This window comes from Nocardia sp. NPDC102475 (assembly GCF_055584605.1).
This window is the reverse complement of the sequence record NZ_JBVJLS010000038.1, coordinates 1-56583: the sequence shown is the minus strand read 5'-3', so window position 1 is coordinate 56583 and position 56583 is coordinate 1. Positions and strand designations below refer to the sequence as shown.

Sequence of the window (56583 nt, the reverse complement as noted above, 5' to 3'; positions counted from 1 at the left end):
GTCGTGCGCACGTTCTCGTCTATCAGCAGCGCATTCGGATCCATGTACGCCGCCTCAGCCTGCGGTGGCGGTGACACGATCGGATCGGAATCGGTGGGGGCGTCGGGCTCCACATCGGTGCCCTCGATATCCACGATGTCGGGCGTGGGGCTCGTGTCGGGCTGTTCGGTGCTGGTGTCGGGGACGACGGACAGCGAGGCAGTGCTCACGGTGATCTCCTCACATAAGAGACGGCGCGGCACCGCACCCCGGACGTCCGGGGTGCGGTGCCGCGCCGAAAATGCGGATACGGGATAGGCCCAAGCGCGCCTGGGAATCTGGGGCCGCGGGTAGGGGCCGGGTGTCAGGCGGCGCGGGTATTGCGCTGGCGGGTGAGGTTGACCGGTGCCAGCCGCAGCACGCAGCGCTCGTCTTCGGTGAAGGTCCAGTTCCGGGCGCGCCAGTCCGGGAACTGCGCCCGCCAACCCTCCAGCCCCGGTGTGTCAGGGATCGCGGTGACCGGACCGGCACAGCCGCGCTCGACGAGGGTCTGATACTCCGCGCGGGTCATGCTCTGCACGGCAACAGGATTCGAGGACATCAACAACCTCCAACACAATCGAATCGGATGAGGGCGCTGCCGCCATGGACAGCGGTGACAGCGACAGGAAACGCCATAGCTGCGGCTGAGGGATCATCGAGACAGTGAGTCGATCGCTGCCAGAAGGGCAGTGGCGGTGGTGACCGGCTCGGCGCGGCGGTCCTGGATCAAGCGGTGACAGCCCGCTGAGGCTGCGGCGTCGGCGGGTCCGGGTACCGCGAACACCGGCCGGTGCAGCCGGTGGGCCCATCCGGCGGTGTTCAGGGTGCCCGACCAGCGACCCGCCTCGGGAACCACCACCGCATGCGACAGCGCCGCCACGCCGGTTGCGCCGCAAGAACCGGTCACGGCTGGGTCCGCTGCCCGGCGGGTACTCCGACACAATCGCCCCCGACTCGGCGATCCGGTCGAACAACTCCCGATGCGGATACGGGTATGCGCGATCCACGCCGTTGGCCAGGACCACGGTCGTGCCCGCCGCGTGGGCGAGCACGGCCCGATGCGCGACGGCGTCCACGCCATAGGCGCCGCCGCTGACGATATGCCAACCACGCTCAGCCAACACGGCGGCAACCTCCCCGGTGATCCGTTGGCCGCGTTCGGTGATCGCCCGCGCCCCGACCACCCCGGCCCGCAGGCCGGTCGCTGGCACACCGTGGCCGCGGACCCACACCGCGACCGGAGCGGCGTCGGCGACGGTGAGGTCGTCGAATCCCAGTGCCGCCCAGTGCGGGTCGTCGCGGGTCGGCAGCCGCGCCCCTACTTTCGCTGCGCGTTCGAGATCCTCGGCGGCCAGCTCCCCGACGGTCGTGCGGGACATGGGGTCCGGTCGTCGACCGGTGAGCTGGTCGGCAAGGTGTTCGACCGAGTCGAGATCACCCGGCGCCGCGCCCACACCGTTGACGCTGTGCAGGACGGCGCGGGCGAGGATCGCCCACGCGAGCTGGCGTTCCTGCGAAGGTGTGGCTGCGGCCACGGTGGTCCTCCCTGGGAATTGGTGAATGAAGTGCGGCTCAGGCCGAGGGCGACACCGGATCAGGTGCGCCGGCATCGGGTGTGCGAGGCCGGGCACGAATCAGCGAGTTGGCGAAAGTCGGCGAGCGACCAGACGCGGGGGTGTGTGGATGCGAGGGCGGCGGCCGCACAGAACGCAACAGGTGTCCGGCGCGAAGGAGGGGGAGATAGTGGATACACTCCGGAGGGGTTGGCGTGCATCCACTCTCGCGCCTCGTGTCAACAGCACGTCAATCCTGACCCTTTATCAGCACGCAGTGATCAGTTTTCCCGTGCCGCCGACACCTCGGCGCCAATACCGAAAAGGCATGGACGCGGGCAGCATCGGAACCGATCAGTGGGCTGTGTGAAGCGTTACCCCCCGGGCGACCCGACCCCTGCTGTCCAGACTAACGCTGGCGTCAGCGGGATACGGCGGTACTCGCCAGTTCAGGAACCTATCCCCAAACGCGTCGACAGTGCCGGGTGCACTCCTCGGCGGCGGTGGTGTTCGCGCGGTGAGGATCGCCGGTCGCTGCGGCGGGCCGCAAAGATGGACAGACAGGGTGAATCGACCGGTTTGCAACCGCATCTACAGACCGTGCAGCGGCACAGCGAAAATGTTCAGTGCTGGCGGGCGGTGAACCGGTGGGTACTGCTACCTCTCTGGTGTGGGGCGGTCAGGCGACCGGCTGGTGTGGGTGGCGGCGTAGGTGAGGCCGTCGCCGATGGTGCGTGCGGCTTCGGTGTCGGTGAATCCGTCGATACCGACGTGCTGTGCCGCAGCATCGGAAAGGACGCGGTAGGCGTGGTCGCGTTCGAGTAGTCCCTGCCCGACGAGGCGTCCGAGGCTGTTGGCGGCCAGCAACACCGCGCGATGGCGTGTACCGGTGCGCGCGAGGCGGATCCGGTCGGCCTGGTTACGCAGCGCCGCCGCGATGTAGACGTCCGGGTGTGTGATATGGGCAGCCGACCCCACCGGCAGCAGCGGTGGCAGCGGTGGTGCGAGGAGTTCGGCCAGCCAGCGGGGTAGCGGGATCGGGTCGCGGTCGTCGAGGACCCGGTACCGCCCCGACGGCAGCGCGGAGCCGGGGCCGACGACATAGCCGCCGATACCGCGGCTGTCGATGCGCCACCCGAGGCGGGCGATGGTGTTGCGCAACAACGGGGTTGGGGGTGGCCGGTAGTACAAGTGCATCCCGCCCGAGGGTGTAGCGACTGCGAAGGTTGGCACCGGGACCGGATGCCCGGCTTCGGAAGCGAGGCGTGTGAGGACGTCGCGGCCGTCGCGGGCTCCGGCCCACCGCGGGGGTGGGGGCTGGTCGTGGCTGGTGTCGAGGTCGAGCACGTGTAGTCGACTGGGCCCGCAGGCGATACCGATGTTTCTCTCGGGCCAGCGCAGCCACCACGAGCGAATGCGGGCGGGATCGACGGTGGCGGCGTTCTCCCAGTTCTCGATCGCGGGTGCCTTGCTGCCCGCGTGCAAGGGAAACACATGGAACCCGCGGGCAGCGCTGTGGATCGCGACCCCGACCCGCGAGGCGTTGGGGCAGTGGTGCACGCGAGCGTCGGCCGCGGCACGCGGGGCGGGGTTCACACCGTTCCCATCGTGCGTTGCGCGGCGAGGTGGCGGGCGAGGTGGAGAACGCGGCCGCCGCCCAGGCGCAGCTTCACTTCGGCCTCACCACAAGCACCCGGATCGAGGCAGATACCGGGTCGGTGAGATCGCCGAAATCGATCCGGTCCTGGCGGGAACGACGAACAGGTGCCAGCACGGCGGCCAACTCGTCGAGCACCGCGTCGCGGCGGGCGAGGACGGCCGCGTCTTCGCGGGCCCTGGCCCGGTATCGGTCGAGGGTGCGTTGATAGCCGGGGAGCAGACGTCGCGCGATGTCCGCGGCGATCCGGGCGGGTGGCCGATGGGCGGCGACGGTGATGACATGGTCGGGGTCGCCGCGATAGCGGTGGGCGCTGAACCGGGTGTAGGTGCCTTCGATGCGCAGACGGCCGTGATCGGCGTGGCGTGAGGAATCATCGCCGTGGGTGATCGTCAACGACTGATCCGCCGGGCCCGCGAGCACAGCGTGGCGGCGGGTCATGTATCCCCCCTCTGCGCGCCACCCGTCTGCGAGCTCGGCCGCGATTTGATGGGTGAGGTCGAGGAAATCCATACCAGCGCAACTCCTTTCACATGGTGGATGGATCAGTGGTGTGGTCAGATCCCGAACACCTCGCGCAGCGCGGCCAGCATCGCCAAGGGTTCCGGCGGCTGATCCCCGGAGGGCGTGGTGGCAGCGTCGCGGATTTTGCGCAGCTTCAGGAACCGGACACCGGTGAGGTTCACTCCGACTGCGGTGGCGACGTGCTCGCTGCCGGGGTCGTCGATGATGCGGTAGTCATCGATGTGCAGCCATGCCTCGTACCAGGCTTCCGCCGGTTGCCCTTGCCGGGACGGTTCGCGGGGGTCGGGGTCGCGGGGCTGCCAGTACCGGCATTGGCAGTCCGTGTCGTCACAGTGGGCGAAGCGCACCGTGGGGTTGGGGTGGTAGTGGTGTTGTTGTCCTGCCAGCATCGGGCACGCGAGGCGGCTGTAGTGCGCGCACTCGGGATGCAAACCCGGTTCGACCGCTAGGCCGCGCAGGTAGTCGATCGAGCGGATGAACACGATAACCCGGTCCTCGAGCCGTTGACCGCAGATCTGACACCGCTTGCCCCACAAGATCTCCCAGGCACGGCGCGGATCCAGCATTCCCCAGACCGGTCGTGCGGGGTCACGATGGGTGAGAGTGATGTGCGGGACGACCAGTCCCCGCGCACGCGTAGCGCCGGTGAGGCGGGCGGGGACCGGGACCCGGTCCGGGCCGGTCGCAGACGATGGTGTGGAAGTCAATGCTCACCTCGAATCTTTCAGTGGACAGGTTCGGCGGTCAGGGCGACGCTGACCCGCCGGTTGGGGTGTCCGGGGCTGTGGATGCCGACCTCGATGCGGGCTGTCGGTGCGCCGGGTGCGGCGGGGCCGGTGGTCCAGGGGTGGAAGTGGTCCTCGTCGAGGTCGGGCAGGTTCGCCTCGATCCAGGCGATGAGGTCGCCGATGTGGCCGATCAGGTGCTCGGCCATCGGTTTCCGGTGTGCGGGTCGTGGTCGTGGACGGTGACGACGGTCGGGGCACCGGGTACCTGGGTGGTGAGTGAGCGCGGAAGCACACCTTGTCGGCCACCGGCGGCCCAGCACCCGTGTGCGATCACCCACCGGCCACCAGTGCGTTGCGCGGGAACCAGCCGCCACCCGAATTCGGGCAGTCCGATACCGAACGGGTCAGGGGCCCAGCTGATCTCGCTGCCACCGTCGGGGGCGACGGTGGTGATTTCGGTGGCGTACTCGACGCGCACCAACGCCAGCGCAGCGGTGCCCTGTACGAGAGTGCGGTTGGGCAGGCGGTCGAAGACCGCGATGGGGGTACCCGGTCGCGGGCCGGTGGCAAACGCCGCGTGATATCCCACGACCAGCATCGACAGCAGCCGCCCACGGTCGGGCAGGTACGGCGCGTGGTACGGATCGACCTGGATACGAGCGCTGAAGCAAGACAGGTCAGTGCCCATCGGGATCACCCCTCGACGCCTGGAATGGGGGAGTTGCCGCTGTCGGTGAACAGCAGCGTGAGGGACTGGCGGCGGTCGGTGGGGAACGGGTCGGTCATTGGGGTGTGGGCTCGGTCATTGGGGTGTGGGCTCCTTGTCGGTCGAGGCGGGGGTGTGGGGGTGGACTGCTTCGATGAACCGCAGCGGCAGCAGAACCCGGTCGCGGCCACCGAGGCGGTGCAGGACCGTGTGGTGGCGGTGGACCGCGGCGACGTGGACGCGGTCGTGGCGGTGTCCGCCGCGGGTGGTGATCGTCGCGGCGGAGCCGCAGCGACGTAGCCGATGAAGTTCGATGGTGATGAGTGCGATCACCGGATCGGCGGACTCACCGCCACCGTGACCGTCGTCGTCGGTGGCGTCGGTGTCGGCGAGCACGGTGACCCGCTGGGCGATGACTGCGCGCAGGCGGCGCAGCCCGTCCCACGGGGCGGCGTCCCGCATGAGGGTGTCGAGGCGGTCTAGGACGTGACGCAGCAACCGGATCTGTGTCTGGGCTCCGTTGTCGGCGATGGTGTGGTCTCCGCTCATCGGTTCGCTGCCTGCCGCCGACGCCGCGGCGTGAGCCACCGCACCGGGCGGTGTCTTGTCGCGATCGCCGTGGTCAGGGCGTCGGCGGTCTCGGGGGCGCGATCGGCGTAAAACCGTTCGGTTGCAAGCTTGTCGGTGTCGCGGATTCGCACCCGGATGCGGTGTCCGTCAGTGCTAGCGATGACCTGGCGGTCATTAGTGTCGGGGACACGGATCAGGGCGCTGGCCTGGTTCAGGCGCTGGGGCATGACAGACGTGCTCCTTGTAGGCGGGTTGGGGTAGGGAAGTACCTGGGGTTCAGGCGTTTTCGATGTCGAGCAGGTCCGCGTAGCGTTGGCGGCCCGCCAGGTCGGGGCAGGCGCAGTGGGGGAAAAGTTGGTAGCAATCGGCGCAGAATCCGCAATAGCCGCAGTGCGGGCCGAGGCGTTCGCTGTCGTCTTCGCCGCAGCAAAAGCAGTAGTCGAGTTCGCCGTCGTAGACGTAGCCCCAGCGGTAACCGAGGTAATCGTGGTTGGAGTACCAGATACCGGTGCCGGCGCCCCAATGCCCCCGCGCCTCGTTGAACAGATAGGCACGGTGGCGGTAGGCGGGATCGACGGTGAGCAGCACGATCTTGTCGCTGCCCAGCCACCGTTCCAGGCCCTCCCGCCCGGTCCAGGAGTCCAGCGACCCGAACGGCGTGGTGGGCAAGAAATCCTCGGCCGCGATCCGGGTGTCGGAGCGCTCGTCCCCGGCAGCGGGGTGGACAGCCGAAGGCAGGATGCCGTTGTGGGCGAGCACGGTTCGCTCGTCGCCGCCGACCAGGAAGGGGTGACAGTTGTCGACGGTGTGCTGGCCGTGGGTGGCGAAGCGGGAATGGAACAACGCCGGACCGTCGGGGTATTCGCAACGCAAGGCGGCGAATTCACCGATCGCGGTCTCGGCGTCGAGGCTGTGGCCGGTGGTGATCGTGTCCGCGGTGATCAGGGCGTAGCCGTGGCCGTGCGGGTTGGACAGGGCCCCGTTGCGCAGCGCGGCGATGTCGGGGGCGGCGCCCGGTTTGAGGAATGTCAGCATGCACATCGCAGGACCTCCAACTCGGTGAGCAGATCGGCGTAATCAGGGCGGGTGGACAGCCAGGCGGTGAACGCCGACCACTCCCAGCCGCGGCGGCGCGCGACTTGGGCGGCGGTGAGGGTGCGGGTGTATTCGACCGACGCCGCCGCGAACGCGAGCGCGGCTTTGACCTGGTGCGGGTACAGGGAGCTGGCGAACACGCGCAGTTCGAAGGTGTGGGCGGGGTACACATTGATGGCCTGGTAGCGGCCCCACCCGTTCGTGCTGCCTTTGGCGAATTCGGCGGCGCTCGAGCGGGCTTCGGGGGAGAACTCCGCCCAGTCCCGCGAGCGGCGTCGCGCCAGCGTGGTGACCTGAGATTCGTTGCGGTAGACGAACTTCAGCCACCGGTAGATGTGGGCGGGGGAAGAGAACCCGGCCCGGGAGACGTGCACGTGGATCCCGACGCTGCTGTCGGTACGGCAACCCAATAGCCGCAGCTTGTTCAACAGCTGCCACGGGAACCGGGTGCGCGCGTAGTCCCACGACATCGGGTGGGTGACCAGCTCGAACCCGCACGGACTGATGGAGCTGTCCTCTTTGAGGTAACCCAGGTCCCCGAGCTGGGCGACCGCGAGTTCGACCGCGTCGTCGAATTGCGAATGGGGGGTGATGAGTTCGAGTTCCATGCCCAAAAACAGCGGGCCCTCGCCGTGGAACAACGGTTGCGGGCGGTAGTCGTAGTCGTGGACCAGGTGGTGGCCGCCCTCGTGGTAGCAGTCGTCGCAGCGGTCGTCGCTGAGCGGGATGAGGGTGTCGCAGTCCTCGCAGTAGTGGTAGTCATCGAAGCGGCACGTCGAGCACACCTCGTTGCCGCCCTGCACGGTCTCGGTGTGTTCGGCGTACGCGCCGCACTCATCACAGCGGTCGTAATTTTCGACGCAGGTCGGGCACACGTCCGGCCCGTCGATCACCGCGGTGATATCGCGGGTGAACAGATCACAGCGGTCACAACGCGACCAACCGTCAAGGCAGCGAGGACACAGCGCGGTGTCGGTGACCGTGTAGCCGACCTCACGGGTGTGGATGGCGCAGCCATCGCACAACGAGAGACCGGTGGCGCAGTCACCGCAGACCCGGTCGCCTTCGACGAGGGTGACGACAGTGTCCGAGGCGACGATGAGCGCGCAGTCCTCACAGCGCGTATCGGGCACGGTGGTGGTGGGCATGGGGGATCACGACCTTTCGACGGGAACGGCAAAGCCCCCGCACAACCGCCGGAAAACCGGTGGGGTGCGGGGGCTTTGACAGGTGAGGTGGAGATCGACAGTGGCGCGGGTCAGGCAGTGTCAGGTGCGCTCGTGCGGGCGCGGTGGTGACCGGTGCGCCGGGTGCGGGTCAGCGCACTCGCCTCGCCACTGCGGCCTCGGGTGGCGTGAGGGGAGTAGCAATCACAGTGCGGGAAGGGCTGCTCGCAGTCGAAGCACCAACCGCACCACGTGCAGTGACGGCCTCGCCGGTCGAGGTCGAACTCCCGGCACCCACCGCAGCGCAGCCGGTAGCGGTCGGGCCAGCGCCGCGACATCGGCTGATAACTGGTGTTGGAGTACCAGATCCGGTCCTCCCAGATCCCGGCCTGTTCACCGAAGAGGTAGGCGCGGTGCTGGTAGGTGGGGTCGACGGTGAGGATCAGCAGCTTGCTTGACCCAAGCCACGACGCCAGACCGCGGGCCCCGCGGTGGGTGTCGATCGACCCGAATGGCTGTGCGGCCAAATATTCCTCGGCCGCGATCCGGGTATCCGACCGCGGATCGTAGGCGCGCGGATGTACCCGTTTGGGCAGGGTCCCGTTGTGCGCCAGCACCGTTCGTGGATCACCACCGAGCCGGAACGGATGACAGTTCTCGATCGAGCGGACACCGCGTGTGGCGTAGCGGGAATGGAACAACGCGTACCCGTCGGGATACCGCGCACGCAAACCGGTGAACTCTTGGATCAACGGCTCGGAATCCATGCTGTGACCGATGCGGATGCCGTCGCCGATGATCAGGGCGTACCCGTGGCCGTGATGGTTGGTGTGCGCGCCGATCCGCAATGGATGCGGATCAGGGGCGATACCGGGCGGGAAGCAGGTCAGCAGGCACATGCGAGCTCCAATTCACGCAGCTGTTCGGTCAACGGCAGATACGCCGGGCGCTCATCGACCCACGTGGCGAATCGCGTCCACTCCCACGCGCCTGCGCGTACGTCGGGGATGCGCAGGGCGCGGGTGTAGTCGATCGAGGCCGCGGTGAATGCCAACGCCGCCTGCACCCGCCCGACATCCAGCGACGCCGCGAAGATCCGCAGTTCGAGGGTGTGACGCGGGTAGGGGTTGATGGCCTGATACCGGTCCAGGCCCAAGGCGTGGACGTGGTTCTTGGCGGTGTCCTTGACCCTTGAGCGCGCGGCCCGGTCGAACGGGGCGTAGCGGGAGCGTCGCCGCGCGAGCCTGGTGACCTCGGATTCGTTGCGGTACAACAACTTCATCCACCGGAACACATGCGCCGGGGACGCGAACCCGGCGCGGCTGGCGTGCACATGCAGCCCGACTCCGGCGTTCGTGCCGCAGCCGAGATCCTCGAGTTCTTCCAGTAGCGGCCACGGGAACCGATCCAGGGCGTACCGGTAGCTCATCGGGTGGGTGACCAGTTCGAAGCCGCCGGGCTGGATCGACGAATCCCGCTTCAGATACCCCAGCCCCGACAGTCGATCGGTTGCCACTTCCACCGCGGTGTCGAGGGTGTCGTCGGGGACGACGATCTCGAGTTCGAGCCCGAAAAACAGCGGCCCTTCGCCGTGGAAGCGGGGATCGGGTTTGAAGCTGTAGTTACGTACCCGCGCCGGATGCGCGCACAGCTCACACGAGCGTTGCCCGCGCAGCAACGTCCCGCACTCCCGACATGAGCTAAACCCGGCCGCGCAGCGGACACAGGCTCGCAGCCCACCGGAGACATAGCGGCTCGCGGCGCTGTGGCGGCCACAGTTGAAACACCGGTCGAAGAACGCGTCTGCGCATCGGTAGCACACTGTTTCGTCGGTGTCGGTGCGCTCGTACGGGTGGGTCAACCGAGCACACGACACACAGCCGCTCCACCCCGCCGTGCAGGTGCTGCACAGTCGACGGTCATCAGCGGTTTCGGTGACATGCAGCACTCGGTTTGCGCAGCCATCACACGACGGCAGCTCACCGAGACACGGTGGGCACACCGACTGGTCCTCGACCGGATATCGCGGACCACTCCGGCGGGTCCGGCACACCGCACACGCGGTGGTATCGAGTTCAGGCATGACAGAACACCTTCCGCGGAAACGAAAGAACGCCAGATCCGAGCGAGGGGATCGCTCGAACCTGGCGTTCGAAAGGACAGAACAACGGCAGACAGACGCGGCGACTGCGGACCAGCGGGGGTGTGGTGCGTGGCTACTAGGAATGGAGCTGTGCACACCGGCGGCTCCGCAGCAGCCGATAGAGGAGATGGGCGGAGTGGATGCTCATACCCCACGAATCAGGGGACCTGCCAACAACACTGACCACGCAGCTGCTCAAAGCGGGTCAGACGCAAGGATTTGAGAAACCTTCGACAGCAGATCACCTGCGCCGTAGTTTGATTACAAGACCGGTGCAATGGGAGGGACCGCGATGCGTGTCGATGTCGAATTCACCAGTGGCGCAGTGACCTTGCGGGGTTGGCTGTATCGGCCCGAGCAGGCCTCAGGCGTCGTCCCGCTGGTGGTGATGACGCACGGGTTCGCTGGAGTCAAGGAATGGGTTGCCCCGTTCGCCGAAGTGTTCAGCAAGGCTGGTTTGGCTTGTCTTGTCTACGACCACCCTGGATTCGGGACCTCCGATGGTGAACCGCGTTTCGAGGTCGACCCCGCCGCGCAGATCGAGGGCTACCGCGATGCAATCACCTTCGCGCAGACCCTCGACGGCATCGACCCGGAACGCATCGGCATCTGGGGAACCAGCTTCGCCGGCGGCCACGTCCTGGTCGTCGCGGCGACCGACCGGCGCGTGCGTGCGGTCGTATCACAGGTGCCACTGACCAACGGGTGGGCCAACTTCCGCAGCTTGGTGCCCACCATCATGCTGCCGACCGTGCATGCGGCCATCGCCGCCGACCGCCAAGCCCGCGCCTCCGGTAAACCACACCAGACGATCAAGGCGGCCTCCGATGATCCGACCGAACTCGTCGCCATGCCCGGTATCGAGGTCTACAACTGGTTGATGGCCAACGGCCCGCAAGTCCCCACCTGGCGCAACGAGGTCACCCTCTCCAGCATCGATAAATTCCAGTCCTACGCCCCGGAAGCGTTCCTGCGCCGCGTATCTCCGACACCGTTGCTGATGGTGATCGCCGATCAGGACACCCTGACACCCGCCGATATCGCGCTGCAGAGCTACGCCGAGGCACTGGAACCCAAACAACTGGCGCTGATCCCCGGCCCGCACTTCGCCGTGTACGAGGAGCAGTTTCAACGAGCCGCCGGCGTCGCCCGCGACTTCCTGCTCGCCAACCTGAACGGATAACGCCTGGATCTGGCTCGGAATTTGCTCGCGATCTGGATCAGGCGTAAGCAGGGTTAGCTGAGCGGCAAGACTGCGGCGACCAGATCACACGTGCTGGAACACTCGTCGCGAGCTTGGGCGAGGCGCAGGAATCGAATTCGACAGATCATCGTTCAAATACGAACGAGACTTGCCGCGCGAGTGCGGGAGTATGATCGATCGCGGGAGAATCAGCAGGCAGGCCCGACTAGGAGGTCGGCCATGTCGTCGCGTCATCCGCCGCGGTCACCGCGGACAGTTCGATCCCCGGAAACCCTTGAGCGACTGGAACGTTCGCGTGCGCGTATTCGTGAACGCCGAGAACAGGCACGTCAGCGGGAGCGAGCGATCACCGACGCGGTGAAGCGGTACCTCATCGATTGGCAGGCGATCACGACGTGTGAAGCCAAGCGTGACCAAGAAATCCAGGCGCTGCGCCAGCAGATCAGCGCAGTCGAATCACGAGCCAGTGAGGAGATCGCCCGCCACCGCGCCGACCAAGCTGTTGCCGCCGCAGTGATCCGTGACCAAGATCAAACTGACGAAGATGTCGCTGATCTGCTCGAAATCAGCGTCAAACAAGCCCGGCAACTGATCACCGCCGCACGCGCAACGGGCGGCACAATGTCGGCGAGCCCATCACCGAAGCCGACCGCCACACCAACCACCTCTCCCGACTCGATGTTGGATTCAGGCGCTGGCATAACCACCGGCGTTCCACACGAACCACCGGAAGTGCTGCGGCGCGAAGGCTTGCCGTGAAGGAATGCCCGGTGCTGGAGACAAGGGCCAAAACGCGACACCGCACCGATGGCAGTAGAAACCGGCCTGCCATACAGCGTGAGCGCGCCGACGTCCTCGTACGACTCTCCCGTTGCGGCGAATACGACGTAGGGCAACGCTGAGCAGGAGGCCGCCAGGCGTCGTCAGGACCACGAAGAAGATCACGGTGGAAAGAGCCGCGACCCATCGCGATACGCCGGGATACGGATCGGCGACCGAGAGGATTGCCGGAACGATCCAGCACATCGCTGGCAACAGCAGCACTAGCGCGAAGAAGGTCAGGCGCCCGGCTGGAGTACGTGCGGGCTCGCGGGCCAGACTCCGTGCAAGTGTTGTGGTGTGAGCGTGCTCAATCGTGGCAGTACCGAACACCGGGACCAGGCCAGTTGAAGCCACACCAACGCCGGAATAGACGTTCGTCCCGGAGCTGGTCGACACACCATCCGCATTCAACGCGGGCACACTCTGAACCGAGTCGAGTTGGCGGCAGTGTGGACACGTGAGGTCGATGTCCATGCGGGGGACCCCCTCCCAAGCCGTTGCGCTGTAGCGGCGCGTTTGTGGTGCTGGTACCTGCAACGAAAGCTCTGTGAGGTATCCAACACCTTCAGCGACCCGCTGTCGAGAGGTATTGGCGTGCTGATGCATTGATGAGTCCTTCCTGATGGTCGACGGTTGAGGCAGATTCGTCCGATCCAGCTGCACATGGGCCCAGACCGACAAAGGGCCGATCACCGCCTCCTACTTCTACGAGAAGGCGTGGCAACCCGCCCGGCTGTGCCTCGACGGGCTCGCGCGTGCTGCCCCCGCGTTCTAGCGCGGCGACGACATTGGTGCGCGTGGACATCTGATTCCTTCACCCGCCGGGCGTTGTGGCGGGGCGCGGACCCCGGGGAGTTAATTGCCCGTTACGGCACGGCCCTGAAGTCCCTGCGGATCAAGCATCTGACGCCGTACACGCTGCGGCACACCGGGATCTCGTGGAAATTGCAGGACAGCGTGCCGATGTTCGTGGTGTCCCGCGACGCCGGGCACGGATCGGTCACCGTCACCGACCACGTCTACGGCCACAACGACCGCCGCACCAGCGAATCCGCCGCCCAGGTCACCGCGCACCAGCTGCCCCGGTTGCGTACGAACATGCTCGTCCGGGTCGACTGACCGCACATACCAGTACGCATCGGCGGACCGAAACCCATTCCATTGCATTCCCAGCGAAACGGAATGAATTGGAAGGCAATGGAACGGATGGAAGGAATCCGCGATGCTCACGGCGGTCACCACTCACGTCGCGGCCGAGCCTCGGTCAGCGCCAGTTCCCGGCTGCAGCTGGCTCGTCCTGGTACGACAGTCGGGCCAGCGGCGGTGCGATTGTCAGCAGCCGGCGTGGGAGCACGGTCCCCCGGAAATGTCGTCGGTGTCAGCCTGTTCCGTACGGACATTGCTGGGCGCGGCGATGATTTCAGTGTCTGGGATGTCGATTGTTGCGGCGTCGCTGAGTATCCGACTGATGGTCGAGCGGCTTTTGTTCAGTTCCCGTGCGATTCGAGTTGGTGTCCACCCATCGAGGTGATGGTGAGTCAGTGCTCGGGCGACTGTGTCGGGATCACGGCGGCGGCCGGGATCTCGTGCGCACAGAAGCGCCGCCACTTCCCTGAACTCTGCGTCGGTGCGGTCGGCTAACGGCGATGGCGTACGCACATGATCGCTGTCGATCATCACCTCGGGTTGCGTCGCTGCCGGTGTGGCCGATGGTGTGCACGTGTTCTGCGGTGCGCACTGATCAGTGGTGACCGAACCGCTGTCACTGTGGGGGCCGGAGTGGGCGAGCGCGAGCAGTGCGACCGTCGCTTGGGCCATCGAGCCTTCGATGATCACCGGCCACAGCCATGCCTCCCCGTGCGGGACGCCTGCGGTGATCGCGAGTGACCGTAGTGCGGTGAACGACAACCAGAACGCGCCGGTCGCGATGAGAGCGGTCATCGCGGTGGCGATCAGATGGGTACTGCGGGCTCCTGCGTGCGCACGCGCAAGCACCGAAACCCCATGCACGGCCGCCAGCAAAGCAAGGGGTGGGATGATCGCGACCGCGGCAGCGACAGCGGGGAGTGCGGTGTCGTGCAGGACGGCTTGGGTGGCGTTGCCGGTGATACTGACCGCGGCTGCCGCGGTGAGCACTGTCCAGAAGAAGCCGTGCGCACGCGGCTTGGGTGTGGTCGTCTCGGGCGGAGCGGTGCGCACGACGACGGCAGTGGGTGAGGTGAGGGCGATCTCGGTCATGACAGTCCTTAGTCGCGATGCGATCAGCGTGCGGACGGCGCATGCGTGCCCGGCTGGTGTCCGGGGACGAGCGGATGCGGTTCGGCGGTGAGTATCGACAGCGCAGCGGCGACTTCTTGGAGATGGGATTTGACGTAGGTGGCAGTCGTGCCCGGTGCTTTGCCTCGGTGTCCGGCATATTCGCGGGCGACGGCGTAGCTGAAGGTGCGTTCAACCCAGGTGAGAGTGGTGTGGCGTAGCCAGTGCATGCTGATGCCCTGGGCAGCGACCCACGGCAGGACCTCGCCGACCCGGCGCCAGATGTAGTCGAAACGCCGTGCGGTGATGCGTTTTCCGTTGCGGTAGCGCAGCAGTTGCCCGGACTGGGGGCTGTTGCGTATGGCGGAGTGGTCGAGCAGGTGTCGCATCAAGGTGGGCGACACCGGTTGCCACCGGTCGGTGCCGTCCTTCTCCCGCAGATACACCAGGCATTGGTCGGGGTCGAGGTCGTGCGGGCGCAGAGCGAGCGCACCGCCTCGGCGGCAGGCGGTCTCGATATGCAGACGCAGGATCAGCGAGTCGAGTTCGGGGTCGTCGCCAGTGGTGGCCACGGTCTGGCAGATCTCGGCCAACTGGCCCGAGGGAATCGCGTAGCGGTGCGAAGGGCGCCGGACGGGCATGGTCAGTTTGCGGGCGGGGTTGTCACACGGGCGGATCCAGCCGTTGTCCTCGCCGTAGCGGTAGACGCAGCGCACCGCGCTGATGAAGTGCTGCACGGCACAGGCGCCGCCACGGGAGGCGCGGTTGGTCTGAGCGGCGGCTTGAATCGCGCGCGCCTTCTCCTCGAGATCGCTCTTCGTCGGCTCGTCGAGGCGGTGATCGCTCCACACCGCGAGGAGGTGCTCGAAGTGGGTGTTGTAGGTGCGCAGCGTGCCCTCCGACAACCGCGCCCTCACTTTGGGGATGATCTCGCCGAAGGTCGGCACCGCCGCGCCGCTGGTGACGAGATCGGCGGGAGAGATACCCATCTGGGTCAGCAGCACTCGCGCGGCGGCGATGGTCTCGGCGTTCGCCGCCGGCTGAGTGGGTGTCGTCATCGCCGCACCGCCTCGAGGACCCGCAGGCTGGCCGCGCACATCTCGTCGAGCGCAGCGGGCGGATGGATCAGTAGCTGGTTGCGGGTGCGATGCCCAATCAGCAGGGCACGATCACCGATGAACAGACTCACCCGGCGCCGCAGCCGATACGGGATACGGAAAAACCCGCCCACGGTGACAAGGACCGGCCCATCCACGGCAGGGCGGGCCAGCAGCACACCCGACTCCATGCAGGTCAACTCCAGGCGCGCGCCCGGCCGCCAGTCCAGGACGGCGTAGGCGTACTTGTCGATGACACGTCCAGCTTCCCCGACGGTGCACATCCCGTAGAAGACCTCACCGTCGGCGACACGCGTCGCGGTCGTGGACAGGGGGCCGTGGATGAGTTCTTGCAGCGGTGACTGGGGCGGGATGACGGACGTGATCACCGTCGATCACCCCCGCCAGCAAACATTCCCGAGGGCGCCGCAGAGCCGATTTCCGGCAGATGTGCCACATATCGGCGCAGGTCAGAGCATGGAATCACTGGTCAACCTCCGTGTGTGCGAGTGCACTCGCACACACGGCACCGATATCCAACAAAAATGTTGCAGATCCGTGCGCGAGAGGGGACTCGTATTCCTCGCTGCGGCAGATTTGCCTAAACCATGTGTTCGATAACATCTAACGTAGAAAATCGCACGGCCGAATTCAACCACCACCCGTGGAATGGTGATCCATGATGACTGTAGCTGCCCCCCTTTCAGATCGCCTTTACGGGCCCCGCTGAGAATCCGATTGCCGGCCATAGGATCTGATCGGTGCGTAGGCGTTTCGCCGCCGCCGCGCCCGAGTTCTGAGTATATTCGTTGCGCCGGGCGCAATACCAGCGATGAATGTGGCACGGGCCTCCGAAAACATCTGACACTCCTGCCCGCAGGCACACCGCGAGGGCGATCTGGCTCGGGAAATGGGGCTTACCCAAGCCTGGCGAGTGCCGACCGTCCTGTACCGATTCAGCTCGACGAGGACCGACACCACGCCCCGACGTGGCTGAAGCCACGTTCAGTGGGCCTTGTTGTAGGCCTCGACGATGTCCTTGTGAATCCGTCCACGCCGCGAAACTTCATATCCGTTGTCGCGAGCCCAATCCCGAAGCGCCGCAGTCTGCCGTTTGTCCGCGGTGGTCCGGGTTTCGATCGTCTTGCTCTTGCCCCGCGGGATCCGACCAACCCGCCGAGCCGGCCCGGTCCACGGCTCGAACGCTGCGCGCAGCTTGCCCGCATTCTTCAGTGACAGGTCGATCTCGTACTCAACACCATCGATGTCGAAGCGCACCGTCTCATCGGCCTTCGACATCCCGTCATAGTCGTCCACTAGCTCGACGATGACATTCTTCGCCACGAAGCGCCCTTCAATCAGCTTGTACCGGACATGGCGGAATGTTAATCCACCAGCGGGGATGCAACAAATGTTACGTGGGCGAGGACGAGGCGAACGTGGCCCGGCGGGACCCCCGGACCTTTCTCCCGTAGCGGACGGTTCGCGGAGCGGCTATGCGCAAAATCGCCTACAGAATCTGCGTGACAACCTAATCGTGTTCACGGTCGGTCGCCGCCTGGGGAACCCCTGAAATTCCTACCGCGAACAGGATTCGCTCGCAGGCAGCAGCGGCTCGCTCGAAGCGCTTGAAAATGCCTGCAACGTCATCGACCAACTTTGGTGAGCTATTGTGTCGCGGCTGAAAGGTCGATGCTGTAGCCCGCCACACGGGGTGGGAGGCCGATCATCGGCCGTCGACCGGTGGTGCTGCCGTGGGGGTGGTCGTGACGGTGGCTCGCAAACCGGAGTGTTCGTCAGGGCGTTGACGTCGGAGGACGGCCGCAAGCTGGCTCAGATCGGGTGAGGCAGCAAGCAGCCGGTCCGGCTGCAGCAGCCCCTCGTGGTGATGGCGCCCGGGCAGCGTCAGCCGATGCCGTTGATCGCCAACCTGATGCAAGTAGGTTGCGTGCCACTGAGGATTCGTTGCGACCCTCGTCGGCCGGTTCGTGTGACGCGAGGTCGACGTCGCGTCGTCCAGCTGGGCAGTTTTCGGTCCGCGGGGGATCGATCCACGGAGCCGAATGCACTTCAGGAAAGGTACGCCGCCGCTAAAACATAATGTCAATTATCAATTTCACCTCGGAGCTCGCTCTGCGTGTCTGGTCTTGGGCTCGCACCCGCGGGGAGTGGGCCGTTTGGCTTGGCGCGGCATCGCCCGGTCTCGTCGAGTCGTCTTCCGATCGGTAGTGCCTGTTTGACACATGTTTTGGAAATCTCCGCGGGCTAAGCTGGACGCGGTCGCCGCCGTGTGATCGCTTCCGAAGTCCTTGCCGATGGGGGCTGCCTGGCCGCAGGTGTAGAACCGACTGATGACACAGAACATAATCAGTGCTATGTTAGAGACGTAGGTCACCGAGATGTGGGTCACACCCGAGCTCTGGAGCGCGCGAACGATTACAGCGAGGCTTCGCGACGGCGAGCCACCGACTGCTCGGTTGAAATGAGGAGAAGAAAATAATGGGCTTTGCCAACGCCGACGAAGTCGTCAAGTATCTGGGCGGCATCTTCGAAGATGCCTTTGCCGATCCCGAACTGGGGCCGAAATTGCGGGCGACGGGTGCGCGGTTGCGAACCACATACAGCGACCCGGACGTCAGCCTGATCATCGATTTGGGTGCCGGAGAGATCCGGCCCGTCGGTGAGGACGACGCTGATGTCGCCGAGATGTTGATGAGTGCCGATACCGGGAATGCCTATTGGCAGGGTAAGGTGAATCTTCCCTTGGCTATGGCGAAGGGCAAGGTCAAGGTGTCGGGAAATATCACCTCGCTGCTGAAGATGGCACCGTTGACCAAGAAGCTGGTGCCGAACTACGTCGAACGCCTCAAAGCCGACGGTCGGACCGACCTGCTGGTATAGGGCGGTAGTCACCATGTTTCCAGGAATCTTCGCTCAGAAAACCCCGGACAAGCCCGCGGTCATCGCGTCCGAATCCGGGACGGTTATGTCCTATCGGGAGCTCGAGGATCAGTCGGCGGCCATCGCGGCGGAGCTGTACGCGCGTGGACTTCGACGCGGCGATACGATCGCGATGCTGTCGGACAATATCAACGAAGTCTTCGCCATATATTGGGCGGCGTTGCGGTCCGGGCTGTACATCACGCCGATCAATTCGCACCTCGCGCCGGCGGAGGTCGCCTACATCGTCGACGATTGCCAGGCGCGGGCGCTGTTCGTATCCGCCGCGCTGGGGGAGCTGGCGGTAGCGATCGTCGGGCTCACACCGGCTGTTGAATATCGCGTCGTAATGGGGGGCGCTCTGGAAGGCCATGTCCTCTACCGAGATGTGATCGAAACCAGCGCGCCGAGGCTGACCGACCAGCCGCGCGGTTCGGACATGCTCTATTCGTCGGGGACAACCGGACGCCCCAAGGGGATTCGCCCCTCGCTGCCGTCCATGCAGGTCGACGAGCCCGGGGATCCGATCGTAGGCATGATGGTGCAGGTCTTCGGGATCGGCGACACCGACATCTATCTGCAACCGGCGCCCGCCTACCATGCGGCTCCACTCAAATGGGCCGCTGCCGTCCAGGCTCTTGGTGGAACCGTGGTGCAGATGCCGAAGTTCGATGCGGAGAATGCGCTGGCGGCCATCGCGAAGTATCAGGTGACCCTGGCTCAGTTCGTGCCGACCATGTTTGTCCGGATGCTTCAGCTCGATGAGTCGGTACGACACCGGTACGACCTGTCGTCGCTGCGGATGGCGGTACACGCCGCCGCGCCGTGCCCGCCCGAGGTGAAGAGGGCGATGATCGACTGGTGGGGTCCGATCCTGTTCGAGTACTACAGTTCCAGCGAACAGCACGGTCTCTACATGATCTCGACCCAGGAATGGCTGGAAAAACCAGGATCAGTCGGTAAGCGGGGGTTGGGAATCGCGCATGCGTGCGATGAGTCCGGAGCCGAGCTCCCGGCCGGGGAAATCGGCACCATCTACTTCGAACGTGATGTTGTGCCGTTCTCATACCACCGGGATGCGGAAAAGACCGCCAAGGCGATCCATCCCGAGCATCCGACGTGGACGACCGTGGGCGACTTGGGGTATCTCGACGACGAGGGCTATCTATATCTGGCAGAGCGTCAGGATTTCGTCATCATCTCCGGCGGGGTGAACATATATCCGCAAGAAGTAGAGAATGCTCTCACGCTGCACGACAAAATATTCGACGTCGCGGTGATCGGTGTTCCGGATGCGGAAATGGGTCAGCGCGTGAAGGCCGTTGTACAGCTGAAAGACGGCGTGGAACCCGGCGACGAATTGGTCGAGGACATCCTCGCATGCGCTCGTGAGAGGGTGGCCGGCTTCAAGGTGCCGCGTGAAGTTGAATTCATCGACGAGATCCCCCGGACTCCGACTGGAAAAATTTTGAAACGCAAACTTATGCAAGATTCTGATCAGGAGCTCAAGGCATGACCGCCGAGTCGGTGACTCCCAGGCCCTACGATCCGTTGGATATTTCCGGATTGGATTTTTGGGCCCAGACCGCGGAGGAACGTGACAAGACCTTCGAAATCCTGCGAAACGAGCGCCCGTTGTCGTGGCATGCGCCGCTGCAAGGCGGGCTCACCATCCCCGACGTCGCAGGGATGTGGGTGGCCACTTCGCATGAGATGATCTGTCACATCAGTAGAAAACCGGAGATTTTCAGCTCCGCGCAGGGCGTGACAATGGAGGAGCTGCCCGCTGACGTCGTCGAAGCGGCCTCCTCTTTTCTAGGGATGGACGATCCCAAGCACGCCCGCCTGCGAAAGGTGGTCAGCTCCGCGTTCACACCTAAACGAGTGGAATTGATCCGTGACCAGATCAGGAATCAGGCCCGTCGCATAGTCGACGATTTGCTCGAGGTTCCCGGTGGGGATTTCGTCCAGCTGGTATCCAAACGGTTGCCGATGTGGACGATCTACGAGATGTTGGGTCTCGAGGAAGAGCATCGGGAACAAGCGGCCTATCACGCAGAGGAAATGGTTGCTTGGAACGATGATGACGTGGCGGGTGGGAGGTCGCCGCTCGAGTTGCTAAACGAGGCGTTGGTTCAGCTTCTGATGATCGGGATGGACTTCGCTGCCAGGCGGCGGTCGTCACCCAAGTCCGATCTCATGTCCGCCCTCGTGCAGGCGGAAGTCGACGGCCAGCGGCTTACCGACGATGAGATAGCCGCATTCTTTGTGCTGCTGTCCGTGGCCGGCAACGATACGACGCGGAACACCACGACGCTGACGATGAAGGCATTCCAAGAATTTCCCGAACAGCGCGAGTTGCTGTTGTCGGACTACGACGGCCGAATTGCCACGGCGGTCGAAGAATTTGTACGCTTCGCGTCACCGGTAGTGAGCTTCAGGCGCACGGTCACCGAAGATACCGAACTCGCCGGGCAGTCCTTGAAAGCGGGAGACTGGGTGGTTCTGGTCTACCCTTCCGGAAATCGAGATGCCAAAGTTTTCGACAACCCGCACAGCTTCGACATCACCAGGAACCCGAATCCGCATGTCGGATTCGGAGGCAGAGGGCCGCACTTCTGTATGGGTAGCTTTGTTGCCAAAATTCAGCTCCGTGAGATATTCGACCAGTTGTTGCATCGTGCCCCGAACCTCAGAGTGGGTGAACCGGAATACCTGACCGGATGCCTGATTCGCTCGGTGAAATCGATGCCCTGTACGGTGCGCTGAATTCTATACACGGTGAGGAAAGAAATGTCAGACTTCAAGGGAAAGCGAATCATCGTCACAGGCACGGCCTCCGGTATCGGCGCCGCGACGACTGATCTGTTGATCAAAAATGGAGCCGAGGTGTACAGCCTCGACCGTCGCGACCCGACTGGGGCAGTCGCCCGGCACATCAAAGTCGATCTCGCGGACGAATCGAGCATCGATGCCGCGGTCGCGCAGCTGGACGGTCATTTCGACGGCTTGCTGAATGTTGCCGGCATTCCGGGGACCGCGCCGGGGGATGTTGTTTTCGCAGTCAACGCTCTCGCCGTTCGCCATCTGACCGAATCGCTTCTGGACAGGCTCTCGGGAGGAGCTGTCGTCATTGTCTCCTCTTCCGCCGGGTTCGGCTGGCCGGACCGGCTGGACGCGATCAAAGAGGTGTTGTCAACCGATACCTTCGGAGAAGGCCGGCGCTGGTTTGCCGAACACACCCCTGCAGGCAACGCATACAACTTCTCCAAAGAAGTCACGACCGTATACGCGATGATGATGGGTATAGGGCTGGCGGGGCAGGGGGTGCGAATCAATGCGGTGCTGCCGGGGCCGGTGGAGACACCGATTCTCGGTGACTTCGAGGCGACGATGGGCAAGGAAGCCCTCGACGGCGTGAAAGATCTCGTCGGCCGCCATGCCACGCCCGAGGATATCGCGAAGGTCATCGCGTTCCTCGCTTCCGACGCAGCGGAGTGGATCAACGGACAGGCGATCGCGGTCGACGGGGGAATCACCGGGGCCTTGGTGACTGGGCTCTTTCCCCGGCCCGAGATCTGAGCACGCGATGACCACAGCATCGGGGACCACCGCACCTTCGGCGGGACGTCGGATCCGCGAACAGCTCCGCGAGGTGCATGCCAGTGGCCGGACGAAAAGTCTCCGCTGGCGGATCGAGCAACTGAACGGAGTCGCCGATCTCGTCGAGAATGAGGAAGAGCGCATTGCCGAGGCGCTCGCAGCCGACCTGGGCCGCGACGCGGTCGAAACCTGGCTCGGCGAGATCGCCTCGACGCGAGGTGAGGCTGAATACGCGCGCAAACGGCTGCGATGGTGGATGCGCCGGAGGCGGGCCCATATCCCGTTGACCCAACGTCCGGGGAGCGGGTGGGTGCAATACGAGCCCGTGGGGACGGTGCTGATCATCGGACCATGGAACTATCCGATCTATCTGACCCTGGGACCGCTGGTCGCGGCGGTGGCTGCGGGAAACTGCGCGGTGATCAAGCCGTCCGAGCACGCACCGCACACCTCGTCTCTGCTGGTCGAGTTGGTCGGGAAGTATCTCGATGCCGAGGCGATACGAGTCGTCGAGGGAGATGCCGAAACCACTCAGGAACTATTGGCCGCCGGTTTCGATCATGCGTTGTTCACCGGTGGCACAGAAGTCGGCCGGCACATCATGTCCGGTGCGGCTCCCACCCTCACCCCGGTCACCCTCGAGCTCGGCGGCAAGAGCCCGGTTCTGATCGATTCCGATGCCGACCTGGATGTCGCGGCCCGCCGGATCCTCTGGGTGAAGCTGTTGAACTCCGGGCAGACATGTATCGCACCCGACTACATTCTGGTGTCCGATGCGGTTCGTGATCGCCTGGTCGACAAGCTCGTCGAAGTAGCGGGCCAATTTCGCACCGATGCCACGGCGGGGTTGCGTGTTGTCGATCAACGACAGCACCTGCGGTTGTCGAAAGGCTTACGGGAGACGACCGGGAGGGTCGTTTACGGTGGCGGCTGTGACGAGCAGACTCTGACCATCGATCCGACGATCATCGTGAACCCGGATCTCGACGAGCCCCTGATGAAAGAAGAAATCTTCGGTCCCATCCTGCCCGTGATCGGCGTGAAATCGATGGATGACGCGGTCGTGTTGGTCAACAGCCGGCCCAAACCCTTGGCCGTCTACGTGTTCTCCGGCTCCCGATCACGAGCCCGTCAGCTGGTCGACCGCATCCCGGCAGGCGGGGCCGTGATCAATCACGTGGCCATGCACTGCTTGGTACCAGCACTCCCGTTCGGCGGTGTGGGCGCCAGCGGAATCGGCGCCTACCACGGGGAGACCGGCTTCAAGACATTGAGCCATGCCAAGTCGGTGCTGTCGCGGACACAGTGGCCCGATCCTCTGTTCGTGTATCCGCCCTACAGTGCACGGGCTCTCAAATTGTTTCGGCGGATGTTCTGATCGCGCATACCGGAAACGCCGCCGGTAAAGAAGGGAAATCAATGATGAAGATCAAGGTGGATCACGGGAAGTGCACCGGGCTGGGTGTCTGTGAATCCATTGCCCCGAACTACTTCGAAGTCACCGAGGACGGTGATCTCGAAGTCCTCGTCGACGATATCGCCGACGCCGACCTCGAGATGATCGAGGAAGCAGTCGCCGGCTGTCCCACCTTCGCCCTGTCGATCGAGAAATGAACAACGCCGAAATCGAGCGACTCGTCGTTGTGGGCGCCTCGCTCGCCGGTCTGCGGGCGGTCGAAGCAGCACGCAAGGCAGGCTTCCCCGGCAGGATTACCCTGGTCGGGGCGGAGGATGCACTGCCCTACGATCGGCCGCCCCTGTCCAAGACATTTCTCGCGGACCCGTTCGTGCCCGTGTCCTACTTCTGTGAACGCGAATACCTCGCAGACCAGTTGGGCATCGACCTCTGTCTCGGCACCGCAGCGACGGCACTGGATACGGTGGGGCGCAGCCTATACGTGGGGAGCCGGGAAATCGGCTACGACGCCGCGGTCATCGCCACCGGCGGCATACCCAGGGTGCTGCCCGACACCCACGGCCTCGACGGAGTATTCGCGCTGCGGACTCTGCAGGACGCCGAGCGTATTCGCCGCAAGCTCACGGCGGGGGCGGATGTGGTCGTCGTCGGTGCGGGGTTCATCGGGTCCGAGATAGCCTCCGCCGCAACCAGAATCGGCGCCAACGTGACGATTGTGGAAGCCCAGCAGACGCCCCTTGCGCGGGCGGTGGGAAGCCTGGGCTCAGCGATCGCGCTCCTGCACGAGCGCAATGGCACCGCACTACTTTGCGGGACCGGTGTCGCCGAGGTCGGAGGAGACGGCCATGTTCGGCACGTCGTGCTCGACGACGGCCGGCGTCTACCGGCGGACATGGTGGTTGTCGGGATCGGGATGCAACCTGCCACGGAATGGCTGCGCGACTCGGGTTTGCACATCGACAACGGAATCGTTTGTGACACAACCTTGTTCACTGGTGCGGCCGGGGTCTATGCCGCCGGCGATGTGGCGAACTGGCCGAATCCGGCCTTCGGCCTGCGCCAGCGAATGGAGAACTGGACTGCCGCGGCCGAACAGGGCTCGCATGCCGCGCGTAATGCGGTCACCGGCCGAGGCCTACCCTACAGTGCCGTTCCGTACTTCTGGTCGGACTGGTACGACAGCCGCATCCAGTTCGTCGGCATCGCGGACCCGGCCGACGACATTACGATCGTGGAAGGTGATCCGGCGCACAGTCATCGATGGATCGCCCTGTACAGGCTTGGTGATCGACTGGTCGGTGCTCTCACGGTCAATGGTCAGTCCGACATCATGAAGTACCGCGCGATGATCGCGAAGAACGCCGACTGGCAGGCCGCAATTGATTTTGCGGAGGCCCGGCGAATCAAGCGACTCACTCCCGTGACATGAAGTCGTCGCCTCGGACCGATCGAGTGGTCGTCGTTGCTGTCAGAGGTTTTCCTCCGCTCCCGCGTGCAACCTCGCCACAGCGATGAACTGGGCAAGGGACCATCTCAATTCGGTCGGATCCAGGTGCTGGTGACCGATAATAATGCTCAAGGCGAGTTCAGCCAGCCGGTGCGCGAGCGGCTGGGAGATGTTCAGATCGGTCATCGTCTGCTCGATCAATTGCAATCGCAACTGGTCGACGTGGTTCTGCACTTCGGCGACGCGTTGATCGGTCGAACTCCAGGCACGCACGGCCACCTCGGCCGCATGGGGCGTCTCCTGCACAATCTCGAGCATGCGGTCCAAGCGTGCGAGCGGATCCACGAGTCTAGTTGCCTCGTCCGCCGCATTCTCGGTCTTCTCGGCCTTCCAGTACGCGAGGAACTGGGCGACGAAGTCGTTCCAATCCTTGAACCAGTTGTAGAACGAGCCGGACGTCACTCCGAGCGACTTGCACAAGCTGGTGAGACGCAGGTTGCCGTACCCCGACTTTGCGAGCATCTCGAGCGCGGCGTCGAAATAGTCCTGCCGGTTCACCGTCGCCATCGCATCTCCCTCGGTTGCCGCATCATCGAGCCGCCAATCGACCTGACAGACGTCCAATTCTCGTGACAATTAGACAATACGAAGCCAGAGCTCGGTAAGGAGGTCCAATGGCGTATCAGTTGAATTGCCCTTGCGGAACCATGATCGTCGCAGCGGATGACGATCTGGTGCCGGCCGTACGGGAGCATCTACGACTGGTGCATCCCGGGCGCTCGTACTCTGCGGGGGAAATCATGATGCTCGCAATGCCGGTGCCCGACCGGATCGTCGACCCCGGCGCGTAGGTACAGCCCATGCCGAGCGCGGACGTCTGTAGTGCTGCCAGATGGGGAAGCCCATGACATATGGCCAGCTGAACATAGTGAACATTATGAAGTGACAGATCGAGGTAAGCAAGTGCTGCACCGTTTCCGCCGACCATCGACCAGAAAATTTGGAGCGTTTGCGAGTCACAAATCCGTCCACACCGGAGCTCGCCGCCCTGAAGTGGAGTAATGGCGAAGGTCCGGCTCGCCTACCCCTAGTTTGTGGCACATCTCCCATACCGTGCTGCAAGAGATGCTTGTCACAGTGGGGCCGGATAACATAAGATGCATCATGCAAGAGCGAGGGATGTTATTCCGTCGCAGTCCAGTCCGAGGCCCTCGCAGCTAACGGCCTCGATCGGATCAGCAGGTTTGTGAACGCGAGCACCCCCGGCGGAGAAATGCGGTCGCCGCGGTGCTCCCTTATTTCTCGGCAGGTGCCGGCGAAACGTTCGGATTATTCCTGTGTGCCCGCTGCTCCGAATATCACGTTCGTGGAGGTTGTGATGCAGTACCCGCTGTCCGAGATGCACCACCCGAAGCGGTTTACCACGGACGGGGCGGGCCTGTGACGACCGTGTCCGACTTGATCCGTACGCGGCGGTTCCACAGAAGCTCTTCATGGTCCTGTTTATCCGTAGCCGGGCGTCGGGCCGGGAACTATCTGCGCACCGTTCCGAGGCAGTCGATGGCGACCTTCGGCCGCGCAGTTCTTCTGTTCGGCGGTGTGGTCAGATATGCGTTCACCTCGACCGTGCAGCTGAAACTACCGGTTCTCGAGATGCTGCAGCAGGCTTGGTTCCTGCTGACGGTCACCGTATTTCCGGCGGTTTTGATCGCGCTCCCGTTCGGTACAGAAATTTCGGTACAGGTCGGTGCGATCGTCAACCAGGTGGGTGCCAAGTCGCTGGCCGGCGCGGCCAGCGGTATCGCGGTGATTCAACAGGGGGCCCCGATCGCGGCTGGGCTACTTCTCGGTGGCGCGGCTGCCTCGGCGATCGCTGCCGATCTGGGGGCGCGGTCGATCAGGGAAGAAATCGATGCCATGCGGGTTATGGGAGTCGATCCAGTACAGCGTCTGGTCTTGCCGCGGTTTCTTGCGATCTTGATCGTCTCGCCCATTCTCTGTGTGGTCATCGTCGCCTCCGCGGTGACAGCGGGATACACATTGGCGATCACTGTGAACGGCGTGATCCCGGGAAGTTTCTGGCAATCGTTCGGCGCTTTCGCGTCGAGTACGGATCTCTATTTCGCCATCGCGAAATCGATGATCTTCGGAGTGCTCGTGGTCGTGATCGCGAGCCTGCGAGGACTGGGGGCCAAAGGCGGACCTCGCGGTGTCGCAGACGCCGTCAACGCGTCCGTGGTGCTCGGATTCGTGGCGATCTTCATCACCAACCTGGTCACCACGCAGCTTCAGTCGATGTTCTTCCCCAGTCAGGTGGGCTGAGCGGTGGGTACACCGAGCACATATCAAAATCGGGTTACGCGGCTCGTCCAGGGGCCGAACCGTGGCCTGCAGACGGTCAGCGAGGCGACCGGCCGGTGGGTCCTCTTCGCAGCGCAGACGATCTTCTACCTTCCGATCACTCTCCGGCACTATCGGAAACAGACGATGAAGACCATGAATTCCATGGCATGGGGACGCGGGTCGATCGTCGTCGATGGTGGGGTGATCTCCCTTCTCATGGTTCTCGGTATCGCTATCGGCATATCCGTGGCGATCGAGGCATACAACAGCCTGAACTTGATCGGATTCGGCCCACTGACCGGCGTCATCGGGGCATTCTTCAATATCAGGGAGATCGGCCCGATCATGACCGGGATCGGTTTCGCCGCCCAGATCGGATGCCGGATGACCGCGGAGATCGGCTCGATGCGTATCTCCGAAGAAATTGACGCGACGGAGACTTTGGGTATCCGGTCGATTCCCTTTGTCGTCGGAACACGTCTCATCGGAGGTATGCTGTGCGTGATCCCGGGGTATCTGCTGTCGCTCGCGATCGGATTCCTTACCTGCAGCCTGTTCGTCAAAATATTCCGTAATGCGCCCGCCGGCACCTACGACCACTATTTCAGCCAGTTTCTGGACCCTGTGGAAGTTGCCTACTCATTGACGAAAGCGGTCGTGTTCTGCGGTGCCATCACGATCATCCACTGCTATTACGGCTTCTTCGCCAGCGGCGGCCCCGAGGGTGTCGGTCGAGCAGCGGGCAGGGCGATCCGAGCGAGCCTGGTGATGACGATCGTGCTGAATCTCGCCATGACCGTTGTCTTGTGGGGTCTGCACCCCGACCTGATCTTCAAGGGGTGAATTGTGTACTCAGGATTTCTCATCGGCTCGGAAGCCAAGCAAAGCAGGCTACTTCGCCGAGTCGGGCTGGGCAGCGTGGCTGCTGTCGTGGCTGTAGTGGTGGTGGTCGTTTCGCTGCGGACAGTGCTGCCCGGACAGCGGTCTGGTCGATTGACTTTCACCATCGACACACCTGCGGTCGGGATCGGAGTCGAGGCCGGGACACCCGTCATTCTCAACGGAGTTCCGGTGGGTCGTGTCGATGACCTGGCAATCGGTCGTTCAGGCACGGCGATGACCCTCGATCTGGACAAGAACAGCGTCGTCGGGCTCCGGCAGAATTTCGGATTCGACTTCCGGCCGCAGAACTATTTCGGGGTCAGTGCCGTCAACATCGTCGATGCCGGCAACGATACTCAACCCATCGTGCTCAGCGGCGCGCGGATCTGGCGGCCCGCGGGCGGCGATTACACGATGGGAACGATGATCGACACCGGGTCCGAATTCGTCAACGGTGCGCTGCTGCCACCGATGATGGACGCCATACGACGCTCGTTGGACTATTCCGCGTCGCTGCAACCGTTGGTCCACGCCGGGGTGGTCGTCGCCGAAACGGTGGAACGGACGCAACGGTCGATGCCCGACTACCTCATCGACCGCTACAACGATATTGCCGGAGCGCTGCCGCCGTTCACTCTCGGAGTGATAGACGCAGGCTTTCACGTCTACAATAGCGAGCTTCGTCCAGCGGGCGACGACATTCAGAACCGGTACGCGAAAGCGCTCGAAGCAATCGCCAACCAGTTCTTCACCCTCGTCGGCACTCTGCTGACCTCCAACAGATCGAATCTGGAATCGACCGTCCAGATCGTCAAGAGCGCGGCCGATCTGCTGCCTGCGATGGGGGAGGGGGCACTCACCCCCGTCACTCTCCGCACCCTTGTCAGCAATCTCGACGGAGCTTTCGGCCCGGGCCCCGATGGTGCCCGAACTCTGAAGGTCAAGCTCGCTCTCGAGCTGCTGCCGGTGCTCCAGACACCAGTAGTGGGACTCAGTGCCCCATCTGAATCGAGGCCCAGGTGAAGAAATACATACCGGTCAGGCTGGTGGGTCCAGCGTTGCGCCTCATCGCCGCAGGAGTCGTGGCCTCGCTGCTGTTCGTACTCATTCAGAACGCCATCAAGAACCCCACAGGTGAACGTCCGGCGCAATACAGCGCCGACTTCAGCGACGCGTCGGGGTTGAGACCCAATGCGGACGTACGAATCCGAGGGGTGCGAGTCGGAAAGGTGGAAGCTGTCGAGCTGCACCAGGCCGGCGACAGTTCTTTTGCGCGTGTCAATTTCACGGTCAACGACACCGAGAAGTTGACTGTTGAAAGCAAACTTGCGATCAAATACGCGAACCTGTCCGGAGTGCGCTTCATAGACATTACCGGTAGCGGTGACGCCGGAGCGCCCACACGACACATCGGACTGGACCACACAGTCCCCTCCTTCGACATCACGACCCTGTTCAACGGCCTGCAACCCGCACTGGAAACCTTGCAGCCCAACGAAATCAACGAGTTCACGCGGAACGCACTCACCCTGGTTCAGGGCGACGGCAGCGGGCTCGCGCCGATGCTCGACAGCGTCGACAAGCTGTCCCGATACACCACCGACCGCGCCGCGGTGATTTCGACGCTCGTGGCCAACCTCAGTCGCATCGCCGCGACACTGGGCGGAAAGTCGCCGCAGATCATCGAATTCCTCAGGGACATCGAACGACCGATCGACTCCGCGATGACAGTGCTCGACGAGTTTCCCAAGGCAGCCAAGTACGGACCTCCCCTGATGAGCACGCTCCATCACATCCTATCCGGCTTGGGGATCGAGCCGTCGACAGATGTCGACAAAATTCTCAACGATGCCTTTCCGACCGTGGCCAACCTCCGGTCGGCGCTGGGTCTGTTTCCCACGATCATGACCGGATTGGCCACACCGGTGGCTTCCCCGCAATCAGGGTCTGCGCAATGCAGCCATGGAGCTGCGCAGTTGCCCGCGACAGTAAGGGTTCTGATGGGCGGAAGCAGTGTGATCGTATGCAACGCATAGCGAAATGGAAGAAGCGTCGCGGACTCAGCGAACCCGTTGTCGGCGTAATGGCACTCGGGCTGGTCGCCGTGGTCACGGTGATCACCACATATTTCTATGTCACGCCGCCCAACCAGCAGATCGTGACGTTCACTACGCGTGATGCCGTGTCGCTACGCGGGGGAGAAGATGTGCGAATCGCCGGTGTGTCGGTGGGAAAGGTCGATCGTTTGAGGTTCGACGGCCGGCAAGTGACAGTGGATCTCTCCGTCAAATCGTCGGTCGAACTGGGTGATCGGACGCGGGTCGACGTTCGGCTACTCACCGCGGTGGGAGGGTACTTCGTCACCCTCGTGCCGCTCGGTCGCGCGGGACACGCTCGTCACATCTCGGTGCCAATCGAACGCGTGACGGTGCCTTATACCATCGCTGACACACTGCAGCAGCTTCCGCGGGTGACCGGTGAGGTCACCGGGGTGCCCATCGACAAAATTCTGGAGCAGATCAACAGTGGTCTCGGTGGGAACCCGGAAGCACTGCGGAATGTCGTTGCCGGAATGCAAACCCTGGCCACGGTGCTCGATCGACAGAAACAACAAGTGCAGGCGACCGTAGGTTTGGTCAGCGAGTATTCGTCCACTTTCAACGCGAGCCGCGAGTTCGTATTCACGCTCGCAAACAAAATCAACATCGTGCTGTCGACGTACTACATTTATCGAGCCGGATTCTCCGAAGCGTTCAAACAACTCGGTGAGGTTCTCCTCAGGATCGGCGCAGTGTCGGAGTTCTATGTGCACCACGAAACCGATATCGCCCAGTTGGTCGAACGCGTCAGGTCGGGCGCCGGCCAACTCCGTGACGGAATGAACGACCTGATAAACAACCTCACTCCTTTGCAGCAACGGCTGAAAGAGCTGGTCGGCCCCCAACTTTCGGGCAGCAACGCTGCGGCGGGCGAGACGATCGACGGTTCGGCAATCTGCCTGCCGGTCGCGGGAAGGGCTTGCTGATGCAACGTCGTAAGAAAGTGTTCACCTCGGTGGGAGTAGCGGTCGTGATTGCCGCGACCGTTTGCGGAATTGCGGTGTACATCAAATCCGACGACGAAAAGTCGAGCGCCACACAAGGTTACTGTGCGATGCTTCCGGACTCGATAGGTCTCTACGTGGGAAACGAGGTCACCCAGATGGGGTATCCCATCGGCACGATCTCCTCGATCACGCCCCAGCCCGACGCTGTCAAGGTCGAGTTCTCCCTGAAGCGCGGCCGCTCGGTCTCAGCCGACGTGCGGGCGGTCACCCGATCGAAATCCGTGCTCGCCGACAGATCGCTGGAACTCGTGGCACCCGAGCAGCCGTCGGCCGCGGAACTGACACCGGCGAACTGCATCAAAGTCGAAAACGCTTACACGCCGAAGAGCATCTCGGAAATTGCCGGTTCGGCAGGGGACTTCCTGAAACAGCTGGCACCGCAAGGCGACTCGCAGACCATCGAAGAAGCTGTCGATTCCATGGCCCGAAGCGTTCAAGGGGTAGGTCCCTCGGCCGCGACGCTGGTTCGGACCGCGTCGGCGGCGGCTGCTGATCCGGACAAGCTGATCACCGATATCGGGACGATCATCGTGTCCATGGCACCGCTGACGACGTCGGTTTTGAATCAGTGGTCGGATATCGAGTCCGTGGTCCGCAAGCTCCCCGATGCATCCGTCGTTGCGACCACGAAGCTGTGGCCCGGCGCTTCCGCCATGGTGGAGGGACTGATTCCACTGATCGACGCCATCAACGATGTGCAGACCAAATACGGACAGGAACTCTGGGCCGCCGCCGATGTCGCCGCCGAGGGTATTCACATCGCCGCGACACACGTTCCCGAGCTGCAGAACGGACTGAATGTTCTTCCCTCGCTGGCCTCCGTCGCCACGCTCGTGTCGCAACCAGGACGCGGCCCGGCATTTCAGGCCGCGCCGCCCATGATCCAAGTGAAGGTGGGCAACCCGTCTCAGGTGTGCGCGGCGGTCAACGAGTCCGTCCCTGCGACTTGTTTTGTCGCGCCGAACGATCCGGCGTCGATCGCAGTTCGTCTCGACGCGGTTCTGGCGATCGGAGGTGTCCGATGACGAGCGGCGGCCGAAATCTGACGCACCTCCGACGGCGGGTGGCGCCGCTACTGTGCGGATTGGTCGCCACGGTGGCGACCGGCTGTTCCCTGAATCCGGGCACGCTGGCCACCGAACTCCAGTCCACCAGTTCGGGTCAGAAACTGACCATCCAGTTCGCGACCATTCTGAACCTGACGGACGGCGCCGACGTGACCCTGAACGGCGTCAAGGTGGGGCACGTCGACTCGGTGAAACTGAGCAGCTCCAGCGCGGACGTCGTCGTCGGCTTCGACAAGAAGATGTCGATCGCCCCCGACGCGCACGCATCGATTCGCCAAGCCACAGTCCTCGGCGACTCCTTCGTATCCATCCAGTCGTCCGGATCGGCCGACACGGAAACCTCGCACAGTGCCGACACCAGACTCCTTCCACTGAATCAGACCACATCGCCGCCGCCCTTGGAGAACACGCTCGCCGTCCTCGCGAACTTCGTCAACGGCGGGAGCATCCGAAGTGCGCAAGACGCGATGCGCATGATCAACAAGAGCTTTCCGGTCCTCGAACAGACTCAGCGCGTCTCGTCTATCGCGTCGGTCGACACGCGCAACGTCGCCGCGCACACAACGAGCGTCGACGTGATGATCGACGCGATGAACGCTACCGCGGGGGCGATCAACAGCCGGGCCGACGAACTCGGCAAGATGTTGTCGCCCGAAGGTATGCACTACTGGAGTCAGCTCTCGCTCGGACTCCAGCAGGTCGGAGTGGTTCTCCCCAGTGTCGGCAGCGTATTCGAGGGCGGATACTGGCTGGTTCCGCTACTTCACTCCGCCGATGGATCGATATCCACTGTGCGCGACGGTATCGATGCAGTCGGCAGCAACGAGCAACTCCTGCAGAAATTCCTGAGCGACAACCTGTTTCCGTTCATCCGCCGGCCTGATATCACCATCGTTTCGGCAACCTCGCCCGCGGGCGATGACGTCCTCGCGAATGCCGAGACGATCCTGCGCATGCTGGGGGCAGTTCGATGAACCTGCGCAATATCACTTCCATCGGAGCGATGATCATGGTTGTCGCCGCCTCGCTGGCATACATGGTGTCGGTGGGACTTCCGGTTACCGACAAACTAGAAGTCCGTACTGCGCAATTGAAGATCTCACACAGCAACGGACTCGTCGTGGGCTCTCGAGTTCTGTATCGAGGTGTGCCGATCGGACGGGTGACCGACGTGCACACCTCGCTGACCGGCGTCACCATCGGTTGGAACTACAAGGATTCCTATACGATCCCCGTCCGATCCCAGTTCCGGGTCGACAGCCTCTCGGCCCTGGGCGAGGCATATCTGAACGTGGTTCCACCGAGCAGTGATTCGGGCCCAGGGCTGCCCGCGGGAGCGGTGCTCACCGCGCAGTCGGTGTCGGTGCCGACCAGCTTCGACGAACTCTCGCAACGCCTGGTTGAGGTTCTCGAACAGGTGCGCACAGATAAGGTCGACCAGATCGTCGCCGAAATGAACCAGGGCCTGGTGGTCGATCAGGATGTGCTCGCCAATCTCAATCGGGCAGGCGTTCTGCTGCAGACCACGATTCTGTCGACACGCGCGCCGTTCACAGCGTTGCTCGACAAGTTCCAGGATTTGCTGGACCGCGGCGCTGACGTGAGTGGTTCGCTGGCGGCGTCCGGGGACCCTGTCCGGGATCTCGGCGAACAACTCGAGGTCTTCCTCGACTGGTGCGCTCAGTTCGTCCGGACCGACAATCTGCCGACCGAATTGACCGACGGAGCCGGGCCGTTCCTCGAGCGGCTCCAGGGCTTCCTCGACAAAGCAGCCCCGAACCTCAAGGTAATCGGTGATGCGGCGTTGCCGGCGATCTCAGCGGTGACGTCACAACTACAAACGGTCGATCTGGGCCAGCTCATGCGAACTGCGATGTCCGTTTCGGGCACCGGCGACGGACTAGTAGTAAACGTTGGCGCCCCTCGGCCCAACTGAATCGAACCCGACCAGAAGGTGAGGTTAAAAATGACCACATCAACCGCCGACAGCAAGTCGCGAGCCACCAACTGCAGCGAGACGGACGAGGCCGACACAAGGACAACCGGGCGGTCCGCCGATTTGCCGTCGCCTGTGGAACCGAAACGAGACGGACGCAGACAAGCAGAGCGGGTGAACGCAGAACGCGAGGATGACAAACCTGTGTGGCGGCGTGGCTGGGCCATCGGTGCCGCAGCGGGAGTTGTGATGCTCGCTTTTGTGGCAGCGACCAGCGTCCTCGGATATCAACTCGCGGAAAAGAATCGTAGTTTGGCTGAACTGCAAGACGCGTCACAAATCGCACAGCATGCGGAACAGAGCGGGCTCACCTATGCGACTGGCGCGGCCACCATGGATTACAAGGATCTTGCGGCGTGGCACAAGAAGCTCGTCGTGAACACGTCGCCGGAACTGAGCGCGAAACTCTCCGAGGCAGCGACGTCCATGGAGCAGGTGATAACGCCGCTGAGCTGGACTTCGACGGCGCAACCGATTGCAGCGCAGGTGAAGTCGCACAATGGTGACAGTTATACCGTTGTCGCATTCGTGAACGTCACGACTAAGAACACGCAGGCGCCAGACGGTGTTCAGTCCACCGCTGCTTACACGATAACCATGGACCGCGCGAAGAATTGGCTCATCACCGATGTCGGTGGAATGGCTCCAATCGGTCCGAAGTGACCGGAAGGCGGCCGAAAGCGATTGCATCCGGCCATACCTCAGTGCCGGCGAGCAGGAGCGCCGACCGATAGCACGGCGTGTCCCGGTTCGACAAATTGGAAGGATATCGTGATGGGCGTCGAGGTGAGGACCGAAGGTGTTACAAAGTCTTTCGGTTCGCAGCGGATTTGGCAGGATGTCTCGTTGACTCTGCCGACGGGGGAGGTCAGCGCTCTGCTCGGCCCCTCCGGTACCGGTAAGTCGGTGTTCTTGAAGTCGTTGATCGGTCTGTTGCGTCCCGAGCGTGGCTCGATCTACATCGACGGCACCGATATCACCACCTGCTCGAACAAGGAGCTCTACGAGATCCGCAAGTTGTTCGGCGTTCTGTTCCAGGACGGCGCGCTGTTCGGTTCGATGAACCTGTTCGACAACGTGGCCTTCCCGTTGCGCGAGCACACCAAGAAGAGCGAATCCGAGATCAAGCAGATCGTGATGGAGAAGCTCGAGCTGACGGGTCTGCTCGGCGCCGAGGGCAAGCTGCCCGGTGAGATCTCCGGTGGTATGCGCAAGCGTGCCGGCCTGGCCCGCGCGCTGGTGCTGGATCCGCAGATCATCCTCGTCGACGAGCCGGACTCCGGTCTGGACCCGGTGCGAACCACCTACATCAGCCAGCTCCTGCTGGACATCAACGCGCAGATCGACGCGACGATCCTGATCGTGACCCACAACATCAGCCTCGCACGGACTGTCCCCGACAACATCGGGATGCTGTTTCGTCGGCAGTTGGTGATGTTCGGTCCGCGTGAGGTGCTGCTGACCTCGGAGGAGCCGGTGGTCAAGCAGTTCCTCAACGGCCGCATGGTCGGCCCGATCGGCATGACCGAGGAGAAGGACGAGGCCCAGAGGGCGCGCGAGCAGGCGCTCGCGGACGCCGGGCACTACGACTCCGGTATCGACGAGATCGAGGGCATCCCGCCGCAGATGCGCGCCCAGCCCGGGATGCCTGCCCGCCAAGCGGTGCATCGACGGCGCGAGCGCGTGCGTCACGTAGTGCACACGCTGCCTCCGGTCGCGCAGCAAGCCATCATCGCCGAGCTGAACGAGGGCGAATCTGCCGCGATTACCGAGTACGTGTAGTCGAATGCGGTCCGGACCGCCCACAGGTGCAGTTGTCGGAGGGAAGGAAACAGGTGCAAAGGAAAGCTGTGCCGCCACGTCAGCCCTTGCGAGCCAAGGTCCGGGAGTTTCTGCTCGAACAGATCTTGGACGGGCTCCTCATCCCCGGTGACCCGATTCGCGAACTCGACGTTGCCGCGACCCTGAACATCAGCCAGGCGCCCGTTCGCGAAGCTTTGCGTGAGCTGGCCTGCTCCGGGCTCGTGGAATGCCAGCCCAACCGAGGCAGCTGGGTTCGGGAAATCCGTGGCGAAGACCTTGCGCATTATCGTCGGGTCCGCGCCGTGCTGGAGGCAATGGCCGGCGAGGCGGCCGCACCTCATCTCGCCGGGGACACCCGGCGACTCGACCAGTCATTGGCCGTGATGTTCGACGCAGCACGAAACGAAGATGTGTATGTGTTCGCCCGAGCCAGCTGTGCCTTTCACCGCGAAATAGTTGCGGCTGCGAGGAATCCGGCGCTGTGGGGCGCATGGAACGCATTGGCTATCGAGATCCTGACCGTGGTGAGCCTGGCTGCGCCATCGGTCTCATTGGCGGAGGCTGCCCGGGAACACGCCCCCATCGCCGTCGCGCTGTATGCGGGCGATGCACAGAAGGCAGCCGCCCTGCTACGCCGGCACGGCGGCGAATACGGGCACACGTGCGTCGATCATGAGACGGCGTTGGCCCGCTCGGCGTGAGGCGGACGACTACCTCGGCGGTTCGGGCGAGCGGACGACGAAGTCCCGGCTCGCGGCCGCCGGGCTACCGGGCCCGACGCAGGGCGTCCACGAGTACGCCTGCTAGGTGATTCCGTCCGCCGTCCGATCAAGCCCTGCCGGGTGTGGCTGCAAGATTGGTCCAGAGTACCGATCGGACCATGGTCGCGAGTTCTGCAGCGATCGTCGGGCGTTCGTGGAGGTGGCCGATCCTGACCACATCATGGACGACCGCCCGGGCCGCGTGGACCAGGATGGTGGCCTCGATGTCGGTGAGATCGGGCCGTGCGTTTACAAGTGCCTCGGTCCATGCGTCGACGTCGGCGTCGAGGGCTCGGCGGATCGTCCGGCCCGCGTCCTCGGGGAGGCTGACGGCTTCGAGGACGTATACCCCGAACAGGAGTCGCTCGCGTACGCCCAGGTCGACGTAGATTGCGACCAGATCATCCAGGGTTACGGTGCTCAACTCGCCGCGGGCTGCCGACAGGGAGGCGCTGGCGCGGCTGAAGGCTTCGATCAATAGATCGGCTTTCGCCGGGAAGTGGTAGAGGATACTCGGGCCCGCCATGCCTATTGCGGCGCCGATATCGTCGAGACTTATTGCGGCGTAACCGTGCTCGTGAAACAACCGGATCGCTGTCATGAGTACTTCCTCGCGTCGCGCCGCCGGTACCGCGTCGTTGCGGTCGGCCGCCGCGACCGCCGGTTCGCTTACTCCGGAGCCGGGCCGGCTGGTGTCGACGGCCGGTGCGGCGGGCGTTGGAATGGGGGGCCACTCAATCCGCGAAAGTGCTGCGGCTGCGGCGCGGAGAACCCGACGTCGCTCTGCTCTCGGGCTGCGCGCAGGGTAGGTCGACTGGCTCGAAAATACCGCGAGAACGGCAGTGATCAGCAGCCGCGAGTCAGCTGGCGACAGGTCTGCTCGGATCGTACCGAGTTGACGCCGCAGTTCCGTGGTCACAGCCGTGAAGCGGCTCTCGAGTGGTTCCCGGTCGACTGGGGGGAGGTGGCGCATCTCCCGCTGCAGCAGAGCCCAGAGATCCCGGCGGTCCGCTGCCGCGGTCGCGAGCCGCTCCAGCCGGTCGTCCCAAGGTGCATCGTGTGGTTGCGTGACGGCCGCTTCCGCCAGAGACAGGCCACTGTCGATCGCGCCTACGAGCAAGGTCTGCTTGTTCCGAAAGTGCCGATACACCGCGGGTGCCGTCACGCCCACGTCGGCGGCCACGGCGGCGAGAGTGACGCGATGGAACCCGAGATGGTGAAACTGCTTCGCTGCCGCGATCGCGAGCTGCTGCCGCCGCGTTGCTGCGCTCATCCGACTTCGGGGACGCGCCGCTGCATCCTCTTCGACTGCTTCGCCCGCCACCACTTTTCGTCCTCTGCTTCCTCCGGCCGCCTCGGTTTCGAGTGCTGAGAGCCGGGGTCGACTCTACCCGGGGCTTGCCTAGTGAATATTAACTAGAATATAGTCCGATGGAAGGTGAGCCTGTGGCTCGCGGTACTTCAGCAGAAGGGCACATGACGATGTCGGTCTCTGTACCCACGTCCGAAGCATTCATCTACGACGCCATCCGGACGCCGCGCGGCCGGGGCAAGAACTCGGGGGCGCTGCACTCCGTCAAGCCGGTCGCGCTGGTCATCGGCCTCATCGATGAGCTGCGTAGGCGGCATCCCGAACTCGATCCGCGCATGATCGACGATCTGGTGCTGGGGATTGTGTCGCCGGTCGGTGATCAGGGGTCGGTGTTGCCGCGCACCGCTGCGATGGCCGCCGGATTGCCCGACACGGTCGGCGGAGTACAGCTCAATCGCTTTTGCGGTTCCGGCCTCGAGGCGGTGAACACCGCGGCGCAGAAGGTGCGTTCGGGGTGGGACCGTCTCGTCATCGCCGGCGGTGTGGAGTCGATGTCGCGCGTACCGCTCGGTGCGGACGGCGGAGCCTGGATGAACGACCCGGAGACCAACCTCGCGACCTCGTTCATCCCGCAGGGGGTCAGCGCCGATCTCATTGCCACGATGGAAGGCTTCACCCGCGACGTCGTCGACACGTATGCCGTTCGGTCGCAGCAGCGCGCGGCCGCCGCCTGGTCGGGTGGCTATTTCGCGAAATCCGTTGTGCCGGTGCGGGACCGTAACGGCGAGACGATTCTCGATTACGACGAGTACATGCGGCCGCAGAGCACGGTCGAATCTCTTGCGAATCTGAAGCCGGCGTTCGCGACCCTCGGCCAACACGGAGGCTTCGACGCGGTGGCGCTGCAGCGATACCACTGGGTCGAGCGGATCGACCACGTCCACCACGCCGGCAACTCGTCCGGCATCGTCGACGGTGCGGCGCTGGTGCTGATCGGGGATGAAAGCGTCGGCTCCTCCCTCGGGCTCACGCCCAGAGGGCGGATCGTCGCGACCGCCACCTCGGGCGCGGACTCGACAATCATGCTCACCGGACCGATCCCCGCGACCCGGAAGCTGCTCGACAGAGTCGGACTGACCGTCGACGAGATCGACCTGTTCGAGATCAACGAGGCATTCGCCGCCGTGCCCCTCAAATACGCGAAGGACCTCCGCATCCCCGACGAGAAGGTCAACGTCGTCGGCGGTGCCATCGCGATGGGTCATCCGCTGGGGGCGACCGGCGCGATGCTCGTCGGCACGATGCTCGACGAGCTCGAACGCCGTGATGCACGCCGCGCGGTCGTGACGCTCTGCATCGGGGGCGGCATGGGCGTCGCCACCCTGATCGAACGCGTCTGACCGTCGGCCGGCCACCGCACTACCGAATCCCCGAGCAGTAGGAGACCATTCGGATGATCGACCCATTCGACCACGACATGTTCCGATGGGACGTCGACGACGGCATCGTGACCATCACCATGGACGACCCGACGCAGTCGACGAATACCATGAACTCACGGTTCACCGAGCAACTGCCGGCACTCGTCGACCACTTGACTGCCGTCCGCGAGGAGATCACCGGTGTCGTCATCGCCTCGGCGAAGAAGACCTTCTTCGCCGGGGGAGACCTGGCCATGATGAAGGCCGCCACCGCTGCGGACGCCCCCACAGTCCGTCGAATGCTCGACACCATCAAGGCCGCCTTACGGAAACTCGAGACCCTGGGCCGGCCGGTCGTCGCGGTGATCAACGGCGCCGCGCTCGGTGGCGGGCTCGAGATCGCCCTCGCGTGCCACCACCGCATCGCAGTCGATTCCCCCGAGGTCATCGTCGGCCTACCCGAAGTCACCCTCGGACTACTGCCCGGAGCCGGAGGAACAACCCGCACCGTCCGCATGTTCGGCATCCGGACGGCCCTCGACGACATTCTGCTGACCGGAAGCAGATTCGGCTCGCAACAAGCACTGGGCGCAGGGTTGATCGACCAACTCGTCCCCGGTGTCGCCGACCTCGCCACTGCCGCACGCCGGTGGATTGCGGACAACCCGGACGCATCCCAGCCATGGGACCGCCCCGGCTACGTGATCCCTGGGGGCACCCCGGCCTCGGCGAACCTGGCCGCGGTACTGCCGATGCTGCCCGCAACTCTGCGCAAGCGCTCACACGGCGCACCCAACCCTGCGGCGAACCATCTGCTCGCCGCCGCCGTCGAAGGCGCACAGGTCGACTTCGAGAACGCCCAAACCATCGAGTCGCGGTACTGCACCGATCTGATCTGCGGCCAGATCTCGGCAAACATCATCGGATCAAGCTTCTTCGACATGCAGGCCATCAAGCGCGGCGCAAGCCGGCCATCGGGCTACGACCGGCACCACGCCACGAAGGCTGTGATCATCGGCGCCGGGATGATGGGCGCCGGAATCGCGTACGTCTGTGCGCAGGCCGGACTCGATGTCGTGCTCCAAGACATCAGCGTCGACGCTGCCGAGCGCGGAAAGGGTTACGGCGCCAAGATCCTCGACACGGCAGTGGCGAAGGGCCGAACCACGGTATCCAACCGTGACGAGGTACTCGCGCGTATCCGGCCATCGGCCAAGCCCGCGGACGCGTCGGGCGCCGATCTGCTCATCGAAGCCGTGTACGAAAACCCCGATCTCAAACGGCGCGTTATCGCGGAAGCAATTCCCCACCTTGCCCCGGGTGCCGTGATCGCATCCAATACCTCCACATTGCCGATCACAGACCTGGCCGCGGGCTTGGCTGCACCGGATCAGTTCATCGGCCTGCACTTCTTCTCCCCGGTCGACAAGATGGCGCTGCTCGAGATCGTGGTCGGTGAGAAGACGAGCGACGCCACTCTCGCCAAGGCCATCGACATCGCCCAGCAGATCGACAAGACCCCCATCGTTGTCAACGACAGTCGAGGATTCTTCACCAGCCGCGTCATCTTGGAATTCGTCAACGAGGCCATCGCCCTGGTCGGCGAAGGAGTCCCCGCGGCATCGGTCGAGCAGGCAGCGACCCAGGTCGGCTACCCGGTCGGCGCGCTCGCACTCGTCGACGAACTCACCTTGACCCTGGTGCAGCGGATCCGGGAGGAGACCCGAGAGGGATTGCGGGCCAACGGCGTCGAGTTCCCGGCCCACCCCGGATGGCCCGTGCTGGACCGAATGATCGCCGACTTCGACCGCAAGGGACGGTCTGCCGGCGCCGGGTTCTACGACTACGCCGACGGGCGCCGGAAAGGTCTATGGCCCGGCTTGAAGGACGCTTTCGGTGGCACGAACACCGAGGTTCCGCTGCTCGACATGCAGGAGCGGATGCTGTTCGCGGAGGCCCTCGACTCTGTGCGCTGCCTCGACTCCGGGGTGCTGCGGTCGGTGGCCGACGCCAACGTCGGCTCGATCCTCGGTATCGGATTCCCGGCCTGGACCGGCGGAGTCCTCCAGTACATCAACCAATACAGCGGCGGCCCAGCGGGGTTCGTGGATCGTGCACGAGAACTCGCAAACCGATACGGGTCGCGCTTCCAACCGCCGGCGTCGTTGGTCGCCTTGGCGGAGAACGGCGGTGATTACCGATGAGCAACCTCACTTCCCCCACAGCGATCTGGACCGAGTCACCCCGTCCGCTCCAGGGCCGAACCGTGCTGATGTCGGGCGGCAGCCGCGGCATCGGTCTGGCGATCGCCACCCGCGCGGCTCAAGACGGCGCCAACGTCGTCATTCTCGCCAAGACCGACACCCCCGACCCCCGGTTGTCGGGGACGGTGCATACCGCGGTGGAGCAGATCGAAGCGGCGGGCGGCCGCGGCCTGGCGGTCGTCGGCGACGTCCGCCGCGAGGAGGACGTGACCCGCGCGGTCGAGGCCGCAGTGGACACCTTCGGCGGGATCGATGTGCTGGTCAACAATGCGTCCGCGATCGTTCTGGCACCGATCGGGAAGGTGCCGCCGAAGCGCTACGACCTGATGCAGGACATCAACGCGCGCGGCACGTTTCTGATGATCAGCGCCGCACTCCCGCACCTGCATCGATCGAACTCCGCGCAGGTGCTCACCCTGTCCCCGCCGATCAATCTCGCACCGCATTGGCTCGGGGCACACGCTCCGTACACCCTCAGCAAGTACGCGATGACCATTTTGACGACCGGCCTCGCCGCACAGGACCATCCGGTCCCGCTCTCGGCCAACTGCTTGTGGCCGCGGACGACGATCGCAACCGACGCGGTCCAGAATATCGTGGGCGGCGAAGCCGCGATGGCGGTCTCCCGCAAGCCGCAGATCATGGCCGACGCCGCACACACGATCCTGACCCGCCCCGCAGGAGCGGTCACCGGCCGCACGCTGATCGACGACGAAGTGCTCGCATGGGCAGGCGTGACAGACCTCGCGGCCTACCGCTACGGCGACGCCGCCGAATCCCAGCTGAAAATCGATCTCTTCCTCGACGGAGCTCCGGAATGAGCGGCCACGGCCTCCGCACGGTCTACAACGCAGACCACGAGCAGTTCCGCCGGACGGTCCAGGGTTTCATCAAGACCCAGGTCACACCGAACGATGCGAAATGGGAGACCGCTGGCATCGTCGACCGGTCCCTGTTCACGGGCGCCGGCGAGCTTGGACTGCTGATGCACGCGACACCGGAGCAGTACGGAGGGCCGGGTATCGACGACTGGCGGTTCTCGGCGGTGGTCGACGAAGAGTTCGCCCGGGCCGGCCTCGCCTCGGCCGGACTCTCCCTGGCGCTGCAGAACGACGTGGTCGGCCCGTATCTCCTCGACCTCACCGACAACGACCAGAAGCAACGCTGGCTGCCCGGCCTGGTCTCCGGGGATCTGATCGGCGCGATCGCGATGACCGAGCCCGGCGCGGGCAGTGACCTGTCCGGTATCGCGACGACCGCCGTGCGCGAGGGCGACACCTACGTCGTGAACGGCTCGAAGACGTTCATCTCCAACGGCCAGAACGCCGACCTGGTGGTCGTCGCGGTCCGCACCTCACCGGACAAGCACCGCGGACTGACCCTGCTCGTCATCGAACGCGGGATGCCAGGCTTCGAACGCGGCCGAAACCTGGACAAGCTCGGGATGCACGGCCAGGACACCAGTGAACTGCATTTCGACAACGTCCGCGTCCCCGCCACCAACCGCCTCGGGGAGGAGGGCCAGGGCTTTTTCTACCTCGTGCGCAACCTCCCCCAGGAACGGCTGTCGCTCGCGGTCACCGCGGTCGGGGCGGCCGAGGGTGTGCTCGGTCGTACGGTGGACTACGTCACCGAGCGGCGTGCCTTCGGCCAATCGGTCGGGAGTTTCCAGCACAGCCGATTCCTGCTCGCCGAGCTGCAGACCGAGATCGACATCGCGCGGGTATTCGTCGACCACTGCGTGGACTTGCACACCCGCAAGGAGCTAACCGCGGCGCGGGCCGCGAAAGCCAAGTACTGGTGCTCCGAATTGCAGGTCAGGGTCGCGGACCGGTGCCTGCAGCTGCACGGGGGATATGGCTACATGCGCGAACACCCGGTCTGCCGGTCGTTCGCCGACGCCCGGGTCCAGACGATCTACGGCGGCACCAGCGAGATCATGAAAGAGATCATCAGCAAGGACATGGGCTTGTGAGCGCGCCGGATACCGGTTCCGGCGACGTCGTGATCGTCGAGCTCGACCGACCCGAGTGCGGCAATGCGATCGACCTCATCTCCGCTCGACGACTGCGCGACCGGCTGGCCGACATTGCCGCTGCTGACGAGACCGGCGCCGTAGTACTCGCAGGCCGCGGCCGGGACTTCTGCGTCGGCGGTGACGTGCGAGACTTCGCTCACGCACCAGCCCCGGCTGACTACATCCGCGACCTCGCCGATGCGGTTCACCAAGCCATCACAGTGATGCGATCGCTGCCGATGCCGGTGATCGCCGCCGTCCACGGCAACTGTGCGGGTGCCGGCCTCGGTCTGGCACTCGCCGCAGATCTCGTCGTCGCGGAGCCGACCACCACATTCCGGTCCGCGTACATCGGCGTCGGGCTCTCCCCGGACTGCGGCGTGTCCTGGGGCCTGCCTCGCGCCGTCGGATCGGCCCGGGCGTGCGACATACTCTTGACCAACAGCCCCCTCGGCGGCATCGAGGCACGCGATCTGGGCCTGGTCAGCCGGGTCGCCGACACCGGGAGCGCGCGCGCCGTAGCGCTCGACCTGGCGTCCGCCCTGGCCTGCGGACCCCGCGTCGCCGCCGGCCATACTGTCCGGCTGGTTCGCGGAGCCGGGGACAGTTCCCTGGCAGCGCAATTGTCCGTCGAGGCCACGCTCATCGCCGACGCCCTCGCCTCGCCCGAGGGCTCCGAAGGTGTCGCGGCCTTCCTCGCCAAGCGGCGCCCCGACTTCCCCGCCGCCCGGGTGCACCGCACCCCCGACCACAACCCCATCGATCCCGAGGAATGTGAATGACAACGACCGAGCCCATCGAGCACCCGCCCGTCACCGACGCGTTCATCCAGGCGTTCGGCCGGCGATGGCTCGACGCATGGAACTCCCACGACACCGACCAGGTGCTCGACCTCCTCCATCCGGACATCCTGTGGGACGAACAGGTGTTCTGGCCTGGGCCGCTGCGCGGCCGCGAGGCCGTCCGCGCGTACGTCGACGCCATCTGGAAGGCGATGCCGGACGTGCACTTCGAGGAGGTACAGACCTTCAGCGCACCCGCCGACGGCCGCGGCCTGTTCATGTTCCACCAGAGCGGCGGAGCGCCGAAGCAATTCGGCCGCACGGACAAGACGTTCGCGACCACTGGCTGCGACATCTTCCTCGCCTTCGACGAAGGCCTGCTATCCCATTACACCGCGGCGTTCGACATCGTCGGGATGCTCCGCCAGCTCGGTGTCCTCCCTCCCCGCGGTGACAAGAACGGCGGCGCCTATCTGATGTCCATCGCCCACCGTCCGTGACCCCACGCCCACCGATCGAACCGGAGGAAGGACGTCGATGACCGGCCCCCAGTACCTGATCACGACCGTCGAAGACGGCGTCGGCATCATCCAGCTCAACCACCCCGAGAAGCGCAACGCCCTCGGTTGGGAACTGCACAACGAGATCATCGCCGCTCTCGAAGGGTGGGCGTACGACGATGAGGTCGCTGCCGTCATGCTGGTCGGCAACGAGGACTACTTCTGTGCCGGCTGGGCCCTCGACGTCCTTCAGGGCACCAGTGGCGACGAGCGCATCCGATTCAACGATCTCGCGCACAAGCTCATGACCACTCTCTACGACTACCGCAAGCCCACCATCGCCGCAGTCGCCGGAGTCGCCCCCGGATATGGCATGGATCTGGCCAATATGTGCGATATCACGATCGCCTCCGAGAATGCGGTCTTCGGATCCACTCAGGTCAAGTACGCGATGAACGGCTTCTACCACGGCATCGCGCACCGCGTCGGTGCCCAGCGTGCGCGGCGGATGTTGTTCACAGGAGACCCCATCACCGCCACCGAGGCGCTGCGTGTCGGCCTGGTCGACGAGATCGTGCCTACGGGCGCGGTCCGCGCCACCGCGCTGCGTCTGGCCAAGGAAATCGCCGAGGCCGGCAGTGAGCTGACCACGGTGCTCAAGGAAGTCGCCCTGCGCGCGGACAATATGGACCACATCGGAGCCACCGCCTACGAACTACGCGTGACATCGGACCTGCTGCAGCGAGGCCTGTTCACCCGGCGCATCGCCGAAGGACTCGATCGACTCCGGGCAGGAACGAGCAAAGCCACCGAACGCCTGCGCCCGGCACCGGCCACCGAGGCGATTTCCACCAACGAGGTAACGCGATGACCTCGACACATCACCGCGGGTGGAGCGGGCTGCGCATCGGCGACATGCTCGGCGACCAAGCCGCAGCCAACCACGATCGAGAACTGTTCTGTTTCGAAGATCACCGCGTCACCTACGGCACATTCCATGCCTGGGTCGAGGATGTCGCCGCAGACCTCGTGGCCAACGGTGTCCGGCCCGGCGACCGCGTCATGGTGCAATTGCCGAACTGTCTCGAGGCACTGGTGCTGCAAATGGCGGCGTTCCGTATCGGCGCGATCAACACCCCGGTGGTGCCGATATACCGTGAACACGAAGTCCGGCAGATCATCTCCGACTGTCTGCCTGCGGCCATCGCTGTAGGGGAAGCATGGTCCGACCGTGACCCGGCGGCCGAGATCGACGCCCTCCTCGATGATCTCGGGCACACGCCGAAGGTCCGGTACCTCGTCGGCGCACACCGCGACGGCTGGAGTCGGCCACCGGCGATGGTGCCCGCGGAGCAGGAAACAGCCGATCGACGATCCGCGGATCTGCCTGAGCCGCGGGATCCGGAGGAACCCGCGCTGTTGCTCTACACCTCGGGAACCACCTCGGCGCCCAAGGGTGTCCTGCTGACAAGCAGGGCACTGATCGCGCATCTGCGAAACTTTCAGACCGCCCTGCGGGCAGGCCCAGACAGCGTAATCCTCGCTGCCACACCGCTGTCGCACCTCGGCGGATTCATCGCGGGCGTCGTGTTCCCCGCCTTCCTCGGCGCACGTTCGGTCGTGATGCCCGCGTGGCGATCCGACGAAGCTGTCGATGTCATCGAACGCGAACGCGCGACCATCGCCATGGGAGCGACCGTCTTTCTCAGCGATCTCGTGCACCGCTACGAGGCCGGTGCTGCGCCGCACCACCGACTCAGCCTGTACGCCTGCGCCGGAGCCACCATCCCGCCGTCCGCGATCACTCGTGCCGAAGCAGTCGGTGTCGAGGCGATGCGCTGCTACGGCATGACCGAGACCGCGGGGGTCTGCGCGGCGGCTCCCAAGGACGCTCCGCTGTACCGGCGGGCCGAATGGGACGGGCGAGTCTTGCCGGACATGCGGATCGAAGCGGTGGACCATGACCGGCAGCCCTTGCCCGCCGGAGAGGAAGGCGAGCTACGAATTCATGGACCGCAGCTGCTCACCGCCTACACCGACCCGGGCTTGACTGCCGCTCAGATCGACGACGAGGGCTGGTTCTACCCCGGTGACGTGGGCATCGTCGACGACGAGGGCTGGGTCCGCATGACCGGCCGGATCAAAGACATCATCAACCGCGGCGGAGAGAAATTCTCGACGCTCGATATCGAGGCGGCCCTCAGCTCACATCCCGACGTCGACGCCGTTGCGGTGACCGCGATCCCGGACGACAGACTCGGAGAGGGGGTCGGCGCCTGGCTGGTCCTGCGCGCCGGCGCGCCCTGGAACGGGCCCAGGACGTTGATCGAACACCTCGAGGCAGTGCGCCTGGCGCGCCAGAAGATCCCGACGTACTGGGAGATCGTCGACCACCTGCCGAGCACGGCCAGCGGCAAGATTCGCAAACAGGAGCTGCACGTCAGCCCTGAGGGGGTGCGCATCACCCGATGAAACGTACCGACTACGGCCACGACCTCCCGGCAGGACGGGTCGGCATCCGTGGAGTCCGTCGACGAACTGCCTCGCACACGCACCGGCAAGCTCATCAGGGGCCGCCTGACCACGTAAGCCTGCACTCCGCAGCGATATTCACATGAGGAGACTCGACATGACCGACCATGCCATCCACGCCGCCGTTTCCGGCGGCGTCGGGACCATCACCTTCAACCGCCCCGAGCGTCGCAACGCTCTCAGTCTGGAACTGTTCGGCGCCATGGGTGATCAACTCGATGCCTGGCGACACGACGACGACGTCGCAGCCGTGGTGCTCACCGGCGGCGAAGACGTATTCTGCGCCGGCCTCGACCTCGACCTGCAGTCGGGCTTCACCCCCGAGACCCGCAAAGCCTACGGTGATGCCTGTCTGCGGGTCTACGGCGCACTGCTCGACTACCCGAAGCCGACCATCGCCGCATGCGCGGGCCCCACACTCGGCGGCGGCTGCGATATCGCTGTGTTCTGCGACATTCGCATCGGTGCGCAGAACGGCCGGTTCGGTTTCCCGCAGGTGAAGTTCGGACTCACCCCCTACTTCTCGCCGCTGTGGAAGATCGTCGGCCTGAGCCAAGCCAAACTCCTCACCCTCGCCGGCGATCTCATCGACGCCGACGAAGCACTCCGGATCGGTCTGGTGGACCGTCTCGTCCCCACCGGCTCCGTTGTGGATGAAGGCACTCGTGTCGCCGCCAGCATCGCCGAGACGACAACCAAGTCCGCGATGTTCAACAAGGAGATGATTCTTCGGTCTCCGGCCATGGATCCGATCTCCGCGCTGTCGTTCGAGACCATGGCCTACCGTGAGATCGTGTGGCACCCGGATGTTGTCGACCGTGTCGGGACCGCCTTCGCCCGTATTCATCGCAATCGGTGACACCACTGCGCCGCTAGTCGCCGCGGGCACCCAGACTCCTCGGAACGGGATGCCCGCGGCGAGCTGTCCGCCACTACTTTCGAGGACTCGTATCGATGTCACCAGCGCTGCATTCAGATCCCTCGCGGTGCGCTTTCTCCGACGACTTTGCCCGGTGTGCTCGCAACAACCATGGAATTTTCGGGCCCACCGGCCTGCCGGACGAACTGTTCGGCGTTCGGTTCGTCGGTGACGCAATGCCTTGCAGCGCAGCTGAATGCGTCAAACCGGTTCCGGCTGGCAATCCTGGATGGCTGATGCCGTTGATCGATCTGGTCCTGGCGCGCAGCGCATTGGGCGACCACGCACCGCGCAGCTGTGTCACCCGGCGCATCGACCTGCACGTCCATCCGGACAGACTGAGCGACGCAGATACGGTGCGCGGTGTGGCGCGGCGTTCCTTCGCCACCGGTGCCATGCTTGTGAGCACCGCCGAACTGCGCAGCGCCAGCGGCATGGTATTGGGCACGGCGACAGGGAATTTCGTCGCAAGCGACTCCTTCTTGCCGCTACCTTACGAAGCAGATCCGCCGCACGTCGAAGCCGGTTCGTTGATCGATCTGCTCGAGCTGCGGTTCGATTCCGATCCCCACACCGGGACGCTTCCCATCGGACCTCGCACCGCGAATCCGTCGGGCGTCGTCCATGGCGGAGTCCAGGCTGCGGCGCTGTGCGCCGCCATCGAACATGTGGCGCGTACCGGCGATGGTGTGCAGAGCGACATCGTCAGTGTCGGAGTGGATTTCGTGCGACCACTCCCAGCGACCGAGACGCCACTGGTATTTCGCGTGACTCCGCAGCGGGCAGGGCGACGATTCGTGACTGTCGAAGCCAGTATTTTCACGGCGGCAGGGCAGATCGGGACGCGGGTCGAGGCGACCCTGTACCGACGGGGTAGGTAGCGCCCTGGGGCGTCGCTATCCTGCTGTGCCGTCACAGGCTGCGCGCAGTGAGTCGGTGATCGAGGTGGGGTTATCGGAGCCGACGCCGTAATCGGCGATCCGGCTCCACTGCGCCGCGACGTCTGCGCTTGTCGCGCCTGACGGCAGGCGCACGCCCGCGGCCCGTTCCCACCGCACCGTGGCGGCCCACCCGCCGCCCGTCTCGATAACCTCGCCGCTGAGCGGGCAGCTGTCATGGGCGAGGGCCAGCGCATACGGCACCACCGCGTCGGTGCCGAGCTTCGTCAGGGGACCGTCGCCGAATACGTCGGCGGTCATGTCGGTCAGTGCCATCGGTGCCACGGCATTGACCCGTATTCCATAGCGCTTACCTTCGAACGCGAGACTCTTTGCGAGGGAGATGATCCCGCCTTTGGCCGCGGCGTAGTTGGCCTGCCCGATATTGCCGTGCAGTCCCGCGCCCGAAGTGGTCAGCACGATCGACCCCGCTCCCTGCTCGACGAAATGTGGCCATACCGCCGCGCAGCCGCGGTAGGCGCCGTCGAGATGCACTCCGAGGACCTCGTACCAGTCCTGCTGGGACATCTTCCGGAAGGTCCGGTCTCGGGTGACACCGGCGTTCGCGATCAGTGCGTCGACCCTGCCGAACGCGGAGACCGCGGCCGCGACGATGCGCTCGCCTTCACGTGCATCTGCCGCGACGGCAATTGCGCGGCCTCCACCCGCGACGATGTCGGCGGCCACCGCCTCGCTCGTTTCTGTGCTCCGAGCGTTGACCACGACGCATGCGCCGGCGGCGGCCAGACCCAACGCGTAACCACGTCCCAAGCCACGCCCCGCTCCGGTCACGATGACGACCCGGTCGGTGAAGTCGAGCCCGACGTCTTGTGTCATGAGCAGATCACTCGCATATGGAGCATCGGTTCGGCCCTCTCCTTCTGCATGTGTCAGTGCTGGCCCGGCGAGAAGCCCAGCGCCGAAACAACACCCATCCCCGTCACTGCGACGTCGAGACTCGGCACCTGTCCTTCCGCTGAAGATCTCCCAACAGAACTATAGCCATAAAATATGTGCAACTCTAGAAGTATGTCCACTATTCGATTCTGGTGGGCGGTGCGGACGGTTGTCTGCACTGCCCGATACGCTGCCGGATAGTGAACAACGCTCCGGAAACAACCCGCCGCAACGCGGGAGGCGGCGCCGCGCAGGTGCCCTCGTTGCTGCGTGGCCTCCATCAGGGCAGCGCGAAGGCGCTCTTGCTAGTCGTTCTGGGGGAGTTCGTCTGGCCGCAGCGGCAGCCGGTGTGGTCGGCGACACTGCTCGCCGCACTGGCGGAGTTGGGCATCGAGCCGAATGCTGCGCGCAAGGCACTCAGTCGTACAGCAGAGTCAGGGCTGATTTCTCCCGAGCGATCGGGGCGCCGCGTCCGGTGGGCGTTGACAGAGCGAGGAAACCGGATAATGCAGTCCGGCTACGTCCGAACCTACGGCTGGGGCACCCGCGAAAACGATTGGGACGGACGGTGGGTGCTGCTATCGGTCACGATCCCCGAGGCTCGGCGGGCCACGCGCCAGCGCCTTCACACCCGGCTCGGGTGGGCAGGGTTGGGAAGTCCCCTTCCCGGTCAATGGCTGACCCCGCACTGGGAGCGCGGTGCCGAGATCGTAGAAATCGTGACCGGTCTCGGGCTCGAAGAACATGCCCACGCGGTCATCGGGCCGATCGGACCGATCGGGAACGAGCACAGACTTGTTTCCGCTGCTTGGGATCTCGACGAGTTGCGTTCACGGTATGGCCGATTCATCGCGACCTACTCATCCGCAGAGCCTGCTGGTGACCGAGCCTGCTTCCAGGCACGGATAGCTCTCGTTCAGGACTGGCGATACTTCCCGTACTCCGATCCTGATCTGCCACCGCGCTTCCTGCCTCGGGGATGGCCGGGAGATGAAGCTGCGCACGTTTTCCATGTTCGCCATCGCGATTGGGAATCGGCCTCGCAACGCTACTGGACGCGAATCATCGAGTCCGTCTAGGCAGCTGGTCTGGACGGGCATGTCCCTGGCGGGCCGGGGCTGATGACGTCGAGTTCCTCGACGCGGGCTCGATCCACTCGGCGATTGCAGATCGTGTCCGTCGGCGATACCGAGCAATCTTCGCGGAGATTAACGCCCAACTGGCTATGAAGGTTCCAGTTCACGTCAGCCGGACCTACATTGTCCGGGGAGCTCGACACATCGCCTCGACCGCCGACTCTGGGGTGTTCACGGGCCGCCGGCCGCCGGGGCCGAACTGGTGGGGTTCGGTCGCCGGCGGGGCAAGCTGGTGTCCGATGTTTCGGGAGCCGGTGGTCCGTGTTCAGCTGGACTTTTTGTAGGCGTCGACGATGTCGGCCTGAAGCCGGCCCCGGCTTGATACCGTATATCCGTTGCGACGTGCCCAGTCCCGGATCGCCGCAGTCTGCGCCCGGTCTACTGATGTGCGAGCGCCAACAGTGCTCTTGCCCTTCGGGATTCGGCCGACGTGTCGTGCCGCCGCGGACCACGTCTCGAAGACCTGACGCAGCGCGGCGGCGTTCTTCGCCGACAGGTCGATCTCGTATTCCACGCTGTCGAGACCGAAGCGCACTGTCTCCTCGGCGACCGACTCACCGTCGCAATCGTCCACCAGCTCAACGACGACCTTCTTCGCCATACCCGGACCCTTCACTCACACCGACAAGAGCAACAACATTAGTCATGCCACGCCATCGATCCGCCTCCGGTTGTCGAGTAGGCGGCGGCGCCGGGGTAGCGGTGGGAGGCCGCTGTCGAGGCTGGTGGGTGCGGAAATTGGCGGATGAGTCAGGATCTTGGGTGCAGGGTAGGACTCGTATCCCTCAATGCGGCAGATTTCCCTAAACCATGTGTTCGATGACATCTAACATAGGTAATTGCAGCGATATTTTCAATGTTGACGGGCTTGTGTCTATGCCCTAATGGTTTGCGGCTAAGTGTATTTCATATCGACTGCGGTGAATAGGCGCCTCCTGGCGATTGATCGTTGTCGTGCGGGACGTTTAGGGGCGACCACAGGAGTAGCGAGTTGTCGGAAGTTTGTGCCCTCGGCGGGGCACTATGAACATGGGAACGGGGTCTGACCTGAGATTTTCTGTCGGGCAACTGGTCGTTGAAGCGGATTTCCAGTTGTGAAGTACGGGCGTGGACACATCGAACATGGCAACGGGAATCGGTTTTCGGGGTCGGTGGGTGATCGAAGGTGGCTATCAGTTGGCCACCGGGGGTGCAGCGGGACACGGAGCCGCTCGGTAATGCTGGAGGTTCAGGATTCGACCACTTTGGTTGGTATGTGTCGGCGGGTGAGGAAGTCGTGGGTGGCGCTGATCGTGTCTTCGGGGAGTGCGAGGATCAGGAGGCTGCGTGCGCGGGTGACGGCGACGTAGAAGGTGCGTAGTTCCTCGAGCTCGCTGGTGGTGGTTGCGGTGCCGGAGAGCCACTTTTGTAGTAGCGAGGTGTCGTCCATTAGGACGCAGACCGCGTCGGCTTCGGTGCCTTTGGCTTGGTGCACAGTGGTGAGGATGGCGGGCGCGTCGAGACGTTTGGAACTGCTTGCCGTGGTGACGTTTCCGCCGAGTGTGCGGGTGGGGCGGGTTGGGGGAGCGGTCGGTGGTCGCCACCAGGTTTTCAGGCAGGCATTGACCTGTCCGGCCCAGTTCTTGGTCGGTGCTGGGAGGTGGGCTAGCAGTGTGTAGGCGTGCCGGCGGAGCGTGGCGGGCGAGAGGTCGGTTTCTCGGCAGATCTCGGCGATGCTTCCGGAATGCTCGGGGTACCAGTGACGTAGTAGGACGTGTTCGGCTTGTCGGCACGCGTGGTCGAGTTCGGCGGGTTCTGCGACCCCGAAATGAAGTGTCTGGTGTGCACGGGCGAGCCGGGTGATGGTGTTGGTGTCGTTTTCATCGCGGCGCAGCGCGGGTGGTAGTTGGGTGTGTTTGCGGGCCAGGAGCATGACGGTGGGGTCGGGATCGGTGGTGTCGTTGAGGACGGTGGCCAGCCGGTGGGTCAGGTCGAGCAGGGATTCGCCGGTGTGGGTGTGGGTGTTCTTGCCGACGTTCCCGAACTTGGTGGGCACCAGGTGGATTGGTGGGCCTGCGGTGCGGATGACGGATACATCGGGTGGGCGGGTGCCGGCCCGGATTGTGGCCGCGAGGGCGCAGATCGGTGGTGTGCTGCGGCGGTTTCCGCTGAGCGTTACCGGGGTGGTGAGGTTGTCGCGGAGCTGTAGCAGCCGCGTGACGTCGGCGCCGTTCCAGCCGTAGATCGACTGGTCGGGGTCGGCGACAACCATCAGGGGGATCCCGTGGCGGCGCATCGCGTCGAAGAGTTCCAGGTCGGCCACCGAGCAGTCTTGGGCTTCGTCGATGACGATTTCGGAGAACCGCGAGTGCAGCGTGTCGAGCACGTGCAGTGGGGCGCGCTGGAGGTTGCGGTGTGCCTGTCGTCGAACCTCGTGGCCGGTGAAGTAGCCGCGCTGGAGCCAGTGGTCTCGACACCGGATCGCCGCGGTGACCCACTGTGACTGAGTAGACGGCGAGTCGGCGATGGTCCGTCCGGCGGCGGTTTTGCTGCCGGGGACGGTGACGATTTCGGTCAGTGTGGAGAAATTCAGCCTGAAGCCGAAGGCCGCGAGCGGCACCGCACGGTTGCCGATTTTGGCTTCCGCGTTCGGGAGATGCCGCCAGGACTCGAGGCGTCGTGCGATTTGAGGTTCGGCCAGGTAGGGCAAGACCATGAGCTGCCAGATGAACGCGTCCAGCGTGCCGATGAAGTGGGGAAACTGGGTGAGTTCGGGATGTCCCGCCGCGACACAGCGCGCGTTCATTTGATCGCGTGCGTTGCGCGTGAAGGAGATCAACGCTCGACCGCCACGCAGCGTGGAGGAGGCGGGGTGCTCGATGTGGCGGGACACGATCACGTGGGTCTTTCCCGCACCAGGACATGCCTGGACGAACAACGGTGCCTGGGTGTGGATCGCCCGCTGCTGTTGAGCGACTGCCACTGCGAGGTCGTCACTCACCGGCGGTGTCCGATTGACTGGTGCGGGTGATGAATTCGAGTGCCTGCGCCAGGTAGTCGGGGCACTCGAACGTCCGCTCGGGTTGTGTTGTCAGGATATCAGCGAGGGCTTGGGCGAAAGCCGGTTTGGAGACCGCGGTCTTGCCGGTCGGTATTTCTCCCTTGTCGTCAACGTTCTTGGCGGGATCAAACAGCCCCCAGAAGGCGCGGGGTCGGTCGGGCGAGTCCAGAACCGTCTGCCAGCGGTGCTCGGACTTGGGGTGCAGGTCGAGGAATGCGTCGCGCAGCACCGGCTCGTTGTCGGCGGACCATAGTTGTGGTTCGAGCGATCGCGCTCCGGCGAAGACTCCGAGTAGCCCGGGCTGGTGGGCCTCGGCCAGGACTCGATATCCCTCGATCCGCTTGGATTCGTCCTCGTCCTCGTCCTTGTCGGTATCGGTGATCAGCGCTAGGCACTGGGCTATGCACACCCCGTTCACCGGCGTAACCAGAAGTTGAAGGTAGGTCTCGAAGCCGACGCTGTCGACCAGCAGGGTCGTGGTGCCGTGGAATCGTTCCAGTTTCTGCTTGGCCTCGGCAATCTTCTGTTTGTCACTGCCGGGGGGAGGTGTGTAGAGCCGACTTGCCAAGGCGGGCAGGAGAAGCGCCTCGGACAGGCCCTCGACGAGAAGCGCGCGCGGTGAATAGAACAGCGCGTTGCGGGTGACATCGAGCAATCGGTCGATTTTTCGGATTTGCTTGTCCTGGAGGCCGATTTGGGCGACAGGGACCGCGTTGGCCTGCCAGCCGCCGGTCGTCTTGTGCTCGGTTCGGCTCATGACGACGACGTCACGGACGCTCACCGATGCTGACAGAACGGGAGAGTGGGTGGTCACGATGACCTGGAGGTGCCCTGCTGGTGCGGTCGGATCCGGCGGCGCGCCGTCGGCGGCGGGCTCGGTCTTACGGGAGGCGAGCGCGCGTTCGCGCAAATGACGCAGGAGCAGAATCTGCAGTTGGGGGTGCAGGTGAGCTTCGGGTTCCTCCACCAGGAGCAGAGTCAGATCCGTCGTCTTGACCGCGCGCAGCTCCGCGAGCACCGTTGCGATGTAGAGGGCGTTGGCGTAGCCGAGCCCTGAGGAGTCGAGGGAACTGAGCGGATGCCCAGCGTCGCCCATCATCATCTGAAGCACGCGAGCGATCGAGGCGAGGGTGGCGTCAGTGATGCGGAACTCGCTCTGTTGCCGGTGAGCACCCATGGTCAGATCGGCGAGAGGCCGGTTGATCTCTGTTTGGAGACCGCGAATCACCTCATCGTCGACGATCTTGTTGAGGACGTCGTGGGCGTTGTCGAGGAAGTTCTTCAGCGCTTCGGGACCGCCGAGCAGGCCCGCGAGGATAGTGCGGATCCTTCCTGCGGAGGCGCCTCCGAGTTCACGAGCCGCGTCGCGAAGTGGTTTGAGATAGACGTGTCTTACTCCTGTGCGAAACACTGGCTCGGTGCACGGAGTGTCGGCACCTTGGAACCAGCTGCCAACACCGCGGCGCTCGCCTTCCACGGCCCGCTGATACTCGAAACCCCACCGAGCCTGAACCTGTTCGGGGCCTTCGGCTTCGAAACGGCCATTGATGTAGGTACCAGCTTGCTCGGCGGCGATGCCGGCGAGGGTGAGACTCATCCGCAACTGGGATTCCCCGGTCGCGACGTCATTGTCGGTGGGCCATAGGGGTCCGCCGTTGTCCAAAGGTGTAGTGAGGGTGCGTAGTGTATCGACTACCGTCGACTTGCCAGCGTTGTTCTCCCCGGCCAACACCGTGAGGTCCGGCTGCAGCGTTACCGTAGTCGCACGGCACGAGCGAAAGTTACTCAAAGTTACCTGCGAGACGTACATCCCCACCTCAACCGGAATCTGTCAAACCCGGTGAGACCGTTCAGGCCACGAATTCTGTGTTGATGTTCTCCTTGGCGGGTTCGTTGATCCAGGCGGCCGCGGGCAGC

The 56583-nt window shown here is 64.3% G+C and carries 58 protein-coding genes and 2 pseudogenes (1 of these 60 only partly in view); 34 read left to right on the top strand and 26 right to left on the bottom strand.

All coding sequences use genetic code 11. The features are described 5' to 3' along the window. The 15 genes and pseudogenes from ACZ60G_RS41010 to ACZ60G_RS40940 form a co-directional block, all read right to left on the bottom strand. On the bottom strand, positions 1–209 hold the 5' end (the start) of the coding sequence (locus tag ACZ60G_RS41010) for a hypothetical protein (RefSeq protein WP_465817360.1). It extends 1453 nt beyond the left edge of the window; 209 of the gene's 1662 nt are visible here — the first part of the coding sequence; the start codon lies at positions 207–209; its stop codon lies beyond the left edge, outside the window. Positions 210–343: 134 nt separating this feature from the next. Continuing rightward, positions 344–550 (bottom strand): hypothetical protein, encoded by a 207-nt coding sequence (locus tag ACZ60G_RS41005; protein WP_465817359.1) that lies wholly within the window; start codon positions 548–550, stop codon positions 344–346. Positions 551–673: 123 nt separating this feature from the next. Continuing rightward, on the bottom strand, positions 674–877 hold the full coding sequence (locus ACZ60G_RS41000) for a DNA-processing protein DprA (protein ID WP_465817382.1): 204 nt from the start codon (positions 875–877) through the stop codon (positions 674–676). Positions 878–914: 37 nt separating this feature from the next. Then, positions 915–1400 (bottom strand): annotated as a pseudogene (locus ACZ60G_RS40995) (DNA-processing protein DprA); the annotation flags it as partial. 831 nt (positions 1401–2231) lie between these two features. After that, complete coding sequence (locus tag ACZ60G_RS40990) at positions 2232–3170, bottom strand: bifunctional DNA primase/polymerase (RefSeq protein WP_465817358.1); 939 nt, start codon at positions 3168–3170, stop codon at positions 2232–2234. A gap of 73 nt (positions 3171–3243) precedes the next feature. Further along, positions 3244–3744 (bottom strand): hypothetical protein, encoded by a 501-nt coding sequence (locus ACZ60G_RS40985; RefSeq protein ID WP_465817357.1) that lies wholly within the window; start codon positions 3742–3744, stop codon positions 3244–3246. 44 nt (positions 3745–3788) lie between these two features. Continuing rightward, positions 3789–4463, bottom strand: coding sequence for a hypothetical protein (locus ACZ60G_RS40980; protein ID WP_465817356.1), 675 nt, complete (start codon positions 4461–4463; stop codon positions 3789–3791). A 17-nt stretch (positions 4464–4480) separates the two neighbouring features. Then, positions 4481–4690: a hypothetical protein gene (locus tag ACZ60G_RS40975; RefSeq protein WP_465817355.1), complete on the bottom strand. Its 210-nt coding sequence runs from the start codon at positions 4688–4690 to the stop codon at positions 4481–4483. Continuing rightward, entirely contained in the window at positions 4675–5172 is a 498-nt protein-coding gene (locus ACZ60G_RS40970) for a hypothetical protein (RefSeq protein ID WP_465817354.1), read from the bottom strand. Before ACZ60G_RS40970 ends, ACZ60G_RS40975 begins: the two co-directional genes overlap by 16 nt. A gap of 114 nt (positions 5173–5286) precedes the next feature. Continuing rightward, a complete protein-coding gene (locus tag ACZ60G_RS40965; protein WP_465817353.1) occupies positions 5287–5739 on the bottom strand; it encodes a hypothetical protein in 453 nt (150 codons plus the stop codon). Continuing rightward, positions 5736–5987: a hypothetical protein gene (locus ACZ60G_RS40960; RefSeq protein WP_465817352.1), complete on the bottom strand. Its 252-nt coding sequence runs from the start codon at positions 5985–5987 to the stop codon at positions 5736–5738. Before ACZ60G_RS40960 ends, ACZ60G_RS40965 begins: the two co-directional genes overlap by 4 nt. A gap of 49 nt (positions 5988–6036) precedes the next feature. Beyond that, positions 6037–6801 carry a hypothetical protein gene (locus tag ACZ60G_RS40955; RefSeq protein WP_465817351.1) on the bottom strand — a complete coding sequence of 255 codons (765 nt, stop codon included), beginning with the start codon at positions 6799–6801 and terminating at the stop codon, positions 6037–6039. After that, on the bottom strand, positions 6789–8003 hold the full coding sequence (locus tag ACZ60G_RS40950) for a hypothetical protein (protein WP_465817350.1): 1215 nt from the start codon (positions 8001–8003) through the stop codon (positions 6789–6791). Before ACZ60G_RS40950 ends, ACZ60G_RS40955 begins: the two co-directional genes overlap by 13 nt. Positions 8004–8113: 110 nt before the next feature. Further along, positions 8114–8920, bottom strand: coding sequence for a class II glutamine amidotransferase domain-containing protein (locus ACZ60G_RS40945; protein ID WP_465817349.1), 807 nt, complete (start codon positions 8918–8920; stop codon positions 8114–8116). Then, the gene (locus ACZ60G_RS40940; protein ID WP_465817348.1) at positions 8908–9699 is read right to left on the bottom strand and encodes a hypothetical protein; all 792 of its coding nucleotides are present in this window, start codon (positions 9697–9699) and stop codon (positions 8908–8910) included. The genes ACZ60G_RS40945 and ACZ60G_RS40940 overlap by 13 nt, the downstream gene beginning before the upstream one ends. 757 nt (positions 9700–10456) lie before the next feature. On the opposite strand from ACZ60G_RS40940, the gene ACZ60G_RS40935 reads away from it, so the two are divergent. The 3 genes from ACZ60G_RS40935 to ACZ60G_RS40925 all read left to right on the top strand — a co-directional run bounded on the left by ACZ60G_RS40935 (position 10457) and on the right by ACZ60G_RS40925 (position 13309). Then, entirely contained in the window at positions 10457–11347 is an 891-nt protein-coding gene (locus tag ACZ60G_RS40935) for an alpha/beta hydrolase (RefSeq protein ID WP_465817347.1), read from the top strand. Positions 11348–11725: 378 nt separating this feature from the next. Next, positions 11726–12127, top strand: coding sequence for a hypothetical protein (locus ACZ60G_RS40930; protein ID WP_465817346.1), 402 nt, complete (start codon positions 11726–11728; stop codon positions 12125–12127). Positions 12128–13018: 891 nt separating this feature from the next. Continuing rightward, positions 13019–13309: a hypothetical protein gene (locus ACZ60G_RS40925; protein WP_465817345.1), complete on the top strand. Its 291-nt coding sequence runs from the start codon at positions 13019–13021 to the stop codon at positions 13307–13309. Between the two features lie 213 nt (positions 13310–13522). Here ACZ60G_RS40925 and ACZ60G_RS40920 read toward each other — a convergent pair whose 3' ends face one another. From ACZ60G_RS40920 to ACZ60G_RS40905, 4 genes are all read right to left on the bottom strand, one after another. Beyond that, positions 13523–14428, bottom strand: a complete 906-nt coding sequence (locus ACZ60G_RS40920; RefSeq protein WP_465817344.1) for a DUF2637 domain-containing protein — start codon at positions 14426–14428, stop codon at positions 13523–13525. Between the two features lie 23 nt (positions 14429–14451). Next, the gene (locus ACZ60G_RS40915) at positions 14452–15504 is read right to left on the bottom strand and encodes a tyrosine-type recombinase/integrase (protein WP_465817343.1); all 1053 of its coding nucleotides are present in this window, start codon (positions 15502–15504) and stop codon (positions 14452–14454) included. Beyond that, positions 15501–15932 carry a hypothetical protein gene (locus ACZ60G_RS40910; protein WP_465817342.1) on the bottom strand — a complete coding sequence of 144 codons (432 nt, stop codon included), beginning with the start codon at positions 15930–15932 and terminating at the stop codon, positions 15501–15503. Before ACZ60G_RS40910 ends, ACZ60G_RS40915 begins: the two co-directional genes overlap by 4 nt. Before the next feature lie 616 nt (positions 15933–16548). Beyond that, on the bottom strand, positions 16549–16887 hold the full coding sequence (locus tag ACZ60G_RS40905) for a histone-like nucleoid-structuring protein Lsr2 (protein ID WP_465817341.1): 339 nt from the start codon (positions 16885–16887) through the stop codon (positions 16549–16551). A gap of 1155 nt (positions 16888–18042) precedes the next feature. Between ACZ60G_RS40905 and ACZ60G_RS40900 the strand changes: the two genes are divergently transcribed. The 7 genes from ACZ60G_RS40900 to ACZ60G_RS40870 are packed head-to-tail and all read left to right on the top strand — an operon-like array spanning position 18043 to position 24932. Then, complete coding sequence (locus ACZ60G_RS40900) at positions 18043–18444, top strand: SCP2 sterol-binding domain-containing protein (RefSeq protein WP_465817340.1); 402 nt, start codon at positions 18043–18045, stop codon at positions 18442–18444. Positions 18445–18457: 13 nt separating this feature from the next. Next, complete coding sequence (locus ACZ60G_RS40895) at positions 18458–19999, top strand: acyl-CoA synthetase (RefSeq protein ID WP_465817339.1); 1542 nt, start codon at positions 18458–18460, stop codon at positions 19997–19999. After that, on the top strand, positions 19996–21252 hold the full coding sequence (locus ACZ60G_RS40890) for a cytochrome P450 (protein WP_465817338.1): 1257 nt from the start codon (positions 19996–19998) through the stop codon (positions 21250–21252). Before ACZ60G_RS40895 ends, ACZ60G_RS40890 begins: the two co-directional genes overlap by 4 nt. Positions 21253–21276: 24 nt before the next feature. Further along, the gene (locus tag ACZ60G_RS40885; protein ID WP_465817337.1) at positions 21277–22065 is read left to right on the top strand and encodes a coniferyl-alcohol dehydrogenase; all 789 of its coding nucleotides are present in this window, start codon (positions 21277–21279) and stop codon (positions 22063–22065) included. 7 nt (positions 22066–22072) lie between these two features. Then, positions 22073–23464 (top strand): aldehyde dehydrogenase family protein, encoded by a 1392-nt coding sequence (locus tag ACZ60G_RS40880; RefSeq protein WP_465817336.1) that lies wholly within the window; start codon positions 22073–22075, stop codon positions 23462–23464. Positions 23465–23505: 41 nt separating this feature from the next. Further along, complete coding sequence (locus tag ACZ60G_RS40875) at positions 23506–23700, top strand: ferredoxin (RefSeq protein ID WP_465817335.1); 195 nt, start codon at positions 23506–23508, stop codon at positions 23698–23700. Further along, entirely contained in the window at positions 23697–24932 is a 1236-nt protein-coding gene (locus ACZ60G_RS40870) for an NAD(P)/FAD-dependent oxidoreductase (protein ID WP_465817334.1), read from the top strand. The genes ACZ60G_RS40875 and ACZ60G_RS40870 overlap by 4 nt, the downstream gene beginning before the upstream one ends. A 39-nt stretch (positions 24933–24971) precedes the next feature. On the opposite strand, the gene ACZ60G_RS40865 is transcribed toward ACZ60G_RS40870, so the two are convergent. Next, positions 24972–25517, bottom strand: coding sequence for a TetR/AcrR family transcriptional regulator (locus ACZ60G_RS40865; protein ID WP_465817333.1), 546 nt, complete (start codon positions 25515–25517; stop codon positions 24972–24974). Positions 25518–25624: 107 nt separating this feature from the next. Between ACZ60G_RS40865 and ACZ60G_RS40860 the strand changes: the two genes are divergently transcribed. The 12 genes from ACZ60G_RS40860 (at position 25625) to ACZ60G_RS40805 (ending at position 36848) form a co-directional block, all read left to right on the top strand. Further along, entirely contained in the window at positions 25625–25801 is a 177-nt protein-coding gene (locus tag ACZ60G_RS40860; protein WP_465817332.1) for a hypothetical protein, read from the top strand. A gap of 436 nt (positions 25802–26237) precedes the next feature. Beyond that, complete coding sequence (locus ACZ60G_RS40855; RefSeq protein WP_465817331.1) at positions 26238–27272, top strand: MlaE family ABC transporter permease; 1035 nt, start codon at positions 26238–26240, stop codon at positions 27270–27272. A gap of 66 nt (positions 27273–27338) precedes the next feature. Further along, positions 27339–28136 (top strand): ABC transporter permease, encoded by a 798-nt coding sequence (locus tag ACZ60G_RS40850; protein WP_465817380.1) that lies wholly within the window; start codon positions 27339–27341, stop codon positions 28134–28136. A gap of 75 nt (positions 28137–28211) precedes the next feature. Next, on the top strand, positions 28212–29198 hold the full coding sequence (locus ACZ60G_RS40845; RefSeq protein WP_465817330.1) for an MlaD family protein: 987 nt from the start codon (positions 28212–28214) through the stop codon (positions 29196–29198). Beyond that, positions 29195–30211 (top strand): MlaD family protein, encoded by a 1017-nt coding sequence (locus tag ACZ60G_RS40840; RefSeq protein ID WP_465817329.1) that lies wholly within the window; start codon positions 29195–29197, stop codon positions 30209–30211. The genes ACZ60G_RS40845 and ACZ60G_RS40840 overlap by 4 nt, the downstream gene beginning before the upstream one ends. Positions 30212–30258: 47 nt before the next feature. Next, the gene (locus ACZ60G_RS40835) at positions 30259–31200 is read left to right on the top strand and encodes an MlaD family protein (protein WP_465817328.1); all 942 of its coding nucleotides are present in this window, start codon (positions 30259–30261) and stop codon (positions 31198–31200) included. Further along, positions 31200–32306 carry an MlaD family protein gene (locus tag ACZ60G_RS40830; protein ID WP_465817379.1) on the top strand — a complete coding sequence of 369 codons (1107 nt, stop codon included), beginning with the start codon at positions 31200–31202 and terminating at the stop codon, positions 32304–32306. Before ACZ60G_RS40835 ends, ACZ60G_RS40830 begins: the two co-directional genes overlap by 1 nt. Beyond that, the gene (locus ACZ60G_RS40825) at positions 32303–33322 is read left to right on the top strand and encodes an MlaD family protein (protein WP_465817327.1); all 1020 of its coding nucleotides are present in this window, start codon (positions 32303–32305) and stop codon (positions 33320–33322) included. The genes ACZ60G_RS40830 and ACZ60G_RS40825 overlap by 4 nt, the downstream gene beginning before the upstream one ends. Further along, the gene (locus ACZ60G_RS40820) at positions 33319–34284 is read left to right on the top strand and encodes an MlaD family protein (protein WP_465817326.1); all 966 of its coding nucleotides are present in this window, start codon (positions 33319–33321) and stop codon (positions 34282–34284) included. The genes ACZ60G_RS40825 and ACZ60G_RS40820 overlap by 4 nt, the downstream gene beginning before the upstream one ends. Before the next feature lie 30 nt (positions 34285–34314). Then, positions 34315–35007 carry a hypothetical protein gene (locus ACZ60G_RS40815; protein ID WP_465817325.1) on the top strand — a complete coding sequence of 231 codons (693 nt, stop codon included), beginning with the start codon at positions 34315–34317 and terminating at the stop codon, positions 35005–35007. A gap of 111 nt (positions 35008–35118) precedes the next feature. Beyond that, the gene (locus ACZ60G_RS40810) at positions 35119–36126 is read left to right on the top strand and encodes an ABC transporter ATP-binding protein (RefSeq protein ID WP_465817324.1); all 1008 of its coding nucleotides are present in this window, start codon (positions 35119–35121) and stop codon (positions 36124–36126) included. 26 nt (positions 36127–36152) lie between these two features. After that, complete coding sequence (locus tag ACZ60G_RS40805) at positions 36153–36848, top strand: GntR family transcriptional regulator (RefSeq protein WP_465817323.1); 696 nt, start codon at positions 36153–36155, stop codon at positions 36846–36848. Positions 36849–36975: 127 nt separating this feature from the next. Here the strand turns inward: ACZ60G_RS40805 and ACZ60G_RS40800 are convergent, their stop codons facing one another. After that, positions 36976–38181: a TetR/AcrR family transcriptional regulator gene (locus ACZ60G_RS40800; protein ID WP_465817322.1), complete on the bottom strand. Its 1206-nt coding sequence runs from the start codon at positions 38179–38181 to the stop codon at positions 36976–36978. A gap of 209 nt (positions 38182–38390) precedes the next feature. Here ACZ60G_RS40800 and ACZ60G_RS40795 point away from each other — a divergent pair, with 209 nt between their 5' ends. The 10 genes from ACZ60G_RS40795 to ACZ60G_RS40750 all read left to right on the top strand — a co-directional run bounded on the left by ACZ60G_RS40795 (position 38391) and on the right by ACZ60G_RS40750 (position 49536). After that, positions 38391–39620: an acetyl-CoA C-acetyltransferase gene (locus tag ACZ60G_RS40795; RefSeq protein ID WP_465817377.1), complete on the top strand. Its 1230-nt coding sequence runs from the start codon at positions 38391–38393 to the stop codon at positions 39618–39620. Positions 39621–39673: 53 nt separating this feature from the next. Then, the gene (locus tag ACZ60G_RS40790; RefSeq protein ID WP_465817321.1) at positions 39674–41845 is read left to right on the top strand and encodes a 3-hydroxyacyl-CoA dehydrogenase NAD-binding domain-containing protein; all 2172 of its coding nucleotides are present in this window, start codon (positions 39674–39676) and stop codon (positions 41843–41845) included. Then, complete coding sequence (locus ACZ60G_RS40785; protein WP_465817320.1) at positions 41842–42726, top strand: SDR family oxidoreductase; 885 nt, start codon at positions 41842–41844, stop codon at positions 42724–42726. Before ACZ60G_RS40790 ends, ACZ60G_RS40785 begins: the two co-directional genes overlap by 4 nt. Next, the gene (locus tag ACZ60G_RS40780) at positions 42723–43880 is read left to right on the top strand and encodes an acyl-CoA dehydrogenase family protein (protein ID WP_465817319.1); all 1158 of its coding nucleotides are present in this window, start codon (positions 42723–42725) and stop codon (positions 43878–43880) included. The genes ACZ60G_RS40785 and ACZ60G_RS40780 overlap by 4 nt, the downstream gene beginning before the upstream one ends. Beyond that, entirely contained in the window at positions 43877–44704 is an 828-nt protein-coding gene (locus tag ACZ60G_RS40775) for an enoyl-CoA hydratase/isomerase family protein (RefSeq protein WP_465817318.1), read from the top strand. The genes ACZ60G_RS40780 and ACZ60G_RS40775 overlap by 4 nt, the downstream gene beginning before the upstream one ends. Continuing rightward, complete coding sequence (locus ACZ60G_RS40770) at positions 44701–45204, top strand: nuclear transport factor 2 family protein (protein WP_465817317.1); 504 nt, start codon at positions 44701–44703, stop codon at positions 45202–45204. The genes ACZ60G_RS40775 and ACZ60G_RS40770 overlap by 4 nt, the downstream gene beginning before the upstream one ends. A gap of 37 nt (positions 45205–45241) precedes the next feature. Beyond that, entirely contained in the window at positions 45242–46075 is an 834-nt protein-coding gene (locus ACZ60G_RS40765) for an enoyl-CoA hydratase/isomerase family protein (protein ID WP_465817316.1), read from the top strand. Further along, entirely contained in the window at positions 46072–47676 is a 1605-nt protein-coding gene (locus ACZ60G_RS40760) for a class I adenylate-forming enzyme family protein (protein ID WP_465817315.1), read from the top strand. Before ACZ60G_RS40765 ends, ACZ60G_RS40760 begins: the two co-directional genes overlap by 4 nt. A 157-nt stretch (positions 47677–47833) precedes the next feature. Then, positions 47834–48595: an enoyl-CoA hydratase/isomerase family protein gene (locus tag ACZ60G_RS40755; RefSeq protein ID WP_465817314.1), complete on the top strand. Its 762-nt coding sequence runs from the start codon at positions 47834–47836 to the stop codon at positions 48593–48595. 296 nt (positions 48596–48891) lie between these two features. Then, on the top strand, positions 48892–49536 hold the full coding sequence (locus tag ACZ60G_RS40750) for a PaaI family thioesterase (protein WP_465817313.1): 645 nt from the start codon (positions 48892–48894) through the stop codon (positions 49534–49536). A gap of 15 nt (positions 49537–49551) precedes the next feature. On the opposite strand, the gene ACZ60G_RS40745 is transcribed toward ACZ60G_RS40750, so the two are convergent. Beyond that, positions 49552–50430: an SDR family NAD(P)-dependent oxidoreductase gene (locus ACZ60G_RS40745; RefSeq protein WP_465817312.1), complete on the bottom strand. Its 879-nt coding sequence runs from the start codon at positions 50428–50430 to the stop codon at positions 49552–49554. Between the two features lie 260 nt (positions 50431–50690). Between ACZ60G_RS40745 and ACZ60G_RS40740 the strand changes: the two genes are divergently transcribed. Next, positions 50691–51569, top strand: a complete 879-nt coding sequence (locus ACZ60G_RS40740) for a PaaX family transcriptional regulator (protein WP_465817311.1) — start codon at positions 50691–50693, stop codon at positions 51567–51569. 322 nt (positions 51570–51891) lie between these two features. On the opposite strand, the gene ACZ60G_RS40735 is transcribed toward ACZ60G_RS40740, so the two are convergent. From ACZ60G_RS40735 to ACZ60G_RS40725, 3 genes are all read right to left on the bottom strand, one after another. Then, a complete protein-coding gene (locus tag ACZ60G_RS40735; protein ID WP_465817310.1) occupies positions 51892–52227 on the bottom strand; it encodes a histone-like nucleoid-structuring protein Lsr2 in 336 nt (111 codons plus the stop codon). Between the two features lie 627 nt (positions 52228–52854). After that, the gene (locus ACZ60G_RS40730; RefSeq protein ID WP_465817309.1) at positions 52855–54606 is read right to left on the bottom strand and encodes a UvrD-helicase domain-containing protein; all 1752 of its coding nucleotides are present in this window, start codon (positions 54604–54606) and stop codon (positions 52855–52857) included. Then, complete coding sequence (locus tag ACZ60G_RS40725) at positions 54599–55768, bottom strand: AAA family ATPase (RefSeq protein WP_465817375.1); 1170 nt, start codon at positions 55766–55768, stop codon at positions 54599–54601. The genes ACZ60G_RS40730 and ACZ60G_RS40725 overlap by 8 nt, the downstream gene beginning before the upstream one ends. Here ACZ60G_RS40725 and ACZ60G_RS40720 point away from each other — a divergent pair. After that, positions 55745–56311, top strand: a complete 567-nt coding sequence (locus tag ACZ60G_RS40720; RefSeq protein ID WP_465817384.1) for a hypothetical protein — start codon at positions 55745–55747, stop codon at positions 56309–56311. The two genes, ACZ60G_RS40725 and ACZ60G_RS40720, sit on opposite strands and share 24 nt — an antisense overlap. A gap of 33 nt (positions 56312–56344) precedes the next feature. Here the strand turns inward: ACZ60G_RS40720 and ACZ60G_RS40715 are convergent. Beyond that, a pseudogene (locus ACZ60G_RS40715) lies at positions 56345–56476 on the bottom strand (AAA family ATPase); the annotation flags it as partial. Between the last annotated feature and the right edge of the window lie 107 nt (positions 56477–56583).

What these genes read in the sequence shown, in the direction of transcription:
- ACZ60G_RS40950 (WP_465817350.1), bottom strand. Translation starts at nt 8,003, where the DNA reads ATGCCCACCACCACCGTGCCCGATACGCGCTGTGAGGACTGCGCGCTC.
- ACZ60G_RS40725 (WP_465817375.1), bottom strand. Translation starts at nt 55,768, where the DNA reads ATGATGATGGGCGACGCTGGGCATCCGCTCAGTTCCCTCGACTCCTCA.
- ACZ60G_RS40755 (WP_465817314.1), top strand. Translation starts at nt 47,834, where the DNA reads ATGACCGACCATGCCATCCACGCCGCCGTTTCCGGCGGCGTCGGGACC.
- ACZ60G_RS40875 (WP_465817335.1), top strand. Translation starts at nt 23,506, where the DNA reads ATGATGAAGATCAAGGTGGATCACGGGAAGTGCACCGGGCTGGGTGTC.
- ACZ60G_RS40860 (WP_465817332.1), top strand. Translation starts at nt 25,625, where the DNA reads ATGGCGTATCAGTTGAATTGCCCTTGCGGAACCATGATCGTCGCAGCG.
- ACZ60G_RS40985 (WP_465817357.1), bottom strand. Translation starts at nt 3,744, where the DNA reads ATGGATTTCCTCGACCTCACCCATCAAATCGCGGCCGAGCTCGCAGAC.
- ACZ60G_RS40895 (WP_465817339.1), top strand. Translation starts at nt 18,458, where the DNA reads ATGTTTCCAGGAATCTTCGCTCAGAAAACCCCGGACAAGCCCGCGGTC.
- ACZ60G_RS40760 (WP_465817315.1), top strand. Translation starts at nt 46,072, where the DNA reads ATGACCTCGACACATCACCGCGGGTGGAGCGGGCTGCGCATCGGCGAC.
- ACZ60G_RS40795 (WP_465817377.1), top strand. Translation starts at nt 38,391, where the DNA reads ATGTCGGTCTCTGTACCCACGTCCGAAGCATTCATCTACGACGCCATC.
- ACZ60G_RS40785 (WP_465817320.1), top strand. Translation starts at nt 41,842, where the DNA reads ATGAGCAACCTCACTTCCCCCACAGCGATCTGGACCGAGTCACCCCGT.
- ACZ60G_RS40815 (WP_465817325.1), top strand. Translation starts at nt 34,315, where the DNA reads ATGACCACATCAACCGCCGACAGCAAGTCGCGAGCCACCAACTGCAGC.
- ACZ60G_RS40900 (WP_465817340.1), top strand. Translation starts at nt 18,043, where the DNA reads ATGGGCTTTGCCAACGCCGACGAAGTCGTCAAGTATCTGGGCGGCATC.
- ACZ60G_RS40825 (WP_465817327.1), top strand. Translation starts at nt 32,303, where the DNA reads ATGACGAGCGGCGGCCGAAATCTGACGCACCTCCGACGGCGGGTGGCG.
- ACZ60G_RS40935 (WP_465817347.1), top strand. Translation starts at nt 10,457, where the DNA reads ATGCGTGTCGATGTCGAATTCACCAGTGGCGCAGTGACCTTGCGGGGT.
- ACZ60G_RS40865 (WP_465817333.1), bottom strand. Translation starts at nt 25,517, where the DNA reads ATGGCGACGGTGAACCGGCAGGACTATTTCGACGCCGCGCTCGAGATG.
- ACZ60G_RS40820 (WP_465817326.1), top strand. Translation starts at nt 33,319, where the DNA reads ATGAACCTGCGCAATATCACTTCCATCGGAGCGATGATCATGGTTGTC.
- ACZ60G_RS40770 (WP_465817317.1), top strand. Translation starts at nt 44,701, where the DNA reads ATGACAACGACCGAGCCCATCGAGCACCCGCCCGTCACCGACGCGTTC.
- ACZ60G_RS40835 (WP_465817328.1), top strand. Translation starts at nt 30,259, where the DNA reads ATGGCACTCGGGCTGGTCGCCGTGGTCACGGTGATCACCACATATTTC.
- ACZ60G_RS40765 (WP_465817316.1), top strand. Translation starts at nt 45,242, where the DNA reads ATGACCGGCCCCCAGTACCTGATCACGACCGTCGAAGACGGCGTCGGC.
- ACZ60G_RS40975 (WP_465817355.1), bottom strand. Translation starts at nt 4,690, where the DNA reads ATGGCCGAGCACCTGATCGGCCACATCGGCGACCTCATCGCCTGGATC.
- ACZ60G_RS40870 (WP_465817334.1), top strand. Translation starts at nt 23,697, where the DNA reads ATGAACAACGCCGAAATCGAGCGACTCGTCGTTGTGGGCGCCTCGCTC.
- ACZ60G_RS40890 (WP_465817338.1), top strand. Translation starts at nt 19,996, where the DNA reads ATGACCGCCGAGTCGGTGACTCCCAGGCCCTACGATCCGTTGGATATT.
- ACZ60G_RS40735 (WP_465817310.1), bottom strand. Translation starts at nt 52,227, where the DNA reads ATGGCGAAGAAGGTCGTCGTTGAGCTGGTGGACGATTGCGACGGTGAG.
- ACZ60G_RS40970 (WP_465817354.1), bottom strand. Translation starts at nt 5,172, where the DNA reads ATGGGCACTGACCTGTCTTGCTTCAGCGCTCGTATCCAGGTCGATCCG.
- ACZ60G_RS40920 (WP_465817344.1), bottom strand. Translation starts at nt 14,428, where the DNA reads ATGACCGAGATCGCCCTCACCTCACCCACTGCCGTCGTCGTGCGCACC.
- ACZ60G_RS40750 (WP_465817313.1), top strand. Translation starts at nt 48,892, where the DNA reads ATGCCGTTGATCGATCTGGTCCTGGCGCGCAGCGCATTGGGCGACCAC.
- ACZ60G_RS41005 (WP_465817359.1), bottom strand. Translation starts at nt 550, where the DNA reads ATGACCCGCGCGGAGTATCAGACCCTCGTCGAGCGCGGCTGTGCCGGT.
- ACZ60G_RS40915 (WP_465817343.1), bottom strand. Translation starts at nt 15,504, where the DNA reads ATGACGACACCCACTCAGCCGGCGGCGAACGCCGAGACCATCGCCGCC.
- ACZ60G_RS40800 (WP_465817322.1), bottom strand. Translation starts at nt 38,181, where the DNA reads ATGAGCGCAGCAACGCGGCGGCAGCAGCTCGCGATCGCGGCAGCGAAG.
- ACZ60G_RS40810 (WP_465817324.1), top strand. Translation starts at nt 35,119, where the DNA reads ATGGGCGTCGAGGTGAGGACCGAAGGTGTTACAAAGTCTTTCGGTTCG.
- ACZ60G_RS40955 (WP_465817351.1), bottom strand. Translation starts at nt 6,801, where the DNA reads ATGTGCATGCTGACATTCCTCAAACCGGGCGCCGCCCCCGACATCGCC.
- ACZ60G_RS40880 (WP_465817336.1), top strand. Translation starts at nt 22,073, where the DNA reads ATGACCACAGCATCGGGGACCACCGCACCTTCGGCGGGACGTCGGATC.
- ACZ60G_RS40745 (WP_465817312.1), bottom strand. Translation starts at nt 50,430, where the DNA reads ATGACACAAGACGTCGGGCTCGACTTCACCGACCGGGTCGTCATCGTG.
- ACZ60G_RS40790 (WP_465817321.1), top strand. Translation starts at nt 39,674, where the DNA reads ATGATCGACCCATTCGACCACGACATGTTCCGATGGGACGTCGACGAC.
- ACZ60G_RS40720 (WP_465817384.1), top strand. Translation starts at nt 55,745, where the DNA reads ATGCCCAGCGTCGCCCATCATCATCTGAAGCACGCGAGCGATCGAGGC.
- ACZ60G_RS40830 (WP_465817379.1), top strand. Translation starts at nt 31,200, where the DNA reads ATGCAACGTCGTAAGAAAGTGTTCACCTCGGTGGGAGTAGCGGTCGTG.
- ACZ60G_RS40960 (WP_465817352.1), bottom strand. Translation starts at nt 5,987, where the DNA reads ATGCCCCAGCGCCTGAACCAGGCCAGCGCCCTGATCCGTGTCCCCGAC.
- ACZ60G_RS40945 (WP_465817349.1), bottom strand. Translation starts at nt 8,920, where the DNA reads ATGTGCCTGCTGACCTGCTTCCCGCCCGGTATCGCCCCTGATCCGCAT.
- ACZ60G_RS40965 (WP_465817353.1), bottom strand. Translation starts at nt 5,739, where the DNA reads ATGAGCGGAGACCACACCATCGCCGACAACGGAGCCCAGACACAGATC.
- ACZ60G_RS40780 (WP_465817319.1), top strand. Translation starts at nt 42,723, where the DNA reads ATGAGCGGCCACGGCCTCCGCACGGTCTACAACGCAGACCACGAGCAG.
- ACZ60G_RS40885 (WP_465817337.1), top strand. Translation starts at nt 21,277, where the DNA reads ATGTCAGACTTCAAGGGAAAGCGAATCATCGTCACAGGCACGGCCTCC.